Annotated in this window: 60 protein-coding genes (2 of these 60 running past the window's edge); 27 read left to right on the top strand and 33 right to left on the bottom strand. The window is 61.2% G+C overall.

Annotation, left to right across the window (positions count from 1 at the left end; genetic code table 11):
- Together AB6802_RS05580 and AB6802_RS05585 are read right to left on the bottom strand one after the other, a co-directional pair.
- Positions 1-466: the beginning of a hypothetical protein gene (locus AB6802_RS05580; RefSeq protein WP_371009021.1), read on the bottom strand. 506 nt of this gene lie to the left of the window's left edge; only the first 466 of its 972 coding nucleotides appear in the window; it begins with the start codon at positions 464-466; its stop codon lies off the left edge, out of view.
- Between the two features lie 74 nt (positions 467-540).
- On the bottom strand, positions 541-1,590 hold the full coding sequence (locus tag AB6802_RS05585; RefSeq protein ID WP_371009022.1) for a CapA family protein: 1,050 nt from the start codon (positions 1,588-1,590) through the stop codon (positions 541-543).
- A gap of 143 nt (positions 1,591-1,733) precedes the next feature.
- Here AB6802_RS05585 and AB6802_RS05590 point away from each other — a divergent pair, with 143 nt between their 5' ends.
- Entirely contained in the window at positions 1,734-2,990 is a 1,257-nt protein-coding gene (locus AB6802_RS05590) for a hypothetical protein (RefSeq protein WP_371009023.1), read from the top strand.
- 28 nt (positions 2,991-3,018) lie between these two features.
- Here the strand turns inward: AB6802_RS05590 and AB6802_RS05595 are convergent, their stop codons facing one another.
- A complete protein-coding gene (locus AB6802_RS05595; RefSeq protein ID WP_371009024.1) occupies positions 3,019-4,164 on the bottom strand; it encodes a TauD/TfdA family dioxygenase in 1,146 nt (381 codons plus the stop codon).
- 168 nt (positions 4,165-4,332) lie between these two features.
- On the opposite strand from AB6802_RS05595, the gene AB6802_RS05600 reads away from it, so the two are divergent.
- From AB6802_RS05600 to AB6802_RS05625, 6 genes are all read left to right on the top strand, one after another.
- Complete coding sequence (locus AB6802_RS05600; RefSeq protein ID WP_371009025.1) at positions 4,333-5,259, top strand: LysR substrate-binding domain-containing protein; 927 nt, start codon at positions 4,333-4,335, stop codon at positions 5,257-5,259.
- 116 nt (positions 5,260-5,375) lie between these two features.
- A complete protein-coding gene (gene uvrB, locus AB6802_RS05605; RefSeq protein WP_371009026.1) occupies positions 5,376-8,504 on the top strand; it encodes an excinuclease ABC subunit UvrB in 3,129 nt (1,042 codons plus the stop codon).
- 443 nt (positions 8,505-8,947) lie between these two features.
- The gene (locus tag AB6802_RS05610; RefSeq protein ID WP_371009322.1) at positions 8,948-10,474 is read left to right on the top strand and encodes an ABC-F family ATP-binding cassette domain-containing protein; all 1,527 of its coding nucleotides are present in this window, start codon (positions 8,948-8,950) and stop codon (positions 10,472-10,474) included.
- An 86-nt stretch (positions 10,475-10,560) separates the two neighbouring features.
- Entirely contained in the window at positions 10,561-10,839 is a 279-nt protein-coding gene (locus AB6802_RS05615) for a type II toxin-antitoxin system RelE/ParE family toxin (RefSeq protein ID WP_371009027.1), read from the top strand.
- A 27-nt stretch (positions 10,840-10,866) separates the two neighbouring features.
- A complete protein-coding gene (locus tag AB6802_RS05620) occupies positions 10,867-11,175 on the top strand; it encodes a HigA family addiction module antitoxin (RefSeq protein WP_095201853.1) in 309 nt (102 codons plus the stop codon).
- 213 nt (positions 11,176-11,388) lie between these two features.
- Entirely contained in the window at positions 11,389-11,547 is a 159-nt protein-coding gene (locus AB6802_RS05625) for a hypothetical protein (protein WP_371009028.1), read from the top strand.
- 66 nt (positions 11,548-11,613) lie between these two features.
- Here AB6802_RS05625 and AB6802_RS05630 read toward each other — a convergent pair whose 3' ends face one another.
- Positions 11,614-12,228 carry a glutathione S-transferase family protein gene (locus AB6802_RS05630; RefSeq protein WP_371009029.1) on the bottom strand — a complete coding sequence of 205 codons (615 nt, stop codon included), beginning with the start codon at positions 12,226-12,228 and terminating at the stop codon, positions 11,614-11,616.
- Positions 12,229-12,454: 226 nt separating this feature from the next.
- Between AB6802_RS05630 and AB6802_RS05635 the strand changes: the two genes are divergently transcribed.
- Both AB6802_RS05635 and AB6802_RS05640 read left to right on the top strand, forming a co-directional pair.
- Positions 12,455-12,871: a VOC family protein gene (locus tag AB6802_RS05635; RefSeq protein ID WP_371009030.1), complete on the top strand. Its 417-nt coding sequence runs from the start codon at positions 12,455-12,457 to the stop codon at positions 12,869-12,871.
- A 165-nt stretch (positions 12,872-13,036) separates the two neighbouring features.
- Positions 13,037-13,390: a DUF1428 domain-containing protein gene (locus AB6802_RS05640; RefSeq protein WP_371009031.1), complete on the top strand. Its 354-nt coding sequence runs from the start codon at positions 13,037-13,039 to the stop codon at positions 13,388-13,390.
- Positions 13,391-13,526: 136 nt separating this feature from the next.
- Here AB6802_RS05640 and AB6802_RS05645 read toward each other — a convergent pair whose 3' ends face one another.
- Both AB6802_RS05645 and AB6802_RS05650 read right to left on the bottom strand, forming a co-directional pair.
- Positions 13,527-15,161 carry a sulfotransferase gene (locus tag AB6802_RS05645; RefSeq protein WP_371009032.1) on the bottom strand — a complete coding sequence of 545 codons (1,635 nt, stop codon included), beginning with the start codon at positions 15,159-15,161 and terminating at the stop codon, positions 13,527-13,529.
- 200 nt (positions 15,162-15,361) lie between these two features.
- Entirely contained in the window at positions 15,362-15,772 is a 411-nt protein-coding gene (locus AB6802_RS05650; protein WP_371009033.1) for a Kazal-type serine protease inhibitor, read from the bottom strand.
- 455 nt (positions 15,773-16,227) lie between these two features.
- Here AB6802_RS05650 and AB6802_RS05655 point away from each other — a divergent pair, with 455 nt between their 5' ends.
- From AB6802_RS05655 to AB6802_RS05665, 3 genes are all read left to right on the top strand, one after another.
- Positions 16,228-16,440, top strand: a complete 213-nt coding sequence (locus tag AB6802_RS05655; protein ID WP_140821513.1) for a cold-shock protein — start codon at positions 16,228-16,230, stop codon at positions 16,438-16,440.
- A gap of 235 nt (positions 16,441-16,675) precedes the next feature.
- Positions 16,676-16,888, top strand: coding sequence for a cold-shock protein (locus tag AB6802_RS05660; protein WP_006202521.1), 213 nt, complete (start codon positions 16,676-16,678; stop codon positions 16,886-16,888).
- Positions 16,889-17,087: 199 nt separating this feature from the next.
- Positions 17,088-17,528, top strand: coding sequence for a BA14K family protein (locus AB6802_RS05665; RefSeq protein ID WP_371009034.1), 441 nt, complete (start codon positions 17,088-17,090; stop codon positions 17,526-17,528).
- Positions 17,529-17,628: 100 nt separating this feature from the next.
- Here the strand turns inward: AB6802_RS05665 and AB6802_RS05670 are convergent, their stop codons facing one another.
- The 3 genes from AB6802_RS05670 to AB6802_RS05680 form a co-directional block, all read right to left on the bottom strand.
- Positions 17,629-18,270 carry an MBL fold metallo-hydrolase gene (locus AB6802_RS05670; RefSeq protein WP_371009035.1) on the bottom strand — a complete coding sequence of 214 codons (642 nt, stop codon included), beginning with the start codon at positions 18,268-18,270 and terminating at the stop codon, positions 17,629-17,631.
- Between the two features lie 122 nt (positions 18,271-18,392).
- Positions 18,393-18,701 (bottom strand): hypothetical protein, encoded by a 309-nt coding sequence (locus AB6802_RS05675; RefSeq protein ID WP_371009036.1) that lies wholly within the window; start codon positions 18,699-18,701, stop codon positions 18,393-18,395.
- 146 nt (positions 18,702-18,847) lie between these two features.
- Positions 18,848-19,741: a branched-chain amino acid aminotransferase gene (locus AB6802_RS05680; protein WP_371009037.1), complete on the bottom strand. Its 894-nt coding sequence runs from the start codon at positions 19,739-19,741 to the stop codon at positions 18,848-18,850.
- A gap of 260 nt (positions 19,742-20,001) precedes the next feature.
- Here AB6802_RS05680 and AB6802_RS05685 point away from each other — a divergent pair, with 260 nt between their 5' ends.
- The 3 genes from AB6802_RS05685 to AB6802_RS05695 are packed head-to-tail and all read left to right on the top strand — an operon-like array spanning position 20,002 to position 21,495.
- Positions 20,002-20,535, top strand: a complete 534-nt coding sequence (locus AB6802_RS05685) for a MarR family winged helix-turn-helix transcriptional regulator (protein ID WP_371009038.1) — start codon at positions 20,002-20,004, stop codon at positions 20,533-20,535.
- On the top strand, positions 20,522-21,241 hold the full coding sequence (locus AB6802_RS05690; protein ID WP_371009039.1) for a response regulator: 720 nt from the start codon (positions 20,522-20,524) through the stop codon (positions 21,239-21,241). The genes AB6802_RS05685 and AB6802_RS05690 overlap by 14 nt, the downstream gene beginning before the upstream one ends.
- Positions 21,242-21,270: 29 nt before the next feature.
- Entirely contained in the window at positions 21,271-21,495 is a 225-nt protein-coding gene (locus AB6802_RS05695) for a hypothetical protein (RefSeq protein ID WP_371009040.1), read from the top strand.
- Between the two features lie 108 nt (positions 21,496-21,603).
- Here AB6802_RS05695 and AB6802_RS05700 read toward each other — a convergent pair whose 3' ends face one another.
- The 4 genes from AB6802_RS05700 to AB6802_RS05715 all read right to left on the bottom strand — a co-directional run bounded on the left by AB6802_RS05700 (position 21,604) and on the right by AB6802_RS05715 (position 25,448).
- Positions 21,604-22,455 carry a glycosyltransferase family 25 protein gene (locus AB6802_RS05700; protein WP_371009041.1) on the bottom strand — a complete coding sequence of 284 codons (852 nt, stop codon included), beginning with the start codon at positions 22,453-22,455 and terminating at the stop codon, positions 21,604-21,606.
- Between the two features lie 61 nt (positions 22,456-22,516).
- The gene (locus AB6802_RS05705; RefSeq protein ID WP_371009323.1) at positions 22,517-23,116 is read right to left on the bottom strand and encodes a hypothetical protein; all 600 of its coding nucleotides are present in this window, start codon (positions 23,114-23,116) and stop codon (positions 22,517-22,519) included.
- Positions 23,117-23,270: 154 nt separating this feature from the next.
- Positions 23,271-24,095, bottom strand: coding sequence for a glycosyltransferase family 2 protein (locus AB6802_RS05710; RefSeq protein WP_371009042.1), 825 nt, complete (start codon positions 24,093-24,095; stop codon positions 23,271-23,273).
- Between the two features lie 219 nt (positions 24,096-24,314).
- Complete coding sequence (locus tag AB6802_RS05715; RefSeq protein WP_371009043.1) at positions 24,315-25,448, bottom strand: glycosyltransferase family 4 protein; 1,134 nt, start codon at positions 25,446-25,448, stop codon at positions 24,315-24,317.
- 221 nt (positions 25,449-25,669) lie between these two features.
- On the opposite strand from AB6802_RS05715, the gene AB6802_RS05720 reads away from it, so the two are divergent.
- Positions 25,670-26,641: a glycosyltransferase family 2 protein gene (locus AB6802_RS05720; RefSeq protein WP_371009044.1), complete on the top strand. Its 972-nt coding sequence runs from the start codon at positions 25,670-25,672 to the stop codon at positions 26,639-26,641.
- Positions 26,642-26,651: 10 nt separating this feature from the next.
- On the opposite strand, the gene AB6802_RS05725 is transcribed toward AB6802_RS05720, so the two are convergent.
- The 8 genes from AB6802_RS05725 to AB6802_RS05760 all read right to left on the bottom strand — a co-directional run bounded on the left by AB6802_RS05725 (position 26,652) and on the right by AB6802_RS05760 (position 33,934).
- Positions 26,652-27,344, bottom strand: a complete 693-nt coding sequence (locus AB6802_RS05725) for a sulfotransferase (protein WP_371009045.1) — start codon at positions 27,342-27,344, stop codon at positions 26,652-26,654.
- Positions 27,345-27,371: 27 nt separating this feature from the next.
- Complete coding sequence (locus tag AB6802_RS05730) at positions 27,372-28,127, bottom strand: sulfotransferase domain-containing protein (protein WP_371009046.1); 756 nt, start codon at positions 28,125-28,127, stop codon at positions 27,372-27,374.
- Positions 28,128-28,232: 105 nt separating this feature from the next.
- Positions 28,233-29,411, bottom strand: a complete 1,179-nt coding sequence (locus AB6802_RS05735; RefSeq protein WP_371009047.1) for a hypothetical protein — start codon at positions 29,409-29,411, stop codon at positions 28,233-28,235.
- A complete protein-coding gene (locus tag AB6802_RS05740) occupies positions 29,401-30,582 on the bottom strand; it encodes a hypothetical protein (RefSeq protein WP_371009048.1) in 1,182 nt (393 codons plus the stop codon). The genes AB6802_RS05735 and AB6802_RS05740 overlap by 11 nt, the downstream gene beginning before the upstream one ends.
- The gene (locus AB6802_RS05745; protein WP_371009049.1) at positions 30,579-31,772 is read right to left on the bottom strand and encodes a hypothetical protein; all 1,194 of its coding nucleotides are present in this window, start codon (positions 31,770-31,772) and stop codon (positions 30,579-30,581) included. Before AB6802_RS05745 ends, AB6802_RS05740 begins: the two co-directional genes overlap by 4 nt.
- A 39-nt stretch (positions 31,773-31,811) precedes the next feature.
- Positions 31,812-32,336, bottom strand: a complete 525-nt coding sequence (locus AB6802_RS05750) for a class I SAM-dependent methyltransferase (protein ID WP_371009050.1) — start codon at positions 32,334-32,336, stop codon at positions 31,812-31,814.
- A gap of 64 nt (positions 32,337-32,400) precedes the next feature.
- On the bottom strand, positions 32,401-33,438 hold the full coding sequence (locus tag AB6802_RS05755) for a phosphatidylglycerol lysyltransferase domain-containing protein (RefSeq protein ID WP_371009324.1): 1,038 nt from the start codon (positions 33,436-33,438) through the stop codon (positions 32,401-32,403).
- A gap of 52 nt (positions 33,439-33,490) precedes the next feature.
- Positions 33,491-33,934, bottom strand: a complete 444-nt coding sequence (locus AB6802_RS05760) for a hypothetical protein (RefSeq protein WP_371009051.1) — start codon at positions 33,932-33,934, stop codon at positions 33,491-33,493.
- A gap of 832 nt (positions 33,935-34,766) precedes the next feature.
- Here AB6802_RS05760 and AB6802_RS05765 point away from each other — a divergent pair.
- Together AB6802_RS05765 and AB6802_RS05770 are read left to right on the top strand one after the other, a co-directional pair.
- Entirely contained in the window at positions 34,767-36,182 is a 1,416-nt protein-coding gene (locus AB6802_RS05765; protein ID WP_371009052.1) for an ATP-binding protein, read from the top strand.
- A gap of 291 nt (positions 36,183-36,473) precedes the next feature.
- Positions 36,474-37,538, top strand: coding sequence for a glycosyltransferase family 4 protein (locus AB6802_RS05770; RefSeq protein ID WP_371009325.1), 1,065 nt, complete (start codon positions 36,474-36,476; stop codon positions 37,536-37,538).
- Here AB6802_RS05770 and AB6802_RS05775 read toward each other — a convergent pair.
- The 3 genes from AB6802_RS05775 to AB6802_RS05785 form a co-directional block, all read right to left on the bottom strand.
- Positions 37,530-37,889: a tRNA-binding protein gene (locus AB6802_RS05775; RefSeq protein WP_371009053.1), complete on the bottom strand. Its 360-nt coding sequence runs from the start codon at positions 37,887-37,889 to the stop codon at positions 37,530-37,532. The two genes, AB6802_RS05770 and AB6802_RS05775, sit on opposite strands and share 9 nt — an antisense overlap.
- Before the next feature lie 12 nt (positions 37,890-37,901).
- Positions 37,902-38,402, bottom strand: coding sequence for a YbjN domain-containing protein (locus AB6802_RS05780; protein WP_040970944.1), 501 nt, complete (start codon positions 38,400-38,402; stop codon positions 37,902-37,904).
- Between the two features lie 313 nt (positions 38,403-38,715).
- Positions 38,716-39,018 (bottom strand): accessory factor UbiK family protein, encoded by a 303-nt coding sequence (locus AB6802_RS05785; protein ID WP_371009054.1) that lies wholly within the window; start codon positions 39,016-39,018, stop codon positions 38,716-38,718.
- A 209-nt stretch (positions 39,019-39,227) separates the two neighbouring features.
- Here AB6802_RS05785 and AB6802_RS05790 point away from each other — a divergent pair, with 209 nt between their 5' ends.
- The 7 genes from AB6802_RS05790 to AB6802_RS05820 all read left to right on the top strand — a co-directional run bounded on the left by AB6802_RS05790 (position 39,228) and on the right by AB6802_RS05820 (position 45,296).
- Positions 39,228-39,467, top strand: coding sequence for a BrnA antitoxin family protein (locus AB6802_RS05790; RefSeq protein ID WP_371009055.1), 240 nt, complete (start codon positions 39,228-39,230; stop codon positions 39,465-39,467).
- Between the two features lie 107 nt (positions 39,468-39,574).
- Entirely contained in the window at positions 39,575-40,426 is an 852-nt protein-coding gene (lgt, locus tag AB6802_RS05795; protein WP_371009056.1) for a prolipoprotein diacylglyceryl transferase, read from the top strand.
- Positions 40,423-41,478: a class I SAM-dependent methyltransferase gene (locus tag AB6802_RS05800; RefSeq protein WP_371009057.1), complete on the top strand. Its 1,056-nt coding sequence runs from the start codon at positions 40,423-40,425 to the stop codon at positions 41,476-41,478. The genes lgt and AB6802_RS05800 overlap by 4 nt, the downstream gene beginning before the upstream one ends.
- Positions 41,479-41,567: 89 nt before the next feature.
- Positions 41,568-42,356 (top strand): peptidoglycan editing factor PgeF, encoded by a 789-nt coding sequence (pgeF, locus tag AB6802_RS05805; protein WP_371009058.1) that lies wholly within the window; start codon positions 41,568-41,570, stop codon positions 42,354-42,356.
- Positions 42,356-43,507 carry a M24 family metallopeptidase gene (locus AB6802_RS05810; protein WP_371009059.1) on the top strand — a complete coding sequence of 384 codons (1,152 nt, stop codon included), beginning with the start codon at positions 42,356-42,358 and terminating at the stop codon, positions 43,505-43,507. The genes pgeF and AB6802_RS05810 overlap by 1 nt, the downstream gene beginning before the upstream one ends.
- A gap of 54 nt (positions 43,508-43,561) precedes the next feature.
- Positions 43,562-44,170, top strand: coding sequence for a hypothetical protein (locus AB6802_RS05815; protein WP_371009060.1), 609 nt, complete (start codon positions 43,562-43,564; stop codon positions 44,168-44,170).
- A gap of 190 nt (positions 44,171-44,360) precedes the next feature.
- Positions 44,361-45,296, top strand: coding sequence for a ribose-phosphate pyrophosphokinase (locus AB6802_RS05820; RefSeq protein WP_371009061.1), 936 nt, complete (start codon positions 44,361-44,363; stop codon positions 45,294-45,296).
- Positions 45,297-45,399: 103 nt separating this feature from the next.
- Here the strand turns inward: AB6802_RS05820 and AB6802_RS05825 are convergent, their stop codons facing one another.
- Complete coding sequence (locus AB6802_RS05825) at positions 45,400-45,966, bottom strand: dihydrofolate reductase family protein (protein ID WP_371009062.1); 567 nt, start codon at positions 45,964-45,966, stop codon at positions 45,400-45,402.
- Positions 45,967-46,085: 119 nt separating this feature from the next.
- Positions 46,086-46,955: a helix-turn-helix domain-containing protein gene (locus AB6802_RS05830; protein WP_371009063.1), complete on the bottom strand. Its 870-nt coding sequence runs from the start codon at positions 46,953-46,955 to the stop codon at positions 46,086-46,088.
- 175 nt (positions 46,956-47,130) lie between these two features.
- On the opposite strand from AB6802_RS05830, the gene AB6802_RS05835 reads away from it, so the two are divergent.
- Positions 47,131-48,372 carry an MFS transporter gene (locus tag AB6802_RS05835; RefSeq protein WP_371009064.1) on the top strand — a complete coding sequence of 414 codons (1,242 nt, stop codon included), beginning with the start codon at positions 47,131-47,133 and terminating at the stop codon, positions 48,370-48,372.
- Between the two features lie 71 nt (positions 48,373-48,443).
- On the opposite strand, the gene AB6802_RS05840 is transcribed toward AB6802_RS05835, so the two are convergent.
- Positions 48,444-49,286, bottom strand: a complete 843-nt coding sequence (locus AB6802_RS05840; protein WP_371009065.1) for an alpha/beta fold hydrolase — start codon at positions 49,284-49,286, stop codon at positions 48,444-48,446.
- A 147-nt stretch (positions 49,287-49,433) separates the two neighbouring features.
- Here AB6802_RS05840 and AB6802_RS05845 point away from each other — a divergent pair, with 147 nt between their 5' ends.
- Complete coding sequence (locus AB6802_RS05845; RefSeq protein WP_371009066.1) at positions 49,434-49,874, top strand: MarR family winged helix-turn-helix transcriptional regulator; 441 nt, start codon at positions 49,434-49,436, stop codon at positions 49,872-49,874.
- Positions 49,875-50,013: 139 nt separating this feature from the next.
- On the opposite strand, the gene AB6802_RS05850 is transcribed toward AB6802_RS05845, so the two are convergent.
- The 6 genes from AB6802_RS05850 to AB6802_RS05875 form a co-directional block, all read right to left on the bottom strand.
- On the bottom strand, positions 50,014-50,775 hold the full coding sequence (locus tag AB6802_RS05850; RefSeq protein WP_371009067.1) for an ABC transporter ATP-binding protein: 762 nt from the start codon (positions 50,773-50,775) through the stop codon (positions 50,014-50,016).
- A 17-nt stretch (positions 50,776-50,792) separates the two neighbouring features.
- Positions 50,793-51,791 carry an ABC transporter substrate-binding protein gene (locus tag AB6802_RS05855; protein WP_371009068.1) on the bottom strand — a complete coding sequence of 333 codons (999 nt, stop codon included), beginning with the start codon at positions 51,789-51,791 and terminating at the stop codon, positions 50,793-50,795.
- Positions 51,792-51,832: 41 nt separating this feature from the next.
- Positions 51,833-52,681: an ABC transporter permease gene (locus AB6802_RS05860; RefSeq protein WP_371009069.1), complete on the bottom strand. Its 849-nt coding sequence runs from the start codon at positions 52,679-52,681 to the stop codon at positions 51,833-51,835.
- Positions 52,682-52,705: 24 nt separating this feature from the next.
- Entirely contained in the window at positions 52,706-54,070 is a 1,365-nt protein-coding gene (locus AB6802_RS05865; RefSeq protein ID WP_371009070.1) for an LLM class flavin-dependent oxidoreductase, read from the bottom strand.
- A 36-nt stretch (positions 54,071-54,106) separates the two neighbouring features.
- A complete protein-coding gene (gene msuE / locus AB6802_RS05870) occupies positions 54,107-54,664 on the bottom strand; it encodes an FMN reductase (protein WP_371009071.1) in 558 nt (185 codons plus the stop codon).
- 139 nt (positions 54,665-54,803) lie between these two features.
- A protein-coding gene (locus AB6802_RS05875; protein WP_371009072.1) for a glutathione S-transferase family protein crosses the window boundary here: on the bottom strand, positions 54,804-55,240 show its 3' portion. The gene runs 208 nt beyond the window's last position; only the last 437 of its 645 coding nucleotides appear in the window; the start codon falls outside the window, past its right edge; the stop codon is at positions 54,804-54,806.

The raw sequence follows: 55,240 nt of genomic DNA on the forward strand, positions 1-55,240 counted from the left end.
CGAACGGGAAATCCTCGTAGCGCCCGGAAATGATGTCGTCGAAGCGCTGCCGGTTGAAGGATCCGACCGTTTCGCGCGGCAGCCTGTCGAAGGAATTCGGCCTGATGCCATGCTGGTAGCGTACATCGCGCACGAAGCCGAAGATCATCGGCAGGAGCGTGTCGCGGAAGGATTGCTGCAGCCGGCTCGCCGGCTTGATCGCCTGGAAGTAGAGCAATACCGCGGCGATGAAGCCGCCGAGATAAAGGAAGACATGCGGCGTCGAGAACCACTGCTCGTGCGGGTCGGCGACTGTGTTGAACAGCCAGGCAATGAGCCCGACGCAGACGATGAGCAGACCGAGGAAGACCGGAACGCGCCAGCGAACCTGCCGCTGCGCCGAGGCCCGCCTCGCCTCATAAGCCTCGATGTCGCGCCTGATGCCGGCGATCACCGCCTCGCTCGGCATGAAATCCGTTGCTTCCATGGCCAACCCCGGCCGCCGCTGAGATGGCGATGATAGCGGCTTTTGCGCGAAAGTCGCCAGCATTGGGCAGGCGCTCAGGCAGAGCGTGTCGGAAAAATCGCGTCGAGACGGGCCGCGACCCGCCGCTTTTCCGCACCGTCCAGTGCCTCGATTGGCACCAGCCACTCATGGTTGCCCTGACGCAGTCGCATGAAGAAATGCAATTGGTAGCCTTCTATTGCGCCGCGCGTGCCAAGGTCGGCGCTGACATCGACGGTAAGAATGGCGCCGATGCGGCCGGGCCATGGCTGACGGGAGAGTGCGGTGCCGAGAAAATCGCCAAGCCCGTAGGCGACGACCGTCTTGCCGATGCGTTCGACCGTCTGCACGACATGGGCATGGTGCCCGGCGATCAGTCCGACGCCATGGCTGGCCATCAGCCTTGCCAGTGCGCGCGTCGCCGGCCGTGGGAAATGCCTGAATTCCCAGTCCCAATGCGGCACGGCGCAGATGAGGTCGATGCTCTTGGCGGCATCGCGGCGCCACCGCGCCGGCTCGACGGTCATCGACACACGGCCCGAAAACAGCGCCGCATCGGCATTGCGCCAGAGCGTGAAGGCGGCAAAACCCAGCGTCAGCGATCCGGCTGAAAGCCGCTCGATAGGCCCCTTGGCCGGTGTGCCGATGGTGCGGATCCCAAGTCGCTTCAGCGTGGCGACCGTCTGATCGAAGCCGGCAATGCCCTGGTCAAGCACATGGTTGTTGGCCAATGACAGTGCCAGTCTGTCTCGCGCGATACCGACAGCCGCAAGCGTGTCGACCAGGAATTGCTCGGTCATCGTGTGATGCGTGCCGAGCTTTGTTCCGAGCACGGCGCTCGGCCGTTCGACGATCGGGCTCTCGCAATTGCCGACCACGAGGTCGGCGGAGGACAAGAGCGCCATGATCCCCGGGTCGCATTGCGGCGTGCTGCGGTTGGCGACGGCGGAGATATCGCCGACGAAAGCCAGCCGCACCGTCCGCGACGGCCGTGGTTCGATCAATGTCGCCGCCGGTGCCGCAAAGCCGTTCCTGTCGCCGCCAAGCGATGGCTTCAACAGGCTCGGCAGCCAGGACAGTTTGTAGGAAAGCGGATAATTCGACACTGGGAGCCCAATCGTTTGCCCTGTGTAGACGGTCAGCCAGGGAAGTGTCGACTGTCGGGCTATTGGATGACGGTTGCCCGTCGCTTGGGAGCGGCAGAACGAATATGTGTATGGTCCGGACAACCGCATCATGGAGGAACGAGATGAAATGTCTGGCAAGTCTGCTCGCATCGGCCGTCATTTCATTGCCGCTGCTGTCCGCCGCCTCGGCCGCCGCGCCTGAAGCCGCAACCGCCCTGTTCGAAGCCAAGACAGTCACGCAACGCAATGCCGCGCTGGCCAAGCTCGAGGCCGCGGCTACTGGTGATCCCGCATCGGCCTATGCCGCCGGCGCCGGCGAATTCTTCACCGCGCTGGAGAGCCTGGCCAGCGGCCTGCATCGCCATGGCTTTGAAAGCCCGCAATCCTTCATGCTGCCGCTGATGCGGCTTCCCGTTCCGGATAACCCCAATCCCGAACCGCTGACCTACGAAGAATTCCGCGCCATCCTCGTCGCCTTCCGCGACCGTCTGGAAAAGTCCGCCGCCACGCTGGGCTCCGTCCCGGCCGGCGCCGACATCGGCATGGTGGTCGACCTCACCCATGCCGGCATCGACCTCAACGAGGACGGCACCATCGCGCCCGACGAAAGCTTCGCCGCGATCATGGCAACGCTGTCGCACGGCAGCATCGACACCAGTGATACCGCGCCGTCGCTGACCTTCCGCTTCGACCGCGCCGACGGCCACTGGCTGCAGGGCTATGCCGAATTCCTCATGGCGCAGGCCGATTTCTGGCTGGCGCATGATTTCAGAAGCACGTTCGACGGCTCGTTCCACATGCTGTTTCCGCGCGCCAAGCTACCGCTGCAGGACATCCTGGTGCCGCCGCCGAGCGAGATGGGCAGCAACATTTTCTCCTCCGAGTGGCGCATCGCCGACTTCATCTCGATGGTGCATCTTATCAACTGGCCCGTGGTCGAGCCTGAACGCCGCAAGGCGGCGCGGCGCGAGTTGCTCGAAATGATCCGGCTGTCGCGCGAGGACTGGAAAGCGATGCGCGCCGAGACCGACAATGACCGCGAATGGCTGCCCGGACCGCAGCAGAAAGGCGTCAATCCGCTCACCGGCCTGGAGGTCAGCGAGGAACAGGTGCAAGCCTGGCTCGCCACCTTGACCATGGCCGAGGATCTGCTCGAAGGCCGGGTGCTGCTGCCGCATTTCCGCATCACCGGCAAGGGCATCAACATGAAGCGTTTCTTCGACGAGCCGAAACCCTTCGATCTCGTTCTGTCGATCACCGGTCCTGGAATCGCGCCCTATCTGGAAAGCGGCAAGATCCTGGCCAGCGAGGATTTCGACCAGATCCAGCGCGAGTTCGGCGGCGGCGGATTCTTGACCTTCGCGCTGTGGTTCAATTGAGGGCTGATCGAGGCGAGCCACGCGCGCCCTATAGGATCGCACCCTGATACAACACCGGCTCCGCCTCTTGCGGCGCAAAACGGCGCGCCAGCGTGCGGAAGGTGCTGTGCACACCGTCACGGTCGAGATTGCAGCTGCGAAGATGGCGGACGGCCAGCGTCGGATCGAAGGCGGTGCGGCCATGCAGGACGCGCTGGTTGTCGAAGACCAGGACCTCGCCCGGCTGCAGCTGGTGCTGGAACTGGTTCTGCGGGTCGCAGATCAGCCGCGTCAGTTGGGCCAGCGCCTCGATCAGTCGGTCGATATTCTCGATTGAGCCGGCCTGCGGCGCCAGGCAGCGGTCGTTGAAGCGGATGCCGGTGACGGCGCCGCTCGCATCGAGGCTGATGACATGCGCCTCGGCGCTGAAGAACACTTCGCCGGCATGCTCACGATGGAAGGTCACGCCGTATCTGGTCAGCAGGTCGAACAAATGCGGCCTGGTCCTGCGCATCTGCTCGGCGACCTGGAAGCCGTCGACCATCAGCGAGGTGCCGCCGCTGCCAGCCCCGGTCCTGACTGCATGGAAGAAGATGAAGCCGGGCGGCGAATAGCGGAACGGCTCGTCGGTGTGCGGGATCTGCGCCCGCGCCGTCTCGCCGGCCACCCTCGCATCGGGTCGCGAAATCAGGTCGAACACCTTGCCGTAGCTGGTCTCGCGCACCGGGCCGTAGCGGCCGGCGACACGCAGCGTCGCCTCCGGCTCGGCCGGAACCCCGGTCAGCATCGCGATGCCATGGTCGCGCAGCGCGCGCAGCGACAGGAACAGCGCCTCGTCATCCTCGATCACCGCATCGAAAACGAAGCGGCCGAGGCGGCCGCTCAAGTCGCTGCTCCAGAGCTGCGGCTGGAAGCGAGGCGCGCCGGCTGATCCGACATGGGCGGCCAGGAAGCCTGCCGCGAAGCGCGACACGTGACCATCCTGCCAGGTCACGTCCATATCGCCTGCCGGCGAGATCTCGACCGCCGAGGCACGGACATCGGCGGGAACATCGGCCGGCGTCAGCCAGCGTTTCCCCGAAGCGGTGTCGCCGCAAATGTCGCATTCGCAGGCAAGCCGCAGCCAGCGCATCGACAGCAGCCCGACTTCACCGCCGTCGAACTCGACCGCGACGCGCGCGCCCTCGTTGCGCATCGACCGTATCGGGCGGGCCTTTGCAGGCTCATTTTCGATGGAATCTGCATGGATTGGCATATCGAGCATGGAAGTTCGTCCCGTTGAATTGACTTCAACGACGCTAGGATCGCCGAAGCCCCGGCACAAACGAGTTTCCTTCGGCATGTTTTGAGTTATTCTCAATCCATGACGTCGCTTCGCGATCTCCCTTTGTCGGCGCTGCGGGCGCTGGCTGCCGCCGCCCGCGCCGGCAGCCTGACGCGCGCCGCCGAGGAGCTCGGCGTCACGCCCGGCGCGGTCGGCCATCAGTTGCGTCAGCTGGAAGACCGGCTGGGCGTCAAGCTGGTCCGACGCGACGGCAACGGCATCGTGCTCACCCGTGCCGCCGAGGCGGCCTTGCCCGATATCGACCGCGGTTTCGATGCGCTGTCATCCGGCTTGCGGCGGCTGCGCTTCGAGCGGCGTACCGAGACCTTCACCATCGCGGCCGATCCCTCTTTCGCTTCGCTCTGGCTGGCGCCACGCCTCGACCGGGTGCGTGCCGCCCTTGGCAAGCTCGATGTCCGCATCGTCGCCTCGGTGGCGCTGGATTCGATGGCGGAGGAAGGCGTCGACCTTGCCATCAGCTACCGCAACAGCGCAGCAAAGGATCTCGCCTCGATCGACCTGTTCACCGAGCGCGTCGTTCCGGCCTGCGCCCCTTCCCTGATCCGAAAGCGTCCCTGGCCGGATGCCGCCGAAACCCTGGACCATCTGCCCTTGCTGCACATCGACCCGACCATGGGCGACGATGTCTACCCGACATGGCGCGACTGGTTCGCGGCGGCGGGCCGGCAGCGCAAGGACCTCGACCAGGGCCCGCGCTTCGCCTTGACCATCGTGGTGGCCCAGGCGGCGATCGCCGGTCTCGGCGCGCTGCTTGCCAGCGAACTGGTGCTGCGGCGGCATCTGGGACCGGGCCAGTTGATCGAGATCGCTCGTGATGTGCCAGCCCTGACCATCAGGCGCCGCCTCGTCTGGCCGCTGCATGGCCCGAAGGCAAGCCGCGCGGCCGCCATTGCCGCGCAATTGGCGGAAGCGGCGGCGCTCGAAATCGGCGCCGCACTGCCTTAACAAGGCGCCAGCGGTGACGCTCCTCCTGACAGCCTTCTGTCAGCAGCATCGGCTGCTGCCGGCGGCGCTTTCACTCGGCTCTTTCCATTTTGGCCGAGTCCACCCATATTCGGCTCATGGCCAAACGTCCTGACAACAAAACGCCTTCGCCGGCGCAAGATGGCGCGCCGAAGCGGCGCCGCCCGCTGACCGAGTTCCTCGACGCCGCCGAGCCGCTTGATCCGGGTGGTTTTGCCGAAGCGCCGCAGGCCGACTTTTCCGGCGCGCCGCTGACCGGCTCGATCGCCGATTGGGCGGACCAGATCGAGCGGGAGGCGGAGAAACAGCCGAAGGCGAAGAACCCTAAGAAGATCCCCGAGCGCTCCGCCGCACCCGGGCGCACGGCGCGCGGCACTTCGATGGGCGGCGCGGCGACGGCGCGTGAACGCACGGCGGCCGGCCTCAACCCGGTCGCCGGCCTCGACGTCTCGCTGGAAGAAGCCGAGACGATGACGTCGAGTGGCGTGACCGCGACGGTAGCTGCTCTCTCCGCGCTGATCGAATCCGGCAATCCGCTGCACAAGGATGGCGTGTTGTGGACGCCGCACCGCCCCGCCCGGCCGGAGAAATCCGAAGGTGGCATCGCCATCAAGATGGTGTCGGACTTCGAGCCGGCCGGTGACCAGCCGACCGCCATCAAGGACCTTGTCGAAGGCGTCGACAACAACGACCGTACCCAGGTTCTGCTCGGCGTCACCGGCTCGGGCAAGACCTTCACCATGGCCAAGGTGATCGAGGAGACGCAACGCCCGGCCTTGATCCTGGCGCCCAACAAGACGCTGGCCGCGCAGCTCTATTCCGAATTCAAGAAATTCTTCCCCGACAATGCGGTGGAATATTTCGTCTCCTACTACGACTATTACCAGCCGGAGGCCTACGTCCCGCGCACCGACACCTTCATCGAGAAGGAATCCTCGATCAACGAGCAGATCGACCGCATGCGCCACTCGGCGACGCGTTCGCTGCTCGAACGCGACGACGTCATCATCGTCGCCTCGGTGTCCTGCATCTATGGTATCGGCTCGGTCGAGACCTACACGGCGATGACCTTCCAGATGCAGATCGGCGACCGGCTCGACCAGCGCGCCCTGCTCGCCGACCTCGTCGCCCAGCAATACAAACGCCAGGACATCAATTTCGTGCGCGGTTCGTTTCGCGTGCGCGGTGACACGATCGAGATCTTTCCCGCCCACTTGGAAGACCGCGCCTGGCGCATCTCGATGTTCGGCGACGAGATCGAGCAGATCACCGAGTTCGATCCGCTGACCGGCCAGAAGACCGGCGAGCTGAAAAGCGTCAAGATCTACGCCAACTCGCACTATGTGACGCCGCGTCCGACGCTCAACCAGGCGATCAAGTCGATCAAGGAAGAGCTCAAGCAGCGGCTGGTGGAACTGGAGCGCGCCGGACGTCTGCTGGAAGCGCAGCGGCTGGAACAGCGCTGCCGCTTCGATCTCGAGATGTTGGAAGCCACCGGATCGTGCGCCGGCATCGAGAATTATTCGCGCTATCTCACGGGACGCCAGCCGGGCGATCCGCCGCCGACTTTGTTCGAATACATTCCCGACAATGCGCTGGTCTTCATCGACGAAAGCCACGTCACCGTGCCGCAGATCGGCGGCATGTATCGCGGCGACTTCAGGCGCAAGGCGACGCTGGCCGAATATGGCTTCCGCCTGCCGTCCTGCATGGACAACCGGCCGCTGCGCTTCGAAGAATGGGACGCCATGCGCCCGCTCTCCGTCGCCGTTTCGGCCACGCCCGGCGGCTGGGAAATGGAACAGGCCGGCGGCGTCTTCGCCGAGCAGGTCATCCGCCCGACTGGCCTGATCGATCCGCCGGTCGAGGTGCGCCCGGCCAAAAGCCAGGTCGACGATGTCGTCGGCGAGATCCGCGACACCACCAAGGCCGGTTACCGTACGCTGGTCACAGTGCTCACCAAGCGCATGGCCGAGGACCTGACAGAATACCTGCATGAGAACGGCATCCGTGTCCGCTACATGCATTCCGACATCGACACGCTGGAGCGCATCGAGATCCTGCGCGATTTGCGCCTCGGCGCCTTCGACGTGCTGGTCGGCATCAACCTCTTGCGCGAAGGCCTCGACATTCCCGAATGCGGCTTCGTCGCCATCCTCGACGCCGACAAGGAAGGGTTTTTGCGTTCCGAAACCTCGCTGATCCAGACCATCGGCCGCGCCGCCCGCAACGTCGACGGCAAGGTCATCCTCTATGCCGACCAGGTCACCGGCTCGATGGAGCGGGCGATGGCCGAGACCAACCGCCGCCGCGAGAAGCAGATGGAGTGGAACGCGGCCAACGGCATCACCCCGGAATCGGTCAAGTCGCGCATCTCCGACATTCTGGACTCGGTCTACGAGAAGGACCACGTCCGCGCCGACATCTCGCAGTTCACCGACGGCGCCGGCGCCATGATGGGCAACAATCTCAAGGCCCATCTCGAGGCGTTGGACAAGCAGATGCGCGACGCCGCCGCCAATCTCGATTTCGAGAAGGCGGCGCGTGTCCGCGACGAGATCAAGCGGCTGCGCGAGATGGAGCTGTCGATCTCCGACGATCCGCTGGCGCGCGAGGTGGAAGGCCAAAGCCCGGCATCGGGCCGCGAAAAGGGCAAGCACAACAAGGGCGTGGCCAAGCACCGCACGGTCGAGGAACAGGAGCGTTTCCGCAAGTTCGAGGAAGCACGCGCCGCCGAAGAGGCAGCCAAGGCTGCCCGGCCCAACCTGTTCCGCAAGCCGGCGCTCGACGAAATGGGCGCCGATGGCGCCGTGCCGGTGAAGAAGCCGCTGTTCGCCAAGCCGTCGATCGACGACATGGGCCCCGGCACCGATATGCCGACGCCGGCGGGCGCGGTCTCGCGCTCGCTGTTCAAGAAGCAGTCGGCGCAGGAAGCGCATGGGTCCGACTTCGGCATTCCCGGCGAGGCCACCAAACCGCTGTTCAAGAAGAACTCGCTCGATGAGATGACGGTGCGGCGGACGGAAAAGCCGGTCGAAGGAAAAGTGCCGGCCAAGCCACAGCCAATCTCCACCCAAGTGGGAGCCGGCAGGGCTGAGGGGGGCGCGAAAGATCGCGACGTCAAACCAGTTGTACGTCAGCGCGCCGGGATTGGCTCCTACGAGGATCCAGGCGACGCGCGCCGCCAGAAGCGCCGGCCGGGCAAGACCGGCAGGCCGGGGCAGTAGTTTTATTGGAAACGCTGGCGGGACAGCGCCCCCCTCTGGCCTGCCGGCCATCTCCCCCACGAGGGGGGAGATTGGCAGCTTCAGCGCATCGCTCCCTCCTGGACGAGCCACTTGCCACCAGCCACGCCCTTGGTGTAATCGCTCCCCAACACTCGAACGTCTTGAAAGGAGGGCTCACGTGTTTACGTTTCATCGTCACCATCGTCAGCGTGGCCCGATTTCTGCCCTGCGAGTTCGCTTGCAGGGCTGACCAGGGACGGTCCGGGTTTTTCCCGCTTCGATTTTTTGGTCTGCCCTTCGTGGTGCTGCGACGCCGAGCCTGATGGCCGGGACGCGCACCGTCAAAGTGCATCAGCCGCTAGAGCATGATCCCGAAAAGTGGGAACCGGTTTTCGGGAAAGATCATGCTCTACAAAGAGTCGGCCAAGACCAGAGAAATCACAATGGCCCTGATCAGCCTCAAATCACTGGGCGTCACCATGAGTGCGCCGCTCTTTTCCAATCTCGACCTCACCATCGGCGCCGGCGACCGGCTCGGCCTCGTCGCGGCCAATGGCCGGGGCAAATCCACGCTTCTCAAATGCCTGGCGGGTGACCTCGACCCCACCAGCGGCGACATCACCAGGTCGCGCGGCCTGCGTGTCGGCCATGTCGAGCAATCCGTCCCCGAGGCGCTGCTCGAGCGCAGCTTCCACCAGGCGGTTGCCGATGCCCTGCCGGCCGAGCAGCGCGACAGCGAGCTGTGGCGTGTCGACGTGGTGCTGGATTCGCTCGATGTGCCGGAGGACATGCGCGAGCGCAAAATGCGCGCCTTGAGCGGCGGCTGGCAGCGGCTGGCGCTGATCGCGCGCGTCTGGGTCACCGATCCGGACGTGCTTTTGCTCGACGAGCCGACCAACCATCTCGATCTCGCCAAGATCAACCAGCTGGAAACGTGGCTCAACGCGCTGCCGCGCGAGGTGCCGGTGGTCATCGCCAGCCATGACCGCGCCTTTCTCGACGCCGTCACCAACCGAACGCTGTTCCTGCGCCCGGAAGAATCCCCGGTGTTTACCCTGCCCTATTCGCGGGCGAGAGAGGCCCTGGACGAACTCGACGCCTCGATGGCGCGCAAGTTCGAGCGCGACATGAAGGTCGCACAGCAGCTGCGCAAGCAGGCCGCCAAGCTCAACAACATCGGCATCAATTCCGGCAGCGACCTTTTGACGGTGAAGACCAAGCAGCTCAAGGAACGGGCCGATAAGCTGGAGGATGCAGCCGTGCAGGCGCATCGCGAGCGCTCGGCCGGAGCGATCCGGCTGGCGAACCGCGGCACGCATGCCAAGGTGCTGATCACGCTCGAGGACGCGGCGGTGGAAACGCCCGACGGCACGCTGCTGTTCAGGACCGGCAAGCGCCATATCTGCCAGGACGACCGCATCGTGGTGCTCGGCCGCAACGGCGTCGGCAAATCGCGCTTCATCGCGATGATCCACAACGCCATAGCCGAGCCCGGCACGGTGCCGAATGTCAAAGTGACGCCGTCGACAGTGCTCGGCTACAGCGACCAGGCGCTGTCGGGCATCAGCGGTGACGACACGCCGCTGGCAATGGTCTCGCGGCGCTTCGAGGTCGGCGAGCAGCGCGCCCGTTCGCTGCTCGCCGGCGCCGGCGTTGCCATCGAGATGCAGGACAAAAAGATCGGCGCCTTGTCGGGCGGACAGAAGGCGAGGCTGATGATGCTGGTGCTGCGGCTCATCCATCCCAACTTCTATTTGCTCGACGAACCGACCAACCATCTCGACATCGATGGCCAGGAAGCGCTGGAGGCCGAATTGCTCAAGCACCAGGCAAGCTGTCTGCTCGCTTCACATGACCGTTCCTTCATCCGCACGGTCGGCAATCGCTTCTGGCTGATCGAGAAACGCCGGCTGACCGAAGTCGAGGACCCGGAAGAGTTCTTCCGCGAGGTGGCGGAAGCGGGCGGTTGAAGGCGAACGATCGATACCCTCAATCGACCTGTAAATTATTTGCTTACATCCCTTGATTTGTGTAAGCAATCTGTTTACACGTATCGATGATCAAGTCCTTTAAGAACAAGGCGCTGTCGGACCTCTTTCAAACCGGGAAAACCGGCAAGATCGACGCCAAGATGCACAAGCGCATTCTTGTCCGGCTTGACCGCCTGGAAGCTTCAGAGAAGCCGGAGGAGATGAACCTTCCCGGCTTCGACTTCCATCCGCTGAAAGGCTTCGATCCCATTCGCTACACGGTCCATGTCAACGGCCCGTGGTGCATCACATTTGAATTCGACGGCACGGACGCCGCCCGCGTCGATTTCGAGCAATATCACTGAGGCGGCCAGATTGGAGAAGTTCGACTTATGAACGTGCACAAGCCGACGCGTCCGATCGAGCGTTGTCCCTCCCACCCGGGAGCGCTGCTTGAGGACATCATCCCGGCAACTGGAAAGACCAAGGTGGAAATTGCAAATCTGCTCGGAATCTCCCGGCAGCAGCTCTATGACATCATCCGCGAAAAGAAGCCGGTTTCGCCGGCAGTGGCCGCCCGCCTTGGGAAGCTGTTCGGCGATGGCGCTGCGATCTGGCTTCGGATGCAGGCGGCTTTCGACGCCTGGCACGCCGAGCGTGAAGTTGATGTTTCAGCTATTCCGACGCTCAAGGTTGCCTAATGCATGTGTGCAGCGGTTCCGCGACAACGACATGCATCATCAGACAAGACTTATAGCGTGTCGCCTGAATCCGTTTTCAGCACGACGCGCTTTAGGCCCTGGCTTGAATCGCGTATCGTAACAAAAATTTCGCCGCCCTGTCGGATCGCCCGAACCTGCCGCGTCCTTGAAATGCCGACACGATGATGCCGGCATCAACAAGGGAGAACGATCATGTCGGTACTGTCATCCATCAACCGCGTCGCAAGCCGCTACGCGGCGGCCCGCGCCCGCCGGCGCGGCGAACGCATCCTGCTTTCGCTGCCGGCCGCGCTGCGCAAGGACATCGGCTTTCCGGAAATCTTCGACGTGCGGAAGGATCCGGGTGTCTGACATGCGCTTGAATCAGCGCAGCCGGGAGCCCGCCACTGACGGCGGCCGCAAACAGGCGACCGCCAGTCAGTCATGCGTGTCGCCCGAGAGTGGCGTCGCCAGCATCGAGGCGCGCTTTTCGAAAGACTCGAACCACCGCGTCAGCCGCGATCGCGAGCGAAAATCCGGCAGGTGACGGAACGCCATCCACGACAGCGTGGTGGCCAAGGCAATGTGCCCGACATGAAGCGGCGCTTCATCGTCCAGCGTGCTTTCGATCCAGTCGTAGCTCGCCTCGATCTTTTCCCGATATCCGTCGGCAAGAACCGCATAGCGCAATTCTTCGGGTCTTCTTTCGGTCTCCCAGCGCAAGCCTATTCCCGTCTGCGCCAACCCTTGAGCGACGGCCTGCAGCCGCAACGCCTGCCAGCGCGCCTCACCATCCTGCGGCAGAAGCCTGCGGCCGTCATGCAGCGTATCGAAATAGGCGCAGATGACGTCTGAATCGAAGATCGGCGCCGCATCGGGCCGCAGCAGCACCGGCACCTTGCCGAGCGGGTTTTCGGCGTAGACACGCGCATTGCGCAAGGTCGGGCTGGTCTCGTGATGAATGACCTCGAGCCGATCGGCAATGCCGACCTCAAGGGCAAAGACAAGCGCCTTGCGCGCGAAAGGCGAGTGCGTCTGGTAGTAGAGGATCATCATCGTCTCGCACCGTAGGAGGAAAGCAGCGTGGTCTGCTTGTTACCCCGCCAGGCGCGAGAATTGCGCTCTGATTGGACACCGCCGACGCAAGTTCATTTCGTGGCTTCCGCAGGCCTGTCGACGTCCGGCTTCCAAGAAAATTTTCGGGCCGTGTAGGATTGCCGCCGTTCCGTTCGTCCTCTGGGTCGCAAGGCTCGATCAACCCGTGAAGAGGAACATGCCGATGAACGACCAGACCCCACCCCGGGCGCAAGTGCTTGGCGGATTGACCCCCTATCTGCAACTGGACGGCGCCTTCAAGGCCGCTGAATTCTACAAGAAGGCCTTCGGCGCCGAGCAGGTGTTCTTCTACCCGCCCGATGAGCAGGGCCGCACCATGCACATCCACCTGCACATCAACGGTTCGACCTTGATGATTTCGGATTTCTATCCCGAAAACGGAATGCCGCCCGTCAAGCCGCAGGGCTACACCATGCAGCTCCATCTCGGCAGCGACGACATCGCCACCTGGTGGCAACGCGCCGTGGATGCCGGCTGCGAGGTCGCGGTGCCGCTCCAGGTCATGTTCTGGGGTGACCAGTGGGGCAACATGCGCGATCCCTTCGGTGTCGAATGGGCGATGAACGCGCCGGCGAAATAGTTTCCTGAAGCAATCCAGGAAAAGTGTGAAGCGGCTTTCCGTCCGGAATGGCGCCAGACAAGAGAGCGAGCAGGCGTTGCCGGCCAACTGCAGGACTGACGCGCTCACCGCGCCGGGTCGTATCCCGCCGACCCGGCGCCCGTTTTCCAGCAAAGGAACCTACCCATGTCCTATGTCGATGGCTTCTTGCTTGCCGTGCCGAAGGCAAATCTCGGTGATTACAAGAAAATGGCCGAGAACGCCGGCACGATCTGGATGGAACACGGCGCGCTGGCCTATGTCGAATGCGTCGGCGACGACGTGCCCTATGGCGAGCTGACCTCGTTCCCGCGCGCGGTGCAGGCGAAGGACGATGAGATCGTCATCTTCGCCTGGGTCGTCTACGAGTCCAGACAGAGCCGAGACGTGGTCATGGCCAAGGTGATGGCCGACGAACGCCTCAAGATGGACTGGTCTGCCATGCCGTTCGACGGCAAGCGCATGATCTTCGGCGGCTTCCAGCCCTTCGTGGAACTCTGACGCCAAGCTTGGTTGAGATTGAGGTCAGGCCGAGTCGAGAATGGTGGTTCCTGAGAACCGGAGCGCAGCGTACTTAACGTACGTGAGCACCGGAAGCGCAGGGAACCGCCGTCCGCGGGCCGGCCTCACCTCAAGATCAGTCCAGCTTGTCGAGCAGCGGCTTCAGCCGGTCCCCATAGCGCTTCCACAGATCGACCGAGCCCTGATACATCGGCTGGCGCACTTGTGCTGCCGATGCCGTGCGCACGGGGCGGTCGGTCTCGTGGAAGGACAGCACCTTGGCGTCCCAGGGCAGCCCGAGATGCGCCATCAACGCCCTCGTCTGGCCTTCCTGGTCGGCGACAAAATCCTCATAGCGCACGTCATGCACGACGCCCGGCAGCACCTTGTGCCAATGCGCCATGATGTCGGTGTAGAGGTTATGGAAGTCCGCAAGCTCGCCGAGTTCGTAGCCGTAGCGATGGCTGTCGCCGCGGAAATGCACCTTGAAGATCGACAGGCACGTGGCGGCGGCGTCGCGCGCGCAATGGATGATCTTGGCCTTCGGCAACATCATGTGCAGGAAGCCGACCAGCATGAAGTTGCCCGGCATCTTGTCGGTGACATGGGGCAAGTCGGGATAGCGGGAATGCAGCATGTCGAGATAGGCCTGGCCGGCTTCGGCAAAGGCTTTGTCCGGCATGTCGGCAACGCCCCATGGAAAGCCTCCCTCAATGCTCATCGGAAACTGCTTGCCCACCGCCGTCTTCAGCAAGTTCAACTCGCCGGCGCCGAAGACCTGCGGATGGCTGGCGATGATCTGCTCGACCAGCGTCGTGCCGGAACGCGGCATGCCGACGACGAAGATCGGTGTGTCGTCGGCAATGTCGCTCGGCTTGTGCTTCTCGAAGAAGGCCGTGTCGAACACCGCCTTCATCGCTTCGAACTCGTCGCGCGTGCGGACCGGATCGTAGTCGATGCCCTGGCGGCGGATGGCGTTGCCTTCGGCGAAATAGTCGAAGGCGCGGCCATAGTCCATGAGATCGTCATTGGCCTTGCCGAGGCCGAAGGAGAGTTGCATGCGGGCGAGGCTGCCTGGCTGTGCCTTGGCATGCTCGGCCTCCATGCCGGAAAGCTCCTTGTCACGCTCGCTCTGGCGCTTGACCTGCGTCAGCAGCAGCCAGGCTTTCGCCATGGCCGGCGCGACCGCCACTGCCTGGCGGGCTAGGTCGGCGGCTTCGTCGAGCTTGCCCTTCTCCATCATGGCGACGCCCAAGCCGTAAAGCAGCTCGGCATCCTTCGGCCGGATCGACAAGGACTCGCGGAACAGCGCGATCGCCTCGTCGAGCCGCGCGGCCTCCTGCAGCGTCTCCGCAAGACCGATACGGGCGCGGACATGGAACGGGTTACGGCCAATCGTGCCGCGATAGACTTCCTCGGCGGCGTCGAACTGGCCGAGCTGCTTCAAGGATGAGCCGAGATTGTCGCGCGCGGCGAGCTGCTCCGGTCGCAGTTCCACCGCGCCGCGGAAGAAATCGACGGCCGCGGCGACGCGACCGAGGTCGCGCATGACCGTGCCCATATTGTTTAAGAAGTCGGCGTTCCTCGGCTGCAGCGTCACCGATTGCTCGATGAGACCCAGCCCTTCCTCGCTGCGGCCGGTCTGGTGCAGGAGCAATCCAAGGAAGTGCAACGCGGCAGCGTGGTTCGCCTGCTGGCCCAGCACCTGGCGGTAGAGCGCCTCGGCCTCCTGGCGTCGCCCGGCCTGATGCAGTTGCAGCGCCCTTTGCACATAAGGATCAAGCGCGCTCGCCGATGAACCCGGCTTGCCGCCCGCGTTTGCCGCTCGTCTTTGATCTCTGTTAATGGGAAACCTGCCCTAGTTTGTTGGTCCGCCGGACCTAAGCCATACCGGCGGCAGATTCAAGAGATTGCATCAGCTCGGCTTCCCGGCAGCCCAAGCCGCTTCCCACCGGACATGAGATCGGACCATCAGCACGGCCCGTCGCCAACGATACGATAGTCGGCCGCCCGCGCCTCGCAGGCATTCGGGAAAGTGCGCTCTTCGCCATGGCGCCTGGCGCAGACCGGAGCGTATTCGCGCGTGCAGAAGGTCGGCTCGCCGCCGCCTCCACCTCCGCCGCCGCCACCGTCGCGGCATGGGCCGTCGCGCACGATCCGGTACCCTGCCCTGTCGGCCAGGCAGGCATTGGCGAAGGTCTGGCGGTCGTCGCCTCGGCGGGCGCAGACCGGCTCATATTCCCTGGTGCAGAACTGCGGCTCCGGCCTCGGCGGGCGCGGCCGCGGTCCATCGTCGACAACGACCGTACAGGCTGACAGCAGCACGGATAGAAGCAGGGCGACAAGGCCCTGTCGCGCGGCGATCGCCGTAAGAAACCGCATATCTTCCCTCCCCCGATCCACGACGAAATATGCCGTCTCAAGATGATCCTCGCTATTCCTGCCGCGAAAGCAAGCCAAGCCCACAACGAGCCGGCAAACCGTTGCGCCGGAGGGTGCAACCTGGCCCATGCCTGATCCGTCTCTGGCCGATGACCTGCCGTGGCGCCGGGTCTATGAGGCCCTGCGTTGGACGTGCCGCTGGCCGTCTGCGGCCGCTATCTTGCAACCTTCACGTTTCCGTGTAATAAATTTCCCCGTTCGGGCATTTGCGACCCGGAGAGCGGAACGTTTTGGACGACCTTTCCCCGATAAGTGTGAATCTCTGACAGCCCCGTTTTTCGGCGGGGGGTTTTGACCATGCGCGAATGCATGACCGCCGAAGCAACCACCGGGAATTGCCCGAGGCGCGAGGCAGCGGGCAAACCACATGACTGACGGGTGAAGGAGTTTCCCCAATGGCCCAGACCGGCACCGTAAAGTTCTTCAACGCCACCAAAGGCTTCGGCTTCATCACGCCTGATGGCGGCGCGAAGGACGTGTTCGTCCACATTTCCGCCATCGAGGCATCTGGCCTGCGCACGCTCGTCGATGGCCAGAAGGTTACCTTCGACGTCGAGCCGGACCGCATGGGCAAGGGCCCGAAGGCGGTCAACCTGCGCGCCGGCTGATCATCGGCGCCACCTGTCGATCCGGATTGAATGATGCGGCAGGATCGTGAACCGGCATCATGGCAGGCCTGAAATTTCGAAGGCGCGACGGAAACGTCGCGCCTTTTTCGTTCGGCAAAGCGCGGCTTGGCGACTGAAAACTTTCTCTTGCCGATAGCGCTAAAATAAAGGACAAATTTCCTGTCGGGCAATTTGCCGGCCCGAGACTGACTTGATGGGATCAAAGGAGCTTCCCATGCCGCAGACCGGCACCGTCAAATTCTTCAACCATGCCAAAGGCTTCGGCTTCATCACGCCGGATGATGGCGCGAAGGATGTCTTCGTCCACATTTCGGCTGTGCAGGCGTCGGGCCTTCCCGGTCTTGAGGATGGGCAGAAAGTGACATTCGACACCGAGCCGGACAAGCGCGGCAAGGGTCCGAAGGCCGTCAATCTGTCGATCGGCTAAGCCGGCTCAGGACGGGTCCGGCGAAGGTTAAGTCAGGCGGGCAGCTCCCCGCCCGGTAATGGGTTGTGCCCAAGCCGAAAAATCGTTTGAGCGGAATTTCGTTCAGCCTCCGTTCAGCCACGGTCCTCTATTAACCTTTGCTAAAGCCGGGCCGCATCCCCTCCGACAATGCGCGGGCCGGTGCGTAAGGAGACCGAAAATGAACCGAATTCTCAAGACCGCCATTTTGAGCGTTGGCATTGCTGCGACCACTTTGGCTACCTTCTCGGCGGCCAATGCCGATGACTGGCGCTGGCGCCATCACCATCACGGCGGACATGGCGGCGATGCCCTCGCCGCCGGCGTTGTCGGCCTCGCCGCCGGCGCCCTGATCGGCAGCGCGCTGAGCAACCCCGGCCCGCGCTATTACGATCCGGCCTATGACGACGACGGCTATTATGCCGACCGTCCGGTGCGTCGCTACTACGTGCAGCAGCCGCGCTATTACGTGCAGCCACGTACCGTCTATGCCGACCGCTATGCCGAGCCGTGGACCCGCGGCTGGTACGAGTATTGCTCGGACCGCTACCGCAGCTTCAACTCGCGCACCGGCACCTTCACCGGTAACGATGGCGACCAGCATTTCTGCGTCGCCAACTAATCCGGAGCAATTCCAGGAAAATATCCGGGATTGCGTCAAAACGAGACTTGGGTTCCCTGCCCTGACAAAAGCGCCGCCCCCAGCGGCGCTTTTGCTTTTATCAGGTCAGGAATGGATTGGTCCGGCGCTCGTCGCCGAACCGGCTGCCCGGGCCATGGCCGCAGATGAAGCCGATGTCGTCGCCAAGCGGCAGCAGCTTTTGCTTGATCGAGGCAATCAGTGCTGCGTGATCGCCGCCGGGCAGGTCGGTACGGCCGACCGAGCCGCGAAACAGCACGTCGCCGACATGCGCGAACTTTGCCGCGCGGTTGTAGTAGACGACGTGGCCCGGCGCATGGCCCGGACAATGCAGCACCTCGAACTGATGCTGGCCGAACGACACCGTCTCGCCTTCGCTTAGGAAACGGTCCGGCACGCAGTTGCTCACCGGGTCGGTTAGACCGAAGCGCTTGGCCTGGTTCTCGAGATTGGCAAGCAGCGGCTTGTCGGCCTCGTGCGGGCCGATGATGTCGATGCCGAGCGCATCCTTGAGCTCCATCGCGCCGCCGGCATGGTCGATATGCCCGTGGGTGATCCAGATCGCGCCGGCAGTGATCGCATTATCCTTCAACGCCTTGAGTACCTGATCGATATCGCCGCCGGGATCGACGACGACGCCGGTCTTGTCGTCCATGTCGAACAGGATGGTGCAGTTCTGCTGGAAGGGCGTGACCGGCACGATGCCGGCATTGAGCTGACCCATGGCTTTCCTTTCGAAGTTTCGTCTTGATGTAGACAGGTCAACGACCGCCGTCCACCACCGCTGGAACCTCAAAAGAAATGGGCGGCCAAGGCCGCCCATGACAAAGCCCGAGAGAACCGGAGCTATTTCTTCATCGCGTTCATGACCGCGCCGATGATGCCGGTCAGGATGGCACCACCACCAACGCCGCCGAGCAGGTTCTTCAGGTCGAGCGCGCTTCCGATGCCACCCGCCGCCGCCGCCGCGTCAACCCCGCCGCCGCCAAGCAGACTGCCCAGGATGGCCGCGCCGCCGACACCGCCAATGGCGCCGCCGAGGACTTTGGTGAGCTGCCCCATTGCCGCCTGCTTCAGCGCCACGCCGATCGCCTGGCCCCCGATAACACCCGCAATCACCTGTACAACGATCTGAATAATCGTGTTGCTGTCCATGTAACTAGTCCCTCCATAGCCGCCAGCCTCCTGCGGCCGACACCATCATGAGACGCCGAATTGCGCGAAAGTCAAATGCGTGTGCGCTTAAATAAAAGGGGCGGCTGTAAAACCGCCCCCATTGCATAAAAAAGCTGTGACTTTCGCTATTCAGCGGCAATCGCCTGCTTTGGTTGCACTGCAGCAGAATAGTCGTTCATCAAGGTCTTGGCGATTTCGCCGACCTCGAATCGGTAGGGGCCGATCTCTGAAACCGGAGTGACTTCGGCGGCCGTGCCGGTGAGGAAGCACTGCTCGAAACCTTCGAGTTCTTCCGGCATGATGGCGCGCTCGACCACTTCGAGACCACGGTCCTTCGCCAGGCCGATGACAGTGCGGCGGGTAATGCCGTCGAGGAAGCAGTCGGGCGTCGGCGTATGGATCTTGCCGTCCTTGACGAAGAAGATGTTGGCGCCGGTGGCTTCCGCAACCTGGCCGCGCCAGTCGAGCATCATGGCGTCCGCATAGCCCTTGGCCTCCGCGGCGTGCTTGGACAGCGTGCAGATCATGTAGAGGCCGGCCGCCTTCGACTTGGATGGCGCCGTGCGCGGGTCCGGACGGCGCCATTCGGCGACATCGAGACGGATGCCCTTGAGCTTTTGTGCCGGGTCGAAATAGCTCGGCCACTGCCAGATGGCGACGGCGCAATTGATGCGATTGTTCTGTGCCGCAACGCCCATCTGCTCGCTGCCGCGCCAGGCGATCGGACGCACATAGGCGTCCTGGAACCCCTGCTTCTTCAGCAGCGTGCGGCAGGCGTCATCGAGATCGGCAACCGGATAGGGGATCTTGAAGCCCAGCAGCCGCGCCGATTCATGCAGGCGTTCATTATGCTCGGTCAGCTTGAAGATCTGGCCGCCATAGGCGCGCTCGCCTTCGAAAACCGCGCTGGCATAGTGCAAGCCATGGGTCAGCACGTGGATCTTGGCCTCGGTCCATTTGACGAACTCGCCGTTCATCCAGATAAAGCCGTCCAACTGGTCAAAAGGAACGGATGCCATGGAAACCTCCCGCGGGCAGCTGCCCGCACATCGTTGTGTCGTCTAGCGTTTGTGTCAGCCGCGCCGGTCTCTCGAACGCCGGCCTCTGCCTGAAAGCGTAGGCGGATATTCGCGGTATGGCAAACTCAGGAAGTTCCGGAAAAACGGCTCTCTCTTGCCTTTTCGTTCGCAATCCGCCGAAAAGCTTGTCAAAAATTATCATTGCCGGGAAACTACGTCAATAGTACTGACATAATTTCCCGTTTGGCATTGGAGACAAGATGACGGATCGAAGCCCGGCAGCCGGAAAACCGATAAAGACGGCGATCTCCGACGAAGACGGCATCGACTTTGCCATCATCGAATTGTTTTTCTTCGCTTATCGCGATTTCACGTCCGATCCCGATCAGATCCTCGCAGATTACGGCTTCGGCCGCGCTCATCACCGGGTGCTGCACTTCGTCAACCGCAGACCGGGGCTCACCGTTGCCGAGCTGCTCGATGTGCTGAAGATCACCAAGCAGAGCCTGGCGCGGGTGCTGAAGCAGTTGATCGACACCGACCATATCGTCCAGTTGCAAGGCCCGCGCGACCGCCGCCAGCGCGAACTCTACCCGACGGCCAAGGGCCGCGCGCTGGCGCTGGCGCTGGCGCGGCCACAGTCGCGCCGCATCCGTGCTGCATTGGAGGATGCCGGAGCCATGGAGCGCGCCACGATCGAACGATTCCTGGAAGCGATGGTCAATCCGGAACTAAGAGCGCAGATCGACATTGTGCCTGCGCAAACATCGGGGAAGAACCATGGAGACCATTGAGAAGGTCGATAACCCTGCCGCGCCCGATGACGACGCGCCGCATCTTTTGGTGGTCGACGACGACACACGCATCCGTAACCTTTTGAAGCAGTATCTGTCCGAAAACGGCTTTCGCGTCACGGTCGCCGGCAATTCCGGCGAAGCCAGGCGCAAGCTCGCCGGCCTCGATTTCGATCTTCTGGTGCTCGACGTCATGATGCCGGGCGAGACCGGTGTCGATCTTACAAAAGCGCTGCGGGCCGAGAAGAACGTGCCGATCCTGATGCTGACGGCGTTGTCGGAAACCGACAGCCGCATCACCGGGCTTGAAGCTGGCGCCGACGACTATTTGCCGAAACCTTTCGATCCGCGCGAGCTGATCTTGCGCATCAACAATATCCTGCGCCGCGGCGGTCCGTCGGCAACGCCGAAGGTCGAGCAGTTGGTGTTCGGCCCCTACACTTTTCAGATCGCCAAGCGCGAATTGAAGCGTGGCGGCGAGGCACTGAAGCTGACCGATCGCGAACAGGAAATCCTGGCGATCTTTGCCGCGCGCGCCGGAGAGACGATACCGCGCCACGAACTGGTCGGCGACGAATCCGACGTCGGCGAGCGCACCATCGACGTCCAGATCAACCGGCTGCGCCGCAAGATCGAGCGCGACCCGTCCAATCCTGTCTGGCTGCAGACGGTGCGCGGTATTGGCTATCGGCTCAGCGTTGAATAGCGGTTTCGCTTGCGGGCATTTTCAATAACTTGCAGCTCAAACTGTCAAACCAGATACCTTGGTTTGAAAGTTTTTGTTCCTGCTCCGTGCTCGGCGATGGAATTCATCGCCTCATGCGCCAGGCGGATCTGATCCACGGCCTCGGTGTAGCGAACAATCTCATCAAGCTTTTTGTCGCCGGTGATCGCTTTGATCTGGTGCGGCGTGCAGCCGGCTTGGGCAGCCGTCGGCTACACGCCTTACGCAAACCGTAGGGTGAAATCCCCTTGGCGCCGCTGACCAGATCCTCTCGCAACCCAGCTTCGCGAACTGGCGACCCATACCGATCCCCTGTCTCGCTGGAACAAACAGCAAAACTGCGCTCACTGTCCCGCCAGAGCGTCTTTCACCATAGCCTCATAACTAGCGCGGATGGAGGGCAATGGGGACACGCGGCGCAGTATCGCCTTATTCTTCAATTTATACTTCTTGACAGCAAGATTTGCTTGCCCAATAAGTCGATATACAAGTATTCCTGGGTTGCTTACCTTTCGAGTGAGGCTCATATCTCTGACAATGGTCGTCTCGCCCAGTCGAGGCAGGCTTTGCCCAAAAAGCCCTCGAATTTTATCCATGGGAGCCGCTAAGCCTGGATCTAACTGCAGTTGCACCACCCCCGGCGAATTCCAGATATAGATGTCGGCTATTGGCGCCCGGAATCCAACATCAGCGATAAGCCGACGGGCCGCTGCGGGTGTAATTAGATACGCGGCTGCACCGGTGGTCCCTAAAAGCATACTATAGACCTGGTATCCGCTCAGCCCTTCAAGCACCACCGGCTTTTGTGACAAATGCTTTGGGTTCTTGCGAGCTTCAAGATTGAGCGCGACCGAGCCTGTGATTTTCCCGGCCTGCCGAACAAACGCTAAAATTTCGGGAGCCAATACAACATCATCTTCAAAAACTACGGTGTTCAAACCGGTTCGGATTGCGTGTTGCCAACACGCCTGATGACTTAGGAGGCAGCCTACCTCAGACCGGCTTAGGGGACGCTCCCAGAGGTAGGCATGCTTCCGAAAGACTTCTTCTGATAGCAACGAGCCATCGACAGCCGGCACCCTCTGAAACTCAAGCCCTACCCGTCTGAACTGCTCAACCTGGAGCCGTAACCGCTCCGAAGACCGATCGAGATTAATCAGTAACGCGCGAGCCGCGGGTTCGTTGATGGAGTACATTTCGACCGCCACACCAAGACAGAGGCTGAGGACCCATTTTGGTCGCCAGATACTGCCACGATCAAGTTGCCCACTTGATCAGTTCAGATCGCCACTCATCAGCATAAGCACAATTTTCATACCCCGGCATAGCGGGTGTGCCGTCGGTGAAATGCACTATCGAAGGATCGACTGCAGGGTCGGAGTGTCCAACGAGCCAGTTCCACTCTGTCGAAAGCTCACCGATGTGCTCATCCTCAAGCCAGCAAAAACGATGCAAATCGCGCCCTGGGACCTTGTTTACCAATTCGATCGTAAGGCCTTTGTTCGCTGGATGGTCGCAGTTGAAGAGCATAACACTTGACCAGTTCTTGCGAGCGTATCGCAACTGAGCCTGGCCATCCATCTTCGTCGCCTCCAAGGGTCGATGATTGTGTTTCACCACCATCACGGCCTTAGTCGGATCCGCAACCTTGAACAGCTTCTGCAGATCGCGACGAACCAGCATGTCGCAATCCATGAACAGCGCCCAGCCGGAACCAGCCAGATGCGGAACGAGGAAGCGCGAACACGCGAATTCCGTAGCCATCGGCGCTTCCGAAATCTCGTCCCAAAGTCGACCATCCTTACGACTGGTCGGGCGGGTGTAAAGCCCCCTTTGCCGAAGATCGGCCAAGACCACTCCCCGTGCCGGTACGGGCGAAATTATGTGGCGCCTGATCGAATTTCGAGCGACTGCAAAAGCGTCGGCTTCGCGGGGATCAAATCCAATCCAAATGCTTTGTCTGCCTGTCATTAGCTAAAATCTCAAAGCCATACCCATATCCTAAATCTATCTATTTCAATTGGCGCTCTACAGAAATTCCAAAAAAAGTCTCTTTTTTTGAATATGATGCCCATTTCCAGTATGTATTACTTGCCGCATAACCAGCAACCAAAATCCCGGTTGGTCCGTCGAGAATCCCACGTCGTATTATATAGCAGTAAAAATAGGTCCAAATGGATCGCCGAAACGCTTTGATAGTTGAACATTTCATGCCGGAGCGGCGAATACTGGTTGCTGATATCGAAGAATACAAACGTATTTTCTTGTGAGCATCTTGCAAGTCAGTTATGCAATCATGTTCCATCGGCTGCGCAAGGCGGCCCATTTTTCCATTCAGGATAACTTTTTCATGGACGGGCACGTTCGAGAACCTAGCCGTCCCTCTTCGAAACAATCTCAAGACCAGATCCGGCGACCAGCTACCGTATCGGACTAGATGACCACAGAAGCGCGATCGCCGCGGAATTTCGAAGCCCACACAGTCTCCAGGGCTGGCAACGACGGCCTCGATCTCGGCAGCCAACGGCGGCTCCACCCATTCGTCCGCGTCAAGGGAAAAAATCCAGTCGCCAGTCGCAGCGTCAAGTGCGCGGTTTTTCTGCACGCCAAAACCCGGCCAATCTTTCGTCAGAATGACTCGCGCGCCCAATTTCAACGCAATTTCGCGAGTCCTGTCCGTGCTGCCATTGTCGACAACAATGATTTCGTCGGCGAAAGTTACCGACCGAAGACAACGCTCTATGCAGGTTTCCTCGTCGAGAGTGATGACAATCACCGAAATTTTCGACCTGCCTACATCGTTCGAGAAGGAGGAATGCCCCTCGCCAGCGTTCACACTAGACATCCGCCCCCGGATCCTTTGAATCAAAGCACAGGTTCCATAGCCCGTGCGAACTCTCACCCAACGTTCAACGAATATGAAGCGACCCTCATCCGCTTCAAGGCGATCTTTTTTAATATGGCCCTAAATTAGCATACTAGGCAAGCCTGCGACCGACGCGTTGGAAACTCATACCTTGGCGAAGCGACAAGCCCACCGGATTGGTGCGTGCTCCTAAGTGCCCGCCGTGGGTCGGATGAGTCGCTCATAGAGAGACAGGGTCTTGGCGATCATGGTTTGAAAGTCGTAGGGTTGCGCGGCCTCGCGTACCAGCATCGCAGATTGCGGGGCTTTCGAGTGCTGCAAGGCGCGCCGAAGGCTGAGGGAAAGTTGCTGGACGTCCGCGACATCGCACACCAGGGTATCGTCGAAGCTCTCGACAACTTCACGCGCGCCGCAGGCGGTGCTGACGACGGTCGGCAGGCCGCAAGCCATCGCTTCGATCACAACCGTTCCGAACGGGTCGTAGATCGACGGAAGCGCCGCGACGTCGGCTGCTCCGTACCAAGGCAGTACATCTTTTTGCGGACCCAGCATTTTCAGCCGCGCTCCGAGCCCGAGCCTGTCAGCGAGGTTCCTGAACCTTTCGGTGCGCGAATCGTGGCCGACGACCCATAATTCCGTGTCGGTCTCTAGATCGGCGACAGCTTTGATCAGGAAAGACAGACCCTTCCGTTCGAAGCCCGATCCCACGAAGAGAACGACAGGGCTGTCAGCCGGAACCTTCAGCTTTGCGCGGATTTGCGCTCGATGCTGGTCCCGCAACCCCAGCGTGAAGCGCTCGAGTGGAACCCCGTTTGCTATATGATGAATTCGTTCGCGGGGAAAATCGTAGTGGCGCACAATATCGTCGGATACCATCTTCGAAATGGCAATCACCGCCTTGAGCCTGCGGCTCTGATAAGTCCTTCGCTCCAGCCGCAGGTTCTCATGATGAAACATACTCAGGCCGAGCGCAATTTTACCGAGTAGCGGCTCGAAGCGTCTGCGTTCAGCGAGGTAGGCTGCATGGACGCCTTCCCCGGCTCGGAAGACGTCACAGCACGGCATTTTGTCGTTGCTCTGAACAAGAGCCGGGGCAGGATTCAATGCCTCGAGTTTGCGACAGACCTCACCGGCAAAAGATCGAGCCCGGAAAGCGCGGGGGACCTGGCGACCGCCGCAGCGAATGAGATCAATGCCATCTCGGACCGGCCAATCGGCTGCCATGATCGCAATCGGCATGCCTCGCGCAAGAAACTCGTTCGCTATCGCGTCGAGCATGATTTCGCCGCCGCCAAATTGCGAATATTGCCGGCGTACAAACAATATGGGGCCTCTGCCGCCTAGCCCATATGCCATCGTTTAACCCGAGAAAGTTCGCGGCCCAATTGCACCTCGACCCGATCAGCAATTGCCTCATCGGCTTTTCATAATCGCGCGGGTTGTTTAGCATTGCGACATAAGCAAGACAAAGATCGATCTGGCCTGGCAGTCCGACTTGGCCACTCATCGTTGGCACCGGGGGGTACGCTTTGGATAGAACTGGCATGCGAAGCGTTATCCGTCGCAGCATATCCGACACAGCACGCTATTGTCTCCGACGCTGCTTCGCCAAGCCCGTGGAAGTGGTCCCGGCCAAGCCGATCCGTGCGCTGACATCAAATGAAATCACCCTGATTGTTGTCGTTCGAAACGAAGCTGAGCGGCTGATGCCGTTTCTGCGCCACTACCGGGAGATTGGAATCACCCGATTTGCGATCGTGGATGACCGGTCCAGCGATGGCACGAGCGAGATGCTTGTCGACCAACCGGATGTCGACTTGTTCCACTCGTCAATAAGCTACGCGGAAGCCGATCTTGGAAACCTGTGGCGACAACGCATCGCGCAAATCTATGGTCAACCACGGTGGTATGTCACGGTGGATGCAGATGAGTTTCTCGTTTATCAGGGAATGGCTCGGCATCCGCTGCCGGCTCTTGTCGAATGGTTGAAAAACCGCAAATCGACTCGTCTGCTGGCGCCCATGATCGACATGTATCCGAGCGGCAACATTTGGGAAGCGAAATACGATCCTGCGGTCCCGCCCTGGCATGTGGCCAACCACTTTGACGCCGCAGCCAGCTACGAGGTGACAAAAAGCCCACGAGGCATCAAAATAACCGGCGGTCCAAGGACCAGGCTGTTTGAGCGGCAGCACAAATTAATGAAATTTCCGCTCATTCTTATTGATCGCTCTACCATTTTCACATCGATTCATTCGCCTCTGCCTTATTGGCGAAATTACACGGATGCGTTTGGTGCGTTACTCCATTTTAAATTCTTCTCCGACTTCGACAGCAAGGCACGGATCGCAATCGAAGAGGGTCAATACTGGAACGGAAGCGAGAAATACCGTAAGTACCACGCCATATCGAGTGGCAAAGCAGAACTTAGCGCGATGTCCGATCGCTCGGTTCTATACAGCGGCGTTGAAAGCCTCGCCGATACAAATTTGATCAGACCCATTGACTGGCGGTAAGTCGCTCAAACTATTCGTAACCAAATTCCTTCATCAGCAGAGCCCCGCGGCCCTGCTTCAGGCCTTGTAGATCCGTTTCGGCGATCTCGGAGCGCCACCGACCGCGCCCGTCATAAATGGGTTGACTGATTTGTCGGTTGCGGAGCGCGACATGCTCCTTCTGTTCGGCGCCGCTCGACTCGAACCAATTCTGGGGGCGCATGTGATAATCGAGGAGTTCGGGGCTGTAAGGCAACCCAAGAAATTTGCAAATCCGCTCGACAATTACCCCCGGATTTTCAACAAGGTCCTCATAGCGATAAATCAGGACATCTGGCTTGCCTCGTTGGGCAAGCACAAGGGAATTGTCACTGATCCACCGATCGAGGGCCTCTTTCCGATTTCCAAGACGCCTGCCGATTGAGGCCACCACGTCTCGGCCGTCCCGCACGGGAACCACGAAGCGCGCGCCTGGCACCATCCGACGGATGCGCTCGACGCGACGAATGTGCCGTGGCGTCTTTTCAAGCAAAAAGCTTTTGCCGGCACGTCTCGCCGCGGTTCTTATTTTCCAGTACCGAAACATTGCAAGCGGCGCCCATTTGAAAAATATATTGGTTTCTTCAAATGGTATATAGACCTGTGGGTGAGAGGCCAGAATTGCTGCGATAAGTGTCGTTCCGCTGTGGCCACAACCGCAGATAAAAGCCGCACGTTCTACCATTGTCTCGACGCGCCTTATGTATCGATATTATAAATTTTCGAATCTACGGTAGTTAATTCCCTTTTTTTGTAATGTTTCGTCTAATTTTTCCCAATAGCTAAATTTATCCAAAATCTTGTTGCAATATAATATATCGTCATTGGACAAATAATCCGCATAGCCGCCAATCTTTCCCTTTCTAACTTTAAAACTCTCTGGGTCAGTGACATCACTCGGCCTCAAAATCGTGCCATACCGCTCGCCTAGAACGCCCTGCTCTTCACTGGTTCGCATCTTTTGAAATGTTCTAGCCTCCACCACGTCCGCGATAGCGCTCGAGTCAAATTCTAAATTCCAGAACTCGAGAATCGACCGTAGCGACCCAGCCGTATCTCTATGAATATCTTCGTACTGGATACATCTTGCTGTTTCCAGGCGTGGCATTGCCGAAAACCAGTTCAAATTAAATCGTAATATTTTTTCAATGCCGTGGTTATCGCTTCTAATAAGATCGCTTATAGATCCCACAGGAATGTTGTGCCGCTTCTTAACTTGGAAATAGCCTGAGACCACGGTGTCACGTGGGTCACGAATTAAAAGCACGGTCCGTCTGCCACGGTACGGCGATTTATCCGCATTTAGCCTGTTTAGCGACTTCTGGCGGCCGTGATCAGTTCCATCGTGGCTGTATTGGACTGTCACGCCGAGGTCATCGAGCATTACCCGCAACCAAGTCCGACCTGATTTCGGGAAAGAAACCAGGAGCGGTCGCGTATCTTTCCGGAACAGCCGTGAAAAAAACATGAGGGTCCCCCTAAGAGAGCCTTGCGGCTCTGGATACTCTTCTATCTGGCATGCTGCGACCTAGGCCAGCAGCGCAAGTGCCCGGTCGCTTCACGGTAGCACGCATCAAACGCTTCCAGCTCGACACAAGCGCTCCAGGCTGCCTTCAGCCTCTTTCATCACCTGGTCCCAAGTCCTCTCCCGCTTTGAGACGAGTAGGGCGGAGGGATAGTAAGGCGTGCGGTCGCCCTCGACAGGCCATGAACGCTTGAATCCATCGCCCAAAATGAAGATCGACGGCATTCCGAGCGCACCCGCCAGATGTGCGCCTGTATTGCTGATGGTGACCACGGCATCCATTGCCGCAACCTGCGCCGCGAAAAGATCCATATCCACCAACTGATCGATGGAGCGATCGAGAAAAATACGCTCGGGGCGCCCATCCGTCAGCACCTTTAAGTCGCTCTCTATGTCACCATACTGCAGGGACACGAAGTTGAAGTCGGTACGACCCATCAGGCCGCTCCAAGCCGCAAGCGGAGGCAGATCCTTGCCGGGATTTGAGCTACTCCAGGCAACGCCAACCAACGGCCGATCGTCCTTGCGATAGCGTTGACGCAGTTGGGCTACCCGAGCAGTATCCGGCTTCAACGGCACGAAATGCTTTCGGATCACAGAGCCGTCAGTCTCAAAGAGAGCGGTCAGATGCTGAACGCCGGCGAAGATCTGCGCTTCAGCGTAGGCTGATGCCTTTCCGGCGCCCGCGGCCCTGACATCCGCCTCCGGAAATGTGCGTTGGAATAGAGGTATCAACCGGTGCTCTACAAGCACGATCACCCGGCTTGCGGCCGATAAAGCGCGGGCGATCGAACTGGAATGATGAATCGCCGTCGCTAGGCCTTGCTTCTCGGTTTCCATGAGATCAAGCACCAGGACCTGCCCTGAAATGTCTTGACCGAGCCACTCGTTATCCGCCCGACCTTGAACAATATGACGCCGGGCGATCTTAAGGTCGGCGGCAGCTCCATAAGCCCCCATCCGCATAAGTCCTTGGCCAAGCTCGTCGAGAAGGCGCACCTCTTTTCGCGCTTTAACGAGCGGGCCCAACGCCAGGGCTTTGGGCAATGCTGCGCGCCAGTCGCGATTCTCGACGCTTTGCCGATAGTCGGACATCTGCATGGCCAGATCGCCGTCGCGCAGGCGTAGAAGTATGTGCCGACGATGCCGCCGGAACCATACCTTGTAGCGGTAGCCAGCCAGCGCAGCCGCGTGACAAGCCTGGCGCCAGATCCGGCTATCGGCCATGATAGCCCGTCTCGATTTTCCGCTTTGCCAGATCCGCTGCATCTCGCATTGCGAACCTCCAAGGCCTGCCCCCCTTACGAACCAGTTGCACGTACGGATACGCATCGACGCTATCGCCGAAAGCAGGCCATGATAGGCGGAAACCGTCGTCGAGCAGAATGATCGTCGGTACGCCGAGTGCGCCAGCTAGATTTGCGCCCGTGTTGCTGATCGTAACCACTAAGTCGAGCGCCGCGATTTGCGCGGCAAAGCGATCCATATCGGAAAGTTGATCGACCGACGCGTCATGAATGACGCGGCCCGGGGCATAGCGCTCAAATTCCGCGATCGCCGCGCCGACCTCGCCATATTGCAGGCTGACGAGTTGGCCAGGCAGCAGTCCAAGCAGATCTTTCCAGTCTTCAAGAGCAGGAAGATCTTTCGCCTGGTTCAGGCTTCCCCAAGCGAAGCCTATCAGAGGCCCATGTCCTCGGGCCAGGTAACCTCTGCGCAACTCGGCTGCTAATTGCCGATCCGGCTGCAATGGAATGAAGGGAGAATGTTCGCACGGATCGTCTGGCCAGAAATGCACCGCGAGCGTCTCGAAACCGGCATACAGATCCGCTTGCAAAGTTTCCGGCTTTTCATCGCCTTCGATTCTGACATCGAGCGTGGGGTACGTTCTACGATAAAGGGATGCCAATCGCGGTTCGACAATGAGAACGCACCGCTCGCCTGCATTGACGGCTGGAGCCAGCAGCGAAGCAAACTGGAAAAAGATCGCCAGATCACCCGCGCGACGGTCAACGAGAAGCGTTTTGCCAGCAAGATCGCCACCGTCCCACTCAAGCTTGCCCGGCACACGCTTGCTTGCGGCTATCAATTGCCAAGTGCGGTTGCCACCATGAAGACGCCTTAGCGCACGCCCCGCCTTTTTCATCAATCCCGTATCGCCGATGCGTTCACCAAGGTCGCCAAGCAGCAGCGCATGGCCCTTTGCAGCCGCCCAATCCTGGCGCTCGATGCTTTCCTCCATCGACCGGAAGCACCGCTCCGCCTCCGCATCGGCAGGGCGCTCACGTCGCTTGAAAAGACGTCTGGCTCGATCAACGACCGCTCGAACACGCTTGATGGCAAGACTTTGCGGACGCAGGTCCGCTGCCTTTGCTTTTTCGAGGATGGAGCGGCTCATCTGTCACTGCTCCCGGCCGGTTCGCTATGGGAATGGGTGGACAGCAACCGCACCAAGATATGTTCGGCCTCGTCAAGCACCGATGACCACGCACGACCATTCTTTCGCAGCACGACGCCCCTTGGATACCATGGGGTATGGTCTGCATTGACCGGCCAAAACGTCTGAAAATTATCGTCGATTACAAAGATGGACGGCACGCCAAGCGCTCCGGCGAGGTGAGCAGTGGTATTGCTGATGGTTACAACCGCATCGAGCGCCGCGATCTGGGCAGCGAAGCGATCCATGTCGACCATCTGATCGACACTTTCATCATGAATAAGCTGGACTTGCCTGCCTTTGCGAAGACGCCGCAGCGCGCCCTGAATGGGGCCATATTGCAAGGACACGAATGCCGCGGGCATTCTTGCCATGAAATCTGCCCAATGGGAAAAACCCGGCACATCCTTGGTATGCGACTTACTTCCCCACGACAGGCCCACCAGCGGCTTGTCGGTCATAGCGCGGTAACGCTCTCGAAATGCCTCAACCATTGCAGGATCGGCTTGTAAAGGCACAAAACTGGCAGCCAACTCCTTCGCGTCGCGAGCGAACACCGATGCTAGATGCTCGAACGTCGCGAACTTCCGACCGGCGATTTTCTGCTCCGCCGAAACGATGACTGCATTCGGAAAGGTGCGTTGCATTAGCGTCACAAGGCGGGCCTCAACTCGTATTGTTGCAGACGAGGCGCGGCTGGCAGCATGGCCGGCAAGTCGTGCGTGGCGAATGACGCGACCAAGGCTACGCGGGTCATCCTCGACCAGGTCTATCAGCAGGCCCTCTCCATGAATTATCTCCCCCGACCAATCACTGTCATTTTCCCCCTTAAGCATACGCCGCGCAGCTAGGCGAAACCGGGCAGCACGGTTGAGGTCACCGAGCCGCTCGAAGGCCTGACCAGCCTTCTGCAAAGGCGTGGGATCCCCGGTTCGTTCTGCCAAAGTGGCTGTGTCCTCCAATACTGCCGAAAGGCCTTTCCAGTCGCGGTGTCTTATCAGTCTGGGAATATCGGCCCGCCGCTCGAAGACATCAGCCGAATATTTCGTCGGCCGCAACGTTCTTCGCAGCGTCTTGGTGACCGATCGAACTGTGAGCCCCAGGCTGCCGATGGCATATCTAATGTACGAACCATGATAAAAACTAGCCATTGGCCTTTTGGCCTCGACCACGTCGGTTGAACCGCGACATCAAGCTTTCTCGAAAGCGATAACATGACTGCCTTGGGGCGATAGATGACTGCCGCTTACGGAGAAGCCAAGACTGGAAAGCAAGTCGATCATTTCCCGGTCCTTTTGGGGAGGGACGCGAGTTACGATGGTTTGAGCGCGCGCAGCGATATCGGCGACCACTCGTCTAGCCCTGTCAGGCCCCAGATTATCTTGCATGTGATGGTAGACAGCCAGCAGCATCACGATATCATATCGAGGGTCCAGCATCCGGACCAACTTTAAGCTGCCTAAATTCAAGCAATCAAAACGGCTTGTAATTTTTGAGCCAAGAAAAATCATTCTAGCTGTGTCGATATGAGGCTTTAGCATATCTATCCCGTGAATTGAACTAGGATCAAGCTTGGATATCTCGTAAGCAACGATTCCCATGTTGCAGCCCACGTCTAGAACTGATTTTCCTGTGTACGTCACACCGACAGAAAACAACCCATCCAATCTATCGCTCCACGTGCCTTTGAAGCGTTTTTCTTTCTTTGGCCACATTGCAGCGCTTTCCACTTCATCAGAAACATTGAAACGATCTGCACTTGCTGAATGTCATTTCCGATCAGAACGCCTTGATCAATCTCAGCAGGTTAAGCACTTCCATAACCGACCCTTTGCGGAAAGCGATATAAGTCGGCTCTTCCAGCCCGTGGAAACGGCGCTTGAAAGCCGCTTGTCCCTGCAGATTGAAACGCGAGCGATTCACCCACGGCGACCGATAGGCATGCCGAAATGCAACCCGCCAGAAGTCGGACTCTAGGAAGCCGCTCGGCTCGACGGCGAGCATTGGCGAGAGCCCCAAGCTTACCACCGAGATACCTTCCTGGCGGAAGCGGTCGACGGCGAATTTTGTCAAACCGACTTCGGAATGCGAAGTGGCGCCGATTTGCTTTCGTTTGAAAGCTGTCGTGTAACCGGCCAATTTGCCATCGAGGAACATGGGATCGAAGTCGAGGATAGCGGTAAGATCACCCTCCGGACCGCGAAGGACGAAGCGACGCATATCCGTGCCAACGTGGTTGGCGAAGGGACGGTTGAGAAAAGCCATCTCCCAGCGCTTGACGAGACGTTCGCCTCGCCAATTTTCCGACAACCGGCTGACTTCGTCGAGGAACGTGTTGTTTTTGTCTTCAGTGAACGTAAAGCCCTTTTTCAACAACCAACGTTCGGAATATCGCACCGTCTCGTTACGCGTGCCGGAAAAATCATGTGCAGGCAGCAGCAATTTGGTCTCGATGCCGAGACGATTGACCTTGTATCCAAGTCCGGCCAGCTGCTGGGCAGTTCTTAGGCCGACCTGCACGAACGTTGGGGAGCCTGCGGCAGCTACGAACCGACCGACGTAATCCGCAGCATCCGATGCCGACACAACCGGATCGCCCAGAGCGAAATGAAACTGCGCCTTGGTTCCGTACGCAATGTAGCCTCCCTCATCGCCATAATAGTGGAGACCACGCTGAACGGCGGACGAATACGCCAACGAGAAATTGCCGTGGCGCCTGACCAGCGCCAAGCGTTCCAACAAAGGGATTTTCAGCCGCTGTATAGTGGCGGAGCGGCTTTTAAAGAAGCGATCAATTCGTCGTTGCAAAGAAGGCATCGATACCGCCGGCTTCCCCCGATCTAAAATTTTGATATCAAGCAAAAACCATCTACCGAGCAGCTCTGTGGACCGAAAGTAGCGAAACTGCGAACTGTAAAAAAAGCGGTATAAATACTATGATTACAAATTTTAATATTGTCCCATGAATGATGCATCCAGATCGACAGAAATTCTGGATTTCTTCATCAAGGTCTTTTGAAAAGCCCGAGATTACAAGGCGAGATATTACAATGTCGAACAGGGAAACTGCGATGAGTGCGACATAATTTCTCGACAACGCCGAACGAAAGGCAGCCAACGTCGTGGCGATTTTCCAATCGTAATTCAAGAGCTGCACCGCGTGCAAACCCGTCATTATGAGAGCGAAAACGCTTTCCGCGAGGGTCAGGACAATGGCAGCCCCGACCGTTATGTCAGCGTCAAATGCCCAGTCGATAACCACCTTAAAATAGACAAACGTGGCTATCCCCCACCCGATGAGGATCAGCACCATCCCAACATTCCCAAGCCGCCCCTATCATATGCACGTCTCGCGCCCAGGACAATAACGACCAAAATCTCGGAATCGTTCCTGGTTTGCTTCGGAATTCGCATCGCTTGGCGGGCTTATCATCACACAACGCCTGCGCTTTCCGGACCGGCGACGATATCGGGCGCGATCGTTGGCTCATCCTCGACTTCCAAACGCCGCGTGCCTCAGAGGGTCGGCTGGCGCCGGCATCCGAAGATTGCGTGGCCTCTGGGACGGAGCGTCGGGGTCTTCCGAACCGGCAGATTGCGAGATTAAGGGGTAGCGTGATGTCGCAACGTTTTCCAATAGGCCCATCCATGGTTGCGACATGGGTGCGTTGGCTTTCTTGCGCTGATTGACCGCAGCGTACGCCCGGCAGGAGGTTTCGGAAGAGCAAAGGAAAATTTGGCCGCTGACGGTTTGTCCATCGCCTTTGGTGGCCAGAACATTCGAGCCAGGCTCGCGGCATGTCGGTCATCTGAAACGTCCAAGCAAAGACCGTCGCTGATCTCACTGACGCCATGCGTCGCTTGCGCGTCCCTGAAAATGGCCTATTTCACATCTAGACTGCTCCTTTCTGGCACTGCCGAGGTAGGTCGTACGTTTTGACAGCTTTGGGAAAAGCCCTTTGTTATCAATGTCGAAAAATGGTCAGTTTGACATCCTAACTATCTGAACTACAACGGCTATTCCAGAACGGCTCAGCGTGGAATAAACTATCTCCGAAGGCCTCGAGCATGATCCCGAAAAGTGGGAACCGGTTTTCGGAAAAGACCATGCTCCAACCGAATGGCCATCGACGAGCAGAAGGCGAATGGCGACCACGCAATTTGAACAGCCGGAAGGAGGCGGCCTCGGCAATCCGGCGATCCGGACGCTGAGGGCGATGCCGCGCGCCTGGAACCGGTTCTGGCGCCTTGTCGCGCTTTACATGCCGAAGCGGCTCTATGCCCGCTCGCTTATCATCGTCATTGCGCCGATGATCCTCCTGCAGTCGGTCGTCGCCTTCGTCTTCATGGAACGTCACTGGCAGACGGTGACTCAGCGCCTGTCGCAGGCGACCATCGCGGACATAGCCGCCGTCATCGACATGATGGAGACCTATCCGCACGACGCCGACTACGCCAACATCATCCGCATCGCCCAGGACCGCATGCAGCTGAAGGTGGATCTGCTGCCGCCCGATCCGCTGCCGCCGCCCGGCCCGAAGCCGTTCTTCTCGATCCTCGACGAGGCCTTGTCGTCGGAGATCACCAAGCAGATCAACCGTCCGTTCTGGATCGACACCGTCGGCAACTCCAACGTCGTCGAGGTTCGCGTCCAGCTTGAAGGCAAGGTGCTGCGCGTCTTCGTGCGCCGCAGCCAGGCCTATGCCTCGAACACCCACATCTTCCTGATCTGGATGGTTGGCACCTCGCTGGTGCTGCTGATGATCGCGATTCCCTTCCTGCGCAACCAGATCAGGCCGATCCTGACGCTCGCCGAGGCCGCCGAGAGTTTCGGCAAGGGCCGGCCGATGCCGCGCGATTTCCGCCCGCGCGGCGCCGAGGAGGTACGCCGCGCCGGTTTCGCCTTCATCCAGATGCGTGAACGCATCGAGCGCCAGATCGAGCAGCGCACTGCAATGCTGACCGGCGTCAGCCACGATCTGAGAACCATTCTTACCCGCTTCAAGCTGCAGCTCGCGCTGGCCGGCGGCAAGACGGAGACCAAGGCCGCGCTCAACCAGGACATCGACGACATGCAGTCGATGCTGGAAGGCTATCTCGCTTTTGCCCGTGGCGAGGCCGCGGAAGACGCCGGCCGCTTCGACCTGGAAACCTATTTCCAGAAGCTCGGCGAGGAAGCGCAACTGCGCAAGTGCAAGCTGACGACGACGCTGACCGGCGACCCGACCGTGCATGTGCGGCCGAACGCTTTCGCCCGGCTTCTGGCCAACGTCATCGGCAACGCCTTCCGTTATGCCAAGACGGTGGAAGTCCACGCCAACCACAGTCGCGGTTCGCTCATCGTCACCATCGAGGACGACGGTCCAGGCATCGCGCCAGACAAGCGCGAGGAAGTGTTCAAGCCGTTCCTGCGGCTCGATGAAGCGCGCAACCTCGATGCCAGCGGCACCGGGCTCGGCCTGTCGATCGCACGCGACATCGCGCGCAGCCATGGTGGTGACATCAACCTGGAAGACAGCCCGCTTGGCGGCTTGCGCGCTGTGATCAAGGTCCCGGCTTAGAGCAATTCCAGGAAAAGTGTGCAGCGGTTTTCCGTCCGGAATTGCGTGAAAACAAGTCTGGAAAAGCAGGCTTCATCCGCCCGTCATGAAATCATGGTCAAGAGCGCGCATGAAGCGCGCGACCCTTATCGATTCGGCCTTACCGCCCAGCTTCGATCCCGCGCCTTCCCGGGTGCGCTGGAGCGAAGCGAGAGCGGCTACCTGGTCGCCATTCCGGCACCGTGCCGTCGCGCCTGATACCGGTAAAGGGTCGCCATGCGCATCGGGATCGCCATGCGTATCGGGATCGCCATGCGTATCCTGATGGTCACCGACGCATGGCGGCCGCAGGTCAATGGCGTGGTGCACACGCTGGAACGACTTACCGAGGCGCTGAAGGCTTTCGACGTCGAGCTCGATTTCCTGACGCCCAGCCTCTTTCGCACGTTGCCGCTGCCGACCTATCCCGACATCCGGCTGGCGCTGACCACGCCCGGCCGCGTCGCGCGGCTGATCGAGGCGCGCAAGGCCGACCATATCCACATCGTCACCGAAGGGCCGCTCGGCATCATGGCGCGCCGCTATTGCCGCAAGGCCGGCCGCCCCTTCACCACCAGCTACCACACGCGCTTTCCCGAATATCTCAGCGCCCGCCTGCCGGTGCCGGAAAGCTGGGCCTATCGCTGGCTGCGCGACTTCCACAATTCCGGACAGGGCACGCTTGTCGCCACGCAATCACTGGCCGACGACCTCGCGGCGCGCGGCTTCAACAAACTCCGCCCATGGACGCGCGGCGTCGACACCGACCATTTCAGGCCGGACAAGCGCAAGCAAACCGAATTTGCACATCCGGTTTTCCTGTGCGTCGGCCGCGTCGCGATCGAAAAAAACCTGACGGCCTTTCTCGATCTCGACCTGCCCGGCAGCAAGATCCTGGTCGGTGAGGGGCCCGAACTGGCCAAGCTCAAGGCGCGTTATCCGAACGCGCATTTCCTCGGCCATCGCCCGAACGACGAACTGGCCGAGATCTATGCCTCGGCCGACGTCTTCGTCTTCCCAAGCCGCACCGACACTTTCGGCAACGTCATCATCGAGGCTTTGGCCAGTGGCACCCCGGTCGCCGCCTATCCGGTAACCGGACCGATCGACATCGTCGGCGACGGCGTCGGCGGAGCCGTGTCCAACGACCTGCGCGAGGCGGCCCTCAAAGCGCTTGCCGTCGACCGCGACGAAGCGCGCCAGCGCGCCATGCGCTACAGTTGGAAGGCCTGCGCGGAGATGTTCCTCGACGCGGTCGAGGAAGCACTGGGAATGCCGCGCAAGCATACCGACCAGGACGCGGTGGCATCAGGTCCGCCCAGGCTCGTTCTAGAATAGCCGTCCGCCGTTCGGCACCTTGCGCTCGATGGCGCCGAGCACCACGGCGCCCTCCTCGTCGGGAAAACCCAGCGTCAGCACTTCCGACATGAACGGACCGATCTGGCGCGGCGGGAAATTGACGACCGCGAAGACCTGGCGGCCCACAAGCGTTTCCGGCGTATAATATTTGGTGATCTGCGCTGACGACTTCTTCACCCCGATGTCCGCGCCGAAATCGATCTTGAGCTTGAACGCCGGCTTGCGCGCTTCCGGAAACGGCTCGGCTTCGATGATCGTGCCGGCGCGGATGTCGACACGATCGAAATCGGCAAAGCTGATCTCAGGCTTGCGCCCGCTGCTCGAACTCATCGGGGACTGTGCTCAGGCGTTGCCGTGGGTTTCGAACAGCACGCTGGACAGCGCGTCCTTGGCCGACGTGCCCGACCAGACGACGAACTGGAAGGCCTGGAAATAGCATTCGCAGGCTTCGAGCGCCGAGGACAAAAGCACCTCGACCTGTTGGCTCGACGGCTCGACCCCGCCGGCAAGCAGCAGTGACTGGCGGAACATGATCGCGCCTTCCTGCTCCCACAGGTCGAAATGGCCGAACAGCATCTGTTCGTTGATCAGCGACAAGAGCCGCATCACTTCCAGCGCGCGCGTCTCGGGCACTTTGATGTCGAAGGCACAGGCCAGATGCAGCGCCTCGAAATCCTCCATCCAGGAAAAGGAGACGTGATAGTCGGTCCAGCTGCCGGTCACCGAGATCGATATCTCGTCGTCGCCGGCGCGTTCGAACGACCAGTCATTGTTGTGGGCCACCTGCTCGATGACGTCCACCGGGTGGATTTCGCGGGAGAATTCGAGTTCGAGGAGTTCCATGAATGCTTCCTGTGTTCAGGGGAGCGCCACACGCTCCGCGGGGCACACACGACGAACAATCTGTCTAGAAACTCGGACGGTCAGGACTTTCCAACGCAAAGACCCCAACCGGATCCCACCGCCCGGCGCATGACCCTGCTTCGAATCATGCAACAAATTCAGTCTATTGATCGGGAGTCGCGTGAACAGCCCAATTTTTCGCACTGCGTCATTCGCATGTGGAAAGCCGCTGTCACAAAGATTCATGCAATGCCGGTAAACGATTCACGGCAAAGCGATTTTTCGGATCGCGCTATGTGGAAAAGTTTAGCGATTATTTTTTTGCGCGAGGCTTCGCGGCACCCGCCGGTGCGGCCTGCCCGGTCAATTCGGCGAGCCTGGCCTCGAGTGCCTCGACGCGCGACGCCAGTTGGATATTGTCTTCGCGTGCCTTGACTGCCATCTCGCGTGCGGCCTCAAACTCCTCGCGCTGCACCACGTCCATGGAGTTGAGCAGGCGCTCCGCCTGGGCCCGGAACGCTGTCTCCATCTCACGCCGGACGCCCTGGGCGGCACCCGCGGCATCGGTCATCAGTTTGGCGAATTCATCGAGAATGCGGTTCGGTCCGGTCAACATGGCAGATCCTCGGCTTTGGTTGTTTTGACGTAGTGGCGTGCGAGGCGGAATGCAAGAACGTTAAGGGTTGATGCGTGCCGTGCGTTGCTATGGCGCATGTCGTCACCATGCCTGCGCGAGGCCTCCAAATCGCTCCAAGCTGTACTTGAAGGCGCCAAATCGCCTATTGTGTCGCGTATTGATTCAGCACACTTCAGTGAGGTCAACCTATGGCAACGCCCCCGCGCCGACCGACAAGTCCGATGGCCGCCGCGGAAGCCGCCTTCAAACCGGCCAAAAAACCAGCGCCGCCAATTCGCGAGCCCGCGGCCGCGCCGAATGTCAGGGAGCTTGTTTCGATCCGGATCGATCGCGCCGTTCTGGACCATTTTCAGGAAGATGGTCCTGGCTGGCAGGACAGGATCAACGACGCTTTAAGGCAAATTGTCGCCGGCAAACCCCAGGTTTGAGACCGCCATCTTGTGAAGGTCAAGGCAACCGCCTGCTTGCCTTGACCCCGCCAAAACCCTGCCGCATGGTCCGCGCCCGATAACGACCGCAACCGGGAGACCCCAGTTTGAGCGAATATTTCCTGCTGCCGCTGGCCTCCCTGCCCTTTCCCAACATCAATCCGGTTATCGTTCAGATCGGGCCGCTGGCGGTGCACTGGTACGGCGTCGGCTACATCGTCGGCATCCTGTTTGCCTGGTGGTACGCCAAGCGCCTCGTCACCAATTCCAGGCTCTGGCCGGACGGCGCCATGCCGATGAAGCCGGAAGACCTCGACGATTTCATCGTCTGGGCGGCGATCGGCGTGGTGCTCGGCGGGCGCACCGGCTACGTGCTGTTTTACGATCTGCCGCGCTATATCGGCCATCCACTCGACATCTTCGCCGTCTGGCAGGGCGGCATGTCGTTCCATGGCGGCCTGCTCGGCGTCATCCTCGCCATGACGCTGTTCTCGCTCAAACGCGGTATCCAGACCTGGACTTTGTTCGACGTGGTCTCAGCCGGCGTGCCGGTCGGGCTTGGCCTGGTGCGCGTCGCCAATTTCATCAACTCGGAGCTCTGGGGCAGGCCCTCGAACGTGCCGTGGGCGATCGAATTCCCCAATGGCGGCCCGTTCACGCGCCACCCGAGCCAGCTCTACGAAGCGCTGCTCGAAGGTCTCGTGCTGTTCCTGGTGCTGCGCTTCTTCACCCACTCGCGTCTCAAGTTGAAGACGCCGCGCTTCGTCGGCGGCGCCTTCATCGGCGGTTACGGCTTGTCGCGCATCTTCGTCGAGTTCTTCCGCGAGCCGGACCAGCAGCTCGGCTATTTATTCGGCGGCTGGCTGACCATGGGCATGATCCTGTCCACGCCGATGGTGTTGGCCGGCATCTGGGCCATGGCCACCGCAAAGCCGGTGACACAGCCGCAGGCGGCATGACCCGGCTCAAGGATCGCATCGCTGGCCTGATCGGCGCGACGGGGCCGATCCCGGTCAATGAATATATGGCGCTCTGCCTGTTCGATCCCGACGACGGCTATTACACGACGCGCGAGCCCTTTGGCGCCGCGGGCGACTTCATCACAGCACCCGAGATCAGCCAGATGTTCGGCGAGCTGGTCGCCGTCTGGCTTTACCGCGCATGGCAGGATGTCGGCCGGCCGCTGCCCGCGACCTTTGCCGAGATCGGTCCTGGACGTGGCACGTTGATGAAAGACATGCTGCGCAGCTGGTCACGGATCGATCCTGAGTTCATTGCCGGGATTTCCTTCGCCATGATCGAGACCAGTCCGCGTCTTGCCGAAATCCAGCGCGCCACGCTTGCCGGCCAAGGCGCCGAACCGAACTGGCACGAAACCATCGACACGCTGCCGCGCCAGCCGCTGTTCATCACCGGCAACGAACTGTTCGACGCCGTGCCCATCCGGCAGTTCGTGCATGCCGGCGAAACCTGGCGCGAGCGCATGATCGGCCTCGACGACAATGATGACCTGTGCTTCTTCGCCGGCGCGGGGTCCGTCGACCCGACGCTGCTGCCCGACGATGCCTCCGACGCGCCCGAAGGTGCCATCGCCGAACTGGCCCCGGCCCGTTCGGCATTGATGGCGGCGATTGCAGAACGCGTCGCCACCCAAGGCGGCGCTGGTCTCTTCATCGACTATGGCCATCTGCGGCCGGGCATCGGCGACACCTTGCAGGCCTTGCGCCTGCATCAGCCGGAAGATGTGCTGGCCAATCCCGGCGAGGCCGATCTCACGTCGCATGTCGATTTCGCAGCCCTCGCCACCGCAGTCCGCTCCCATGGGCTTGATGCCCAGATGACGACGCAGGGCGAGTTCCTGCTTGGCATGGGCCTGCTCGAGCGTGCCGGTACGCTGGGCGCTAACGCCGATGACCGGGCCCGGCAGGCCATCTCAGACGCGGTCGAACGCCTGGCCGGCCCGGATGCCATGGGTGAGTTGTTCAAGGTGCTGAAGATCGGTCGGCCGTAAGCCGGACCTGAAAGCAACGTGGCTTGGCCCGGTCCCTTGCCCGAACTTCACCTTGACGAAACCGCCTTGCGCGGACGACAAACCCAGCCATGTTGAATCAGACCAGACCCGATCCAGTGCGCTCGCCCCTCCTGGAAAGGATAAAAGGGGTCCGCCACGGCTATTTCACCCGCGTCGGCGGCGTCTCCAGCGGCATCTATCACGGCCTCAACATCGGCACCGGCTCGAGCGACGACCAGACGCTGGTGGCCGAGAACCGGCGCCGCGTCGCCGACTGGATGGGCGTGGCGGCGGACCACCTCTTGACCGCGCACCAGACCCACTCGCCGGACGTCGTCATCGCCAGGGAACCGTTCGCGGCCCCTCGCCCCAAGGCCGACGCCATCGTCACCGACCGTCCAGGCATCGCCATCGGCGCCTCGACGGCCGATTGCGGCCCGGTGCTGTTTGCCGACGCTGAGGCGCGCGTCATCGGCGCCGCCCATGCCGGCTGGAAAGGCGCCTTCACCGGCGTGCTGGAAAACACCATTGCCGCCATGGAAGGCCTCGGCGCCCGGCGCGAGCGTATTGTCGCCGTGCTCGGCCCTTCCATCAGTCCGGGCAACTACGAGGTTGGCCCGGAATTCGTCGCTCGCTTCGTCGAGGCCGACGCCGGCAACGAACGCTATTTCGAGCCATCGTTTAATCCCGCGCACTCGATGTTCGATCTCAACCAATATACGGTCGACCGGCTGCGCAAGGCCGGCGTGACCGCCGAAGGCCTCGGCCGCTGCACTTACGCGGAAGAAGATCTTTTTTATTCCTACCGGCGCACCACCCACCGCAAGGAAGCGGATTATGGACGCCAGGTTTCGGCAATCGTTCTGGAGAAAGAATAATGGCGCTGCATTTCGAACGATCGGAATATGACGCGCGGCGCGACCGGCTGCTGATCGAGATGGCCGAGAAGAAGCTCGACGCCGTGCTGCTCTTCGCACAGGAGAGCATGTACTGGCTGACCGGCTACGACACCTTTGGCTTCTGCTTCTTCCAATGCCTGGTGGTGAAGGCCGATGGCTCCATGGTGCTGCTCACCCGCTCGGCCGATCTGAGACAGGCGCGCCACACCTCGACCATCGACAACATCATCTTGTGGACCGACCGCCAGGGTGCCAATCCGGCGATCGACCTGCGCAACCTGCTCAACGATCTCAATCTGCTCGGCGCCCGCATCGGTGTCGAGTATGACACCCACGGCTTGACGGCCTACAACGGCCGCCGCCTCGACGAGCAATTGCAGACCTTCGGCCAGATTGCCGATGCCTCCGGCATCGTCGGCCGGTTGCGGCTGTTCAAGAGCCCGGCCGAGATCGCCAAGGCGGAGAAGGCCGCAAATCTTTCCGATGACGCGCTGGATGCCGCCTTGCCACTGATCAAACAGGGCGGTGACGAAGGCCTTATCCTGGCTGCCATGCAGGGCGCGGTCTTTGCCGGCGGCGGCGATTATCCCGCCAACGAATACATCATCGGTTCGGGCGCCGATGCCTTGCTCTGCCGCTACAAGGCCGGCCGCCGCAAGCTCACCAAGAACGACCAGCTGACGCTCGAATGGGCGGGCGTCTTCCATCACTACCACGCGCCGATGATGCGCACCGTTTTGACCGGCAAAGTGTCGAAGCGCCACCAGGAACTGTTCGACGCCTCCAAAGCCGCCCTGCTGGCAGTCGAAAAAGCGATGGTGCCGGGCAACACGTTCGGCGATGTCTTCGACGCGCATGCCCGCACGCTCGAAGCGCATAATCTGACCAAGCACCGGCTGAACGCCTGCGGCTATTCGGTTGGCGCCCGCTTTACGCCGTCCTGGATGGACATGCCGATGTTCTACCAGGGCAACACCGAACCGATCGCGCCCAACATGACGCTGTTCGCGCATATGATCATCATGGATTCCGAGACCGAGACGGCCATGACCCTTGGCCGCACCTACCTGACCACCGAATCGGCGCCGAAGCCCTTGTCACGCCATGATCTCGACTTGATCGTGCAGTGAATCCATAATGGTTGGTTCACGCGGGGGCGTCGCCACCAGGGAGTTTTCGGGCAGATGAGACGATCGCAAGTGACGACCGTGTCATTGCTCGCGGCCCTGGTGCTCGCAGCTTGCACCAACGCCAAGGACGTGTTGGAGCCTTCGGCCATCACCCCGCCTGCAAGTTCAGCTCAGACTTTGCCGGCCACCCAAGGCACAGCATCCGCCGCCACATCTCCGACCACGACCTCTCCGGCTCCTGCGGCCGCACCTGCCGCTTCGCCCACGCCGACACAGACCGCCGTCCTGGCGAAGACGCGGCTGCAAGTGGCGCCGATCGTCGGCGCCCCGGTCGAAGCCGCCGGACCGTTGACGGCCGAGCTGCAGACACGCGCCAGACAGCGCGGCCTGACGCTTGTCGGCAGCACCGACCAGACGGCAACGCATGTGCTGAAGGGCTATTTCTCGACGATGTCCGAGGGCAAGGACACCACCGTGATCTATGTCTGGGATGTTTACGACCCGTCGGGCAACCGCCTGCACCGCATCAACGGCCAGCAGAAGGCGCCATCCGCCGGAAGCGGCGAAGGCTGGCCGACCGTGGCGCCGGCGATCATGCAGTCAATCGCCGACCAGACGATCGACCAGTTCGCCGCCTGGCTCGGCAGCGGCGGCGCCGGCTGAGCGAACTGTTGCCAGCCAAACTGTTGCCGGCCAAACTGTTGCCGGCTTGCGATGTTTTCCACGTTTGTTGCGGCCGCCCAAAGGATTCACGCTCACGAGGCTTGCAATACCGGCGCGGACCGCTAAAAGCCCCGCTTAAAAGGCTCTTGAGAGTCTGTACGGTCTCTCCATCCTTCACCAGGAACGGTGCATGAAGCTTTTCGCGGGCAATTCCAACCGGGTGCTGGCCGAAGCGGTCGCTCGCTATCTCAACATCCCGCTGGGGAAGGCCAGCGTCAGGCGCTTCGCCGACCAGGAAATCTTCGTCGAGATCCAGGAAAACGTGCGCGGCGAGGATGTCTTCATCCTGCAGTCGACCTCCTATCCGACCAACGACCATCTGATGGAATTGCTCATCATGATGGACGCCTTCATGCGTTCTTCAGCCAAGCGCATCACCGCGGTCATTCCTTATTTCGGCTATGCCAGGCAGGATCGCCGGGCGTCGGGCCGCACGCCGATCTCGGCCAAGCTGGTCGCCAACATGATCACCCGCGCCGGTGCCGACCGCGTGCTGACGCTCGATCTCCATGCCGGCCAGATCCAAGGCTTCTTCGATATCCCGACTGACAATCTGTTTTCGGTGCCGGTGATGGCCCGCGATGTGAAGGCCAAATACAAACAACTCGGCAACGTCGTCGTCGTCTCGCCGGACATCGGCGGCGTGGTGCGCGCGCGGGCGCTGGCGAAGCGCTTCGACGCGCAGCTCGCGATCGTCGACAAGCGCCGCGAACGCCCCGGTGAATCCGAGGTGATGAACATCATCGGCGCGGTTGCCGGCAAGGATTGCCTGTTGATCGACGACATCGTCGATTCCGGCGGCACGCTCTGCAACGCCGCCGACGCGCTGCTCGCCAACGGCGCGACCAGCGTCACCGCCTACATCACCCATGGCGTGCTGTCGGGCGGCGCCGTTGCCCGCATCGCCGGCTCCAAGCTGCAGGAACTGGTGATCACCGATTCCATCCAGCCGACGCAGGGTGTGCTCGACGCGCCCAACATCCGCGTCATCTCGATCGCCGACCTGATGGGCGAAGCGATCTCGCGCACGGCGACCGAGGAATCGGTGTCGAGTCTGTTCGACTAGAGCGTTGTCCCGTTTCCACGGAAACGGGGAACCGCTCTATCTCCTTGTTTTGACGCAATTCCGGACGGAAAACCGCTCGATACTTTTCCTGGAATTGCTCTAACTACGAAGCGATTTCAGCCGGCGCAAAGCGCAGCAGCGTCACGCCCTGCGTAAGGGTCTGCGTGCCAAGCGGTTTCAAGGTCAGCGACAGGCCGGCCCGGAAATACGGCTTGCCGCCGCCAAGCACCATCGGGTGCACATAGAGCCGGTATTCATCGATCAGACCCGCGCTTGCGAGATGCGCGGCAAGCTCGGCGCCTGAAACGGAAATTTCGCCATCCGTTTCAGACTTCAACGACGTTGCCGTCGCCTCGACATCGCCCCTCATCAGCCGGGCGTTGAACCCAACCTCTCGAAGCGTGGTCGAAAACACGATCTTGGGCGTCTCTTGCCAGGCGCGGGCAAAATCCCGCTCGACCTCGTCAGTGGCGGTGTCTCGCTCCGGACTGTCCCAAAAGCGCATGATTTCATACATCCTGCGCCCGCAGAGCGCGATCGATGTCCGTCTCATCTCGTCGTTGAAATGCCGGTGCAGTTCTTCCTCGGGAACCGGCAAGTCGATACCGCCGCTCGGGCCGGCGATGTAGCCGTCGAGCGACGTCAGCATGGCATAGACGATCCTGGCCACCGGGTTGCTCCGTTTGTCGCTTCGCAAAAGAGCATAACTGATTGCATTATGCAATCAGTTATCGGAGGCGCATGAAATTCACCCGAAAAGCCACGGCGTCCCTGACGCTGGCTGAAATTTCAAACGGCAGCAGGCCCACCTATGCGGCGCAGGTTTCCATCGGTATCGCGCGCGCCGCGCATATAGCCGCGCGGCGCGGCGCCGAGCATGCGCTTGAACATGGTGATGAAGGCCGGCACGCTGTCATAGCCGAGATCGAGCGCCACCCGGGTGATCGGCTCACCGTCTGCAAGCCTTGGCAAGGCGGCGAACAGGCAGGCCTGCTGGCGCCACGTCGACAGCGACAGCCCGGTCTGGCGATGAAAGGCGCGGGTGAAGGAGCGACGGCTCATGCCCGCGGCATTCGCCCAGTCGTCGATCGTCGCGTGCGGCGAAGGTGCCGCCACGAAACGCCGGCACAGCGCCGCCAGCTTCGGATCGGACGGAAATGGCAGGCCGAGCGGCCGCTCCGGCAAGGTCGGGATCTCGTGCAGCAGCAAATTCATGATCAGCCCGCCGCGCCCTTCCAGCTCGCCGCCTTGCGGCAGCTTTTCCGATTCGACGATCAGGCTGTGCATCAGCTCGGTGACGCCGACCACGCGCAAGCCTTCGGGCAACCCGGGGATCGCGCCCGGCATGACATAGACCGAGCGCATCGAGACATCGCCCAGCATTTCGACGGAATGCTCGGTGCCGGCGGGAATCCACATGGCGTGGTCGGGGGGCACCATCCAGCGGCCATGCCGGGTCGTCACCAGCACGACGCCAACCAGAGCATGCAGCAATTGGCTGCGGCTGTGGCGGTGCTGCGGCACGTGATAGCCGTCCGGATATTCGGTCGGCAGCGCCACCGCCGGCCCGGATACCTCCTCCAGCCACTGCCAGCGGCTTTCGTGCAGCCGGCCGAGCTCGGCATTGCCGGCCCGGAAAATTTCCCTGCCATGTGGCATCGGCTATGGCCCACTTGCGAAACTATTGGACCAAACCACGAAAGAATTCGCGCGGCAAGCGGCTTATAAGGCATCCGTCCACAAGGCGCTTCAGACGAGCGTCCTTAAGGCGGTTCGCGAAGCGGCCGCCAAGCCTGCCTGCGGTTCGCCGCCAAAAAGACCACGGAGCATTGCCTTGACTGATACGACCGCCACCTCTGTCGCCGCGCCGGCGACGGCAAGCAACACGTCGGCGCAAGCGACGGCCTTCGCCGTCATCCTTTCGGTGAGCTTTTGCCACGGTATCAACGACATCATGCAGTCGCTGCTGCCGGCGATCTATCCGCTGCTCAAAGGCAATTACGGTCTCGATTTCTGGCAGATCGGTCTTTTGACTTTCACCTTTCAGGTCACCGCCTCGCTGCTGCAGCCGGTCATCGGCATGGTAACCGATAAGCGGCCGATGCCCTATTCCTTGCCCTGGGGCATGGCTTCGTCGCTGATCGGCTTGGTCGTGCTGGCTTATGCCGGTCACTATGTGCTGCTTCTGGTCGGCGCCTCGCTGATCGGCATCGGCTCGGCGATCTTCCATCCGGAATCCTCGCGCATCGCCCGCTTTGCCTCGGGCGGCCGCTTCGGTCTGGCGCAGTCGCTGTTCCAGGTCGGCGGCAATTTCGGCCAGTCGATGGGCCCCCTGCTCGCCGCCTTCATCGTCGTGCCCTTCGGGCAGACCAGCATTTCCTGGTTCGCCATCGGTTCGCTGATCGGCATCTTCGTTCTTTGGCAGGTTGGCGGATGGTACAGCCGCATGCGCGCCTCGATGGCCACTCGCAAGCAGGTCGCTCATGTGTCGCCCTTCCCGCGCAAGAAGGTGATGGCGGCACTTGCCGTGCTGACGCTGCTGGTGCTGACCAAGAACGCCTACATCGCCTCGCTTTCGAGCTACTACACCTTCTACTCCATTCATAAGTTCGGCGTTTCGGTGCAGATGAGCCAGGTCATGCTGTTTCTGTTCCTCGGCGCGTCGGCATTGGGCATCCTGCTCGGCGGCCCGTTCGGCGACCGCTATGGCCAGAAGGCGATGATCTGGTTCTCGATCGTCGGCGTGCTGCCCTTCACACTCGCGCTGCCCTACGCCAATTTCGAATGGACGATGATGCTGACGGTGCTGATCGGCCTGATCCTATCGTCGGCCTTCTCCAACATCGTGGTGTTCGCGCAGGAGCTGGTGCCGGGGCGTGTCGGCACGATCGCCGGTATCTTCTTCGGCTTCGCTTTCGGCATGGGCGGCATTGCGGCCGCCGTGCTCGGCGTCGTCGCCGACATGAAAGGCATCGATTTCGTCTTCCAGATCTGCTCGTACTTGCCGTTCCTCGGGCTGCTGACGGTATTCCTGCCCAACATGAAGGAAGCCAGGAAGGCGCAGCTGGCGACCTAAACCTGCCGAGCCCGAATTCATACAAAAAGGCACCCGTCAGTCGACGGGTGCCTGTTCTGCGTCGAAGGACCTTATGCCTTGAAGAAGGCCAACAGGTCGGCGTTGATGATATCCGCATGGGTTGTCGCCATGCCGTGCGGGAAGCCCTTATAGACCTTGAGCTCGCCCTTCTTGAGCAGCTTGACCGAGAGCAGCGCAGAGTCGGCGATCGGAACGATCTGGTCGTCGTCGCCATGCATCACCAGCACCGGCACCTCGATTGCCTTCAAATCCTCGGTGAAGTCGGTCTCCGAGAAGGCCTTGATACAGTCGTAATGCGCCTTGGTGCCGCCCATCATGCCCTGACGCCACCAATTCTCGACGACCGCCTGCGAAACTTCGGCGCCGGGACGATTGAAGCCATAGAACGGCCCGGCCGCAACGTCGTGGAAGAACTGGGCGCGGTTCGCGGCCTGAGCGGAGCGGAAACCATCGAAGACTTCGATCGGCAGGCCGCCAGGATTGGCCGGGGTCTTCAGCATGATCGGCGGCACCGCGCCGAGCAACGCCGCCTTGGCGACGCGGCCGCCTGAGCCGTATTTGGCCACGTATCGCGCCACCTCGCCGCCACCGGTCGAATGGCCGACATGGATGGCGTTCTTTAGGTCGAGATGTGCGGCAAGTTCCGCGACATCGGCCGCATAGGTGTCCATCTCATTGCCGATATCGGTCTGGGTCGAGCGGCCATGGCCGCGCCTGTCATGGGCAATGACGCGGTAGCCCTTCGACAGGAAAAACAGCATCTGGGCGTCCCAATCGTCACTGCTCAGCGGCCAACCGTGATGGAAGACGATCGGCTGACCCGTCCCCCAATCCTTATAGAAAATCTCGGTTCCGTCCTTGGTGGTGATCGTGCTGCTGCCAAGCTTGGTCATCTCAATCTCCATGATTTCATTTCGCGATAACTGATATCGCGATAACAATATGGCTAGCGCAGTTCGAAACCAATGTCCACAAAATATATATCGCGATATCTTTTTTCGTGGTACATAGTTTGTGACTAATCGGCAAAGGAATGCGTCGTGCCTCTCCCGTTGGACAATCAGCTGTGCTTCACGCTCTATGCCACCTCAATGGCGATCAACCGCACCTACAAGCCGATGCTGGACGAGATGGGCATCACCTACCCGCAATATCTGGTGCTGAATGCGCTGGGCGAGGCGGACGGCATATCGGTCGGCAGCATCGCGCACAGGCTCGCGCTGGAATCGAGCACCATCACGCCGCTGGTGAAGCGCATGGAACAGGCTGGCCTGGTCACCCGCCAGCGCAGCCAGGCCGACGAACGCCAGGTGCAGGTCGACCTGACCCCCGAAGGCCGCGCGCTGCTCACCCAGTGCAACTGCCTGAACGAGACCCTGATCGAGCGCTCCGGCATGACGCTTGCCGAGCTCGATGCCCTGAACCGCCAGATTCAGGCGCTGCGCAATGCGCTGAGCAGCGGCCGGGCAAGCGACGTCTAAGGTGTATTGAGATTCAGGTCAGGCCGAGTCGAAAATGGTGGCTTCCGAGAACCGGAGCGGAGCGTACTTTTTGTACGTGAGCACCGGAAGCGCAGGAAGCCGCTATTTGCAGGCCGGCCTCACCTGAATATCGATACGCCTAGTGCAGACCGAACTCGCGCAGCAGTTCCTCGCGGTAGCGCACGAAGCGGCTTTCGCTACGCTCGCGCGGACGCGGCAGGTCGATATCGATCAGCCTTGCCGCGCCGCCCTTCTCCCTGGGCAGGATCAGCACCCTGTCGGCGAGATAGATCGCCTCTTCCAGGTCATGGGTGACCATGACCATGGTGACGTTCTCCTCGCTCCAGATGCGCGCCAGTTCCTCTTGCATGGAAATCTTGGTCATGGCGTCGAGCGCCCCCAGCGGCTCGTCGAGCAGCAGGATCTCCGGCTGCACGGTCAACGCCCGCGCGATGCCGACGCGCTGCGCCATGCCGCCCGACAGCTGCCGCGGATAGGCATCTGCGAATTCGGCAAGGCCGACCAGCGCGATGTAGAAGCGCGCCCGCTCCTCGGCTTGCGCCTTCGCCACGCCACGCACCTCGAGGCCGAAGGCAACGTTGCCAAGCACGGTCAGCCAGGGCAGCAGCCTCGGCTCCTGGAAGATCACCGCCCGCTCCTCGCCAACGCCCTCGACGTGCTTGCCGTCGATCGCCACGGTGCCGTTGTTGGCGCTTTCCAGCCCGGCAAGGATGCGCAGCAGCGTCGTCTTGCCGGAGCCGCTGGCGCCGACGATGACCAGGCATTCGCCGGAGCGGATGTCGAGGTTGAGCGAGCGCAGCACGGCAAGCTGCCGCCCGGCAATGCTGAAGGATTTCGACAGGTCGCGGATCGTGACCTCGCCGCCGCGTGACGTAGCCATGCCGCCGGCCTCCGTGCTCAGTTGATCTTGGTTTCGCCGGGGCGGTAGAGAATGTCGGTTGCCTTCAGCTTGCCTTTCGGCAGCCGGCCGTCGCGCTCGAGAATGTTCACCCAGAAGTCGATGTCGCGGTCCGTCACGGCGGCCTTCTCGCGCAGACCGAAGCCGGTCCAGTAGCGCGCCAGGTCGCCGTTCTCGCCGCGCCTGTTGAGGATGCCGGCGAGCAGCTTGCGCGCCTCGTCGGGATTTTGCCTGGACCAGTCCGACGCGCGCGCCGACTGCTCGACGAAGTTGCGTGCGGCATCCGGATTGGCGGCGATAAAATCGCGCCGCAGCACGACGAACCCGCCGGCGATCTCACCGAGCACGTCGGTGTCGTTGAACACGCCGCGCACACCGCCATTGGCGACCAGTTGGCCAGCGAAAGTCGCCTGCCAATAGCCGAGCCCGGCGATGTCGACCTGATTGGAGCGCAAGGTCTGCTCGAGCTGCGGTCCCGGCACCACGACCAGCTTGGCCGCATCCGGCGGCAGGCCGACGCTGTGCAGCGCCTCGCGCACCGTGTAGTCGAGATGAGCGCCCAGCGTGTTGACCGAGATCGTCTTGCCGGCGATATCGGCGATCGATTTGATCGGGCTATCCTCAAGCACGTAGAAAACGCTTTTGACGTCCTTGTTGATGCCGTTGCTGGGATAGGCGGCGACGAAGTCGTTGCCGCCGGCAATCGAGTTGATCACCGCCGGCGTTGCGGCCGAACCGAGGTCGACACTGCCGGAGGCAAGCGCAAACAACGATTCCGGCCCACCGCCGACATAGCCGACATTCTCGAGCTCGATGCCGAGGCCTTTGAAGTAACCAAGCTCATCGGCAAGCTCGTGCGGGGAGAGGCCGCCGCGGCTGGCGAGATAGCGGATTTTGACGGGAGCGGCTTGCGAACGCGCAATCGATGGCAGGCCGGCGGCAAGGATGCCGGCGACAAGCGGTGCGCGCAACAGAAGCGACCGGCGGGTGATGCTCATGATCAGGCCTTTCCTTTTTACAACGATGTTGGGATGGCGGCTCAGGCAGCCGGATTGCTCCAGCGACAGAGCCGTCGCTGCAGGACGACCAGCGCTTGGTTGGCGATCAGGCCGAGCGCGGCAAGAATGACGATCGCCGCAAACATCAGCGGGATCTGGAAATTGTACTGCGCGTTCATCACCTGGAAGCCGATGCCCTTATTGGCGCCGATCATCTCGGACGCGATCAAGAGCAGCAGCGCCGTGGTGGCCCCTAACCGTAAGCCGACGAAGATCGAAGGCACCGCGCCCGGCAGCACGACACGGCGGAAAATGGTGAGCCGCCTGGCGCCATAGGCACGCGCCATCTCCAGCAGCTTCGGGTCGACCTCCTTGACGCCGCCGATCGTGTTGAGCAGCAGCGGAAACAGCGTCGCCCAGAAGATGACGAACACCTTGGAGGCTTCACCCAATCCGAGCAGCAGGATGAACACCGGATAGAGCGCCAGCGCCGAGGTTTGGCGGAAGAGCTGCAGGATCGGGTCGAGCGCGGTCTCCACCGTGCGCGCCTGGCCCATGACCAGGCCGAGCGGAATGGCGACGATGACGGCCGCCGTGAAGGCAAGGCCGGCGCGCTGCAGGCTGATGGCGATGTCGCCGAGCAGGCTGCCGCCGGCAAGGCCCTTCCAGAGCGCGACGACGATCGCGTCGACCGGCGGCAGCACGGCTGCGTTGACCCAGCCGCTGCTTGCCGCCACCTGCCAGAGCGCCAAGAAGCCAAGCAGCACGCCATAGCGCGACAGGATGCGCGCCGAAGTCCGGGCCAGGAGACGCAACACCTCCGTGCCGAAGTTGCTGCCACCTTCATGCCGGCCGATACCGGCCGTCCTTTCGATATGCTGCAAGGTCATCGTCGTGCCTCTCGCTTCAGGAAATCATTCGGCGGCAAGCACGGTCGAGCGCGCGACCGTCCACGGATTCTGCGGCCGTCTGAGACCAAGATTTTCGCGCAGCGTCCGGCCCTCATAAGCGGTGCGGAACAGGCCGCGCCGCTGCAGTTCCGGGATGACCAGGTCGACGAAATCGTCGAGCGCGCCGGGCAGCCATGGCGGCAGGATGTTGAAGCCGTCGGCGGCTTCTTTTGTGAACCATTCCTCCAGCTGATCGGCAACCTGAACGGCGCTGCCGATCACCGTATAATGGCCGCGCGCGGTCGCCACCCATTGATAGAGCTGGCGGATGGTGAAGTTATGCTCGTCGGCGATCTGGCGGATCAGCGCCTGACGGCTCTTCATGCCTTCGGTTTCCTTGGCTACCGGAAGCGGCCCGTCGAGCGGATAGCCTCTTATGTCGAGCGTCTGGCCGGCCAGCGCGTTGAGCAAGGCAACACCGTCCTCGGGCAAGATCAGGTCGTTGAGCTGCTGGTATTTGGCGCGCGCCTCTTCCTCGGTACGGCCGACGAAGGGCGCCACGCCCGGCATGATCAGCACCTGTTCCGGGTCGCGGCCGACTTCCGCCACGCGCGCCTTGATGTCGCGATAGAATTCCTGCGCCGTCTCGAGCTTCTGATGCGCGGTGAAGATCACCTCGGCCGAAGCCGCCGCCAGCCCACGCCCATCCTCGGACTGCCCTGCCTGTACCACCACCGGGTGGCCTTGCACCGGACGCGGCACGTTGAGCGGACCCTTGACGCTGAAATGCTCACCCTTGTGGTCGATGTCGTGCAGCTTGTCCTTGTCGTAGAAGCGGCCGGTCTGCTTGTCGCGGATGAAGGCGTCGTCTTCCCAGCTGTCCCACAGCGCCTTGACCGTTTCGACATGCTCATGCGCACGGGCATAACGCTCGGCATGGTCGGGCTGGACATCGCGATTGAAATTGCGCGCAGTGTCGTCGCCGGCGGAGGTGACGACATTCCAACCGGCGCGACCGTTCGACAGAAGGTCGAGGGAAGCGAATTTGCGGGCGAGCGTGTAAGGCTCTTCATAGGTGGTGGAAGCGGTGGCGATGAAGCCGAGATGCTTGGTCAGCGGCGCCAGCGCGGCAAACAGCGTCACCGGCTCGAAACCGGCGATCTTGCCATTGCCGCCTTCGCGGGCTCCGAGACCCACCGTCAGATTGTCGGCGAGGAAATAGGCATCGAACAGTCCGCGTTCGGCGGTGAGCGCAAGCTGCTTGTGGAACTCGAAACTGGTGGCGCCATCGGCCGGCGCATCCGGATGCCGCCACGCCGCGACGTGCTGGCCACCGCCGGGCAGAAAGGCGCCGAGCTTGATCTGTCTGGACTGGCTGGAGCGTGTCATGGCTGATCCTTCGGTTCGCAAGGAGATTGGCTGAAGTCAGGCGGCAAGTTCGATCCTGCGAGCTTCGCCGACGATGCGGGAAACCTCGGCAACGGCCTGGCGGGCGCGGGCGTGGATCGCTTCCGACGCCAGGGCGCCGTCGGCGAAATCCTTGTCGGACGCATAGATGGCGGTCGGCATGGTCAGCGCTTCGAAGAAGCCGAACAGCGGCCGCAGTTGGTGCTCGACGATCAAGGAGTGGCGCTCGCCACCGCCGGTCGCCGCCAGGATGATCGGCTTTCCGCGCAGCGATGCCGGGTCGAGCAGGTCGAACAGATGCTTGAAGAGGCCGGTGTAGCTGCCTTTGAACGTCGGCGACCCGACCACCAGCACGTCGGCGCCGATGAGCTGTTCGACGATGTCGTGAGCGGCCGGATCGAGATCGGCGAGGCGCCGCGCCGGCGGGAACGACGCGCCAAGGTCCTCAATGTCAAAGACCGCCGAGGTCGCACCGATACGGCTTGCGACGTCGCCGGCGATCTGCGTGATGAAGGCCTTGGTCTTGGACGGGCGGGTCAGATTTCCGGATATTCCCACCACCAGCTTCTTGGTCATTTTCGGGCTCTCCTCGCGGGACTTCTTCATTAAGCCTACCAATTTTGTAGAATTTAATGAGCGAGAAGATTTCAAAACGCGCCGCGCAAACGGATTGAGTTTGCGCGGACGAAGCGTTGCTTGGTTCAGTCCGTGCGGATCAGGCCTCTGCCTTGACCGGCGGCAGCTGCGGCGCCTCAAGCCCCTGGAACGGGTCGCGCCAGGCATCGATCGCTTCCAGCCGGCCGTACCAGCGGCGGATCGAGGGATAGTCGTCGAGCGGCAGTCCGGCGGCGTCGTTGAAGGGCAGGAACGTCGCCATGCGGAAGTCGGCATAGGAGATGGAGGTACCGACCAGCCACTCTCGCCCTGAAAGCTCGGGCTCGAGGACTGCCGCGGCTCGGTGGAACTGCCTGAACCCCTCCTCGACCAGCGCCTGATCGATCGGACCGAGCCCATAGCGCTGCTTGGTGCCGCGCTCGAAATGCACCATGTCGCAAGCGTAGGCGAACCGTTCCTTGCCCCAGCTGATCCAGCGGATCATATCCGGCTCGTCATCGCCGCTGCGCCAGAAATCGGAGCCGATTGCGCGCGAAA

It is taken from the genome of Mesorhizobium sp. RCC_202 (genome assembly GCF_041355295.1).
Lineage (GTDB): Bacteria > Pseudomonadota > Alphaproteobacteria > Rhizobiales > Rhizobiaceae > Mesorhizobium.

Excerpts from the sequence above, each read along its gene's own strand:
- AB6802_RS05690 (WP_371009039.1), top strand. The coding sequence starts at position 20,522 with ATGGAGACCATTGAGAAGGTCGATAACCCTGCCGCGCCCGATGACGAC.
- AB6802_RS05615 (WP_371009027.1), top strand. The coding sequence starts at position 10,561 with ATGATCAAGTCCTTTAAGAACAAGGCGCTGTCGGACCTCTTTCAAACC.
- AB6802_RS05740 (WP_371009048.1), bottom strand. The coding sequence starts at position 30,582 with ATGAGCCGCTCCATCCTCGAAAAAGCAAAGGCAGCGGACCTGCGTCCG.
- AB6802_RS05810 (WP_371009059.1), top strand. The coding sequence starts at position 42,356 with ATGGCGCTGCATTTCGAACGATCGGAATATGACGCGCGGCGCGACCGG.
- AB6802_RS05725 (WP_371009045.1), bottom strand. The coding sequence starts at position 27,344 with ATGGTAGAACGTGCGGCTTTTATCTGCGGTTGTGGCCACAGCGGAACG.
- AB6802_RS05670 (WP_371009035.1), bottom strand. The coding sequence starts at position 18,270 with ATGGGTCAGCTCAATGCCGGCATCGTGCCGGTCACGCCCTTCCAGCAG.
- AB6802_RS05750 (WP_371009050.1), bottom strand. The coding sequence starts at position 32,336 with ATGTGGCCAAAGAAAGAAAAACGCTTCAAAGGCACGTGGAGCGATAGA.
- AB6802_RS05855 (WP_371009068.1), bottom strand. The coding sequence starts at position 51,791 with ATGAGCATCACCCGCCGGTCGCTTCTGTTGCGCGCACCGCTTGTCGCC.
- AB6802_RS05685 (WP_371009038.1), top strand. The coding sequence starts at position 20,002 with ATGACGGATCGAAGCCCGGCAGCCGGAAAACCGATAAAGACGGCGATC.
- AB6802_RS05815 (WP_371009060.1), top strand. The coding sequence starts at position 43,562 with ATGAGACGATCGCAAGTGACGACCGTGTCATTGCTCGCGGCCCTGGTG.
- AB6802_RS05780 (WP_040970944.1), bottom strand. The coding sequence starts at position 38,402 with ATGGAACTCCTCGAACTCGAATTCTCCCGCGAAATCCACCCGGTGGAC.
- msuE (WP_371009071.1), bottom strand. The coding sequence starts at position 54,664 with ATGACCAAGAAGCTGGTGGTGGGAATATCCGGAAATCTGACCCGCCCG.
- AB6802_RS05745 (WP_371009049.1), bottom strand. The coding sequence starts at position 31,772 with ATGGCTAGTTTTTATCATGGTTCGTACATTAGATATGCCATCGGCAGC.
- AB6802_RS05755 (WP_371009324.1), bottom strand. The coding sequence starts at position 33,438 with ATGCCTTCTTTGCAACGACGAATTGATCGCTTCTTTAAAAGCCGCTCC.
- AB6802_RS05680 (WP_371009037.1), bottom strand. The coding sequence starts at position 19,741 with ATGGCATCCGTTCCTTTTGACCAGTTGGACGGCTTTATCTGGATGAAC.
- AB6802_RS05770 (WP_371009325.1), top strand. The coding sequence starts at position 36,474 with ATGCGTATCCTGATGGTCACCGACGCATGGCGGCCGCAGGTCAATGGC.
- AB6802_RS05785 (WP_371009054.1), bottom strand. The coding sequence starts at position 39,018 with ATGTTGACCGGACCGAACCGCATTCTCGATGAATTCGCCAAACTGATG.
- AB6802_RS05800 (WP_371009057.1), top strand. The coding sequence starts at position 40,423 with ATGACCCGGCTCAAGGATCGCATCGCTGGCCTGATCGGCGCGACGGGG.
- AB6802_RS05625 (WP_371009028.1), top strand. The coding sequence starts at position 11,389 with ATGTCGGTACTGTCATCCATCAACCGCGTCGCAAGCCGCTACGCGGCG.
- AB6802_RS05790 (WP_371009055.1), top strand. The coding sequence starts at position 39,228 with ATGGCAACGCCCCCGCGCCGACCGACAAGTCCGATGGCCGCCGCGGAA.
- AB6802_RS05850 (WP_371009067.1), bottom strand. The coding sequence starts at position 50,775 with ATGGCTACGTCACGCGGCGGCGAGGTCACGATCCGCGACCTGTCGAAA.
- AB6802_RS05840 (WP_371009065.1), bottom strand. The coding sequence starts at position 49,286 with ATGACCAAGCTTGGCAGCAGCACGATCACCACCAAGGACGGAACCGAG.
- AB6802_RS05865 (WP_371009070.1), bottom strand. The coding sequence starts at position 54,070 with ATGACACGCTCCAGCCAGTCCAGACAGATCAAGCTCGGCGCCTTTCTG.
- AB6802_RS05820 (WP_371009061.1), top strand. The coding sequence starts at position 44,361 with ATGAAGCTTTTCGCGGGCAATTCCAACCGGGTGCTGGCCGAAGCGGTC.
- AB6802_RS05665 (WP_371009034.1), top strand. The coding sequence starts at position 17,088 with ATGAACCGAATTCTCAAGACCGCCATTTTGAGCGTTGGCATTGCTGCG.
- AB6802_RS05660 (WP_006202521.1), top strand. The coding sequence starts at position 16,676 with ATGCCGCAGACCGGCACCGTCAAATTCTTCAACCATGCCAAAGGCTTC.
- AB6802_RS05635 (WP_371009030.1), top strand. The coding sequence starts at position 12,455 with ATGAACGACCAGACCCCACCCCGGGCGCAAGTGCTTGGCGGATTGACC.
- AB6802_RS05675 (WP_371009036.1), bottom strand. The coding sequence starts at position 18,701 with ATGGACAGCAACACGATTATTCAGATCGTTGTACAGGTGATTGCGGGT.
- AB6802_RS05720 (WP_371009044.1), top strand. The coding sequence starts at position 25,670 with ATGCGAAGCGTTATCCGTCGCAGCATATCCGACACAGCACGCTATTGT.
- AB6802_RS05760 (WP_371009051.1), bottom strand. The coding sequence starts at position 33,934 with ATGGTGCTGATCCTCATCGGGTGGGGGATAGCCACGTTTGTCTATTTT.
- AB6802_RS05620 (WP_095201853.1), top strand. The coding sequence starts at position 10,867 with ATGAACGTGCACAAGCCGACGCGTCCGATCGAGCGTTGTCCCTCCCAC.
- AB6802_RS05765 (WP_371009052.1), top strand. The coding sequence starts at position 34,767 with ATGGCGACCACGCAATTTGAACAGCCGGAAGGAGGCGGCCTCGGCAAT.
- AB6802_RS05830 (WP_371009063.1), bottom strand. The coding sequence starts at position 46,955 with ATGCCACATGGCAGGGAAATTTTCCGGGCCGGCAATGCCGAGCTCGGC.
- AB6802_RS05595 (WP_371009024.1), bottom strand. The coding sequence starts at position 4,164 with ATGCGCAACGAGGGCGCGCGCGTCGCGGTCGAGTTCGACGGCGGTGAA.
- uvrB (WP_371009026.1), top strand. The coding sequence starts at position 5,376 with ATGGCCAAACGTCCTGACAACAAAACGCCTTCGCCGGCGCAAGATGGC.
- pgeF (WP_371009058.1), top strand. The coding sequence starts at position 41,568 with ATGTTGAATCAGACCAGACCCGATCCAGTGCGCTCGCCCCTCCTGGAA.
- AB6802_RS05775 (WP_371009053.1), bottom strand. The coding sequence starts at position 37,889 with ATGAGTTCGAGCAGCGGGCGCAAGCCTGAGATCAGCTTTGCCGATTTC.
- AB6802_RS05640 (WP_371009031.1), top strand. The coding sequence starts at position 13,037 with ATGTCCTATGTCGATGGCTTCTTGCTTGCCGTGCCGAAGGCAAATCTC.
- AB6802_RS05730 (WP_371009046.1), bottom strand. The coding sequence starts at position 28,127 with ATGTTTTTTTCACGGCTGTTCCGGAAAGATACGCGACCGCTCCTGGTT.
- AB6802_RS05630 (WP_371009029.1), bottom strand. The coding sequence starts at position 12,228 with ATGATCCTCTACTACCAGACGCACTCGCCTTTCGCGCGCAAGGCGCTT.
- AB6802_RS05610 (WP_371009322.1), top strand. The coding sequence starts at position 8,948 with ATGGCCCTGATCAGCCTCAAATCACTGGGCGTCACCATGAGTGCGCCG.
- AB6802_RS05735 (WP_371009047.1), bottom strand. The coding sequence starts at position 29,411 with ATGGCCGATAGCCGGATCTGGCGCCAGGCTTGTCACGCGGCTGCGCTG.
- AB6802_RS05600 (WP_371009025.1), top strand. The coding sequence starts at position 4,333 with ATGACGTCGCTTCGCGATCTCCCTTTGTCGGCGCTGCGGGCGCTGGCT.
- AB6802_RS05590 (WP_371009023.1), top strand. The coding sequence starts at position 1,734 with ATGAAATGTCTGGCAAGTCTGCTCGCATCGGCCGTCATTTCATTGCCG.
- AB6802_RS05655 (WP_140821513.1), top strand. The coding sequence starts at position 16,228 with ATGGCCCAGACCGGCACCGTAAAGTTCTTCAACGCCACCAAAGGCTTC.
- AB6802_RS05860 (WP_371009069.1), bottom strand. The coding sequence starts at position 52,681 with ATGACCTTGCAGCATATCGAAAGGACGGCCGGTATCGGCCGGCATGAA.
- AB6802_RS05650 (WP_371009033.1), bottom strand. The coding sequence starts at position 15,772 with ATGCGGTTTCTTACGGCGATCGCCGCGCGACAGGGCCTTGTCGCCCTG.
- AB6802_RS05700 (WP_371009041.1), bottom strand. The coding sequence starts at position 22,455 with ATGTACTCCATCAACGAACCCGCGGCTCGCGCGTTACTGATTAATCTC.